This is a genomic window from Synechococcus sp. KORDI-49 (assembly GCF_000737575.1).
Classification (GTDB): Bacteria; Cyanobacteriota; Cyanobacteriia; order PCC-6307; family Cyanobiaceae; genus Parasynechococcus.
The window spans coordinates 2,514,674-2,572,344 of record NZ_CP006270.1 but is presented as its reverse complement, the minus strand read 5'-3'; the positions used below and the strand labels follow the sequence as shown (position 1 = coordinate 2,572,344).

The 57,671-nt window shown below is 58.8% G+C and carries 50 protein-coding genes and 1 pseudogene (2 of these 51 running past the window's edge); 14 read left to right on the top strand and 37 right to left on the bottom strand.

The genetic code is table 11. From position 1 onward, the window contains the following. The 8 genes from KR49_RS13470 to KR49_RS12905 all read right to left on the bottom strand — a co-directional run. Positions 1 to 2,789 carry the 5' end (the start) of a tandem-95 repeat protein gene (locus tag KR49_RS13470; RefSeq protein WP_084188061.1) on the bottom strand. Its footprint begins 11,506 nt before the window's first position, so the window shows 2,789 of its 14,295 coding nt (coding positions 1-2,789); it begins with the start codon at positions 2,787 to 2,789; the stop codon falls past the left edge of the window. Between the two features lie 137 nt (positions 2,790 to 2,926). Continuing rightward, positions 2,927 to 4,105 carry a hypothetical protein gene (locus KR49_RS12925; protein ID WP_043696298.1) on the bottom strand — a complete coding sequence of 393 codons (1,179 nt, stop codon included), beginning with the start codon at positions 4,103 to 4,105 and terminating at the stop codon, positions 2,927 to 2,929. Positions 4,106 to 4,301: 196 nt separating this feature from the next. Next, positions 4,302 to 5,480 carry a hypothetical protein gene (locus tag KR49_RS12920; RefSeq protein ID WP_043696296.1) on the bottom strand — a complete coding sequence of 393 codons (1,179 nt, stop codon included), beginning with the start codon at positions 5,478 to 5,480 and terminating at the stop codon, positions 4,302 to 4,304. Between the two features lie 459 nt (positions 5,481 to 5,939). Next, entirely contained in the window at positions 5,940 to 6,305 is a 366-nt protein-coding gene (locus tag KR49_RS14060) for a hypothetical protein (protein ID WP_156957226.1), read from the bottom strand. A gap of 5 nt (positions 6,306 to 6,310) precedes the next feature. Next, entirely contained in the window at positions 6,311 to 6,880 is a 570-nt protein-coding gene (locus tag KR49_RS14055) for a hypothetical protein (RefSeq protein WP_156957225.1), read from the bottom strand. Positions 6,881 to 7,112: 232 nt separating this feature from the next. Next, a complete protein-coding gene (locus KR49_RS14050) occupies positions 7,113 to 7,613 on the bottom strand; it encodes a hypothetical protein (protein ID WP_156957224.1) in 501 nt (166 codons plus the stop codon). Between the two features lie 24 nt (positions 7,614 to 7,637). Further along, positions 7,638 to 8,354, bottom strand: coding sequence for a hypothetical protein (locus KR49_RS13085; RefSeq protein ID WP_052378269.1), 717 nt, complete (start codon positions 8,352 to 8,354; stop codon positions 7,638 to 7,640). Positions 8,355 to 8,961: 607 nt separating this feature from the next. Further along, complete coding sequence (locus tag KR49_RS12905) at positions 8,962 to 10,749, bottom strand: glycosyltransferase family 9 protein (protein ID WP_156957223.1); 1,788 nt, start codon at positions 10,747 to 10,749, stop codon at positions 8,962 to 8,964. Positions 10,750 to 11,040: 291 nt separating this feature from the next. On the opposite strand from KR49_RS12905, the gene KR49_RS13465 reads away from it, so the two are divergent. Next, positions 11,041 to 14,883, top strand: a complete 3,843-nt coding sequence (locus tag KR49_RS13465; RefSeq protein ID WP_071839753.1) for a tandem-95 repeat protein — start codon at positions 11,041 to 11,043, stop codon at positions 14,881 to 14,883. A gap of 9 nt (positions 14,884 to 14,892) precedes the next feature. Here KR49_RS13465 and ribD read toward each other — a convergent pair whose 3' ends face one another. Further along, positions 14,893 to 15,939: a bifunctional diaminohydroxyphosphoribosylaminopyrimidine deaminase/5-amino-6-(5-phosphoribosylamino)uracil reductase RibD gene (ribD, locus tag KR49_RS12890; RefSeq protein WP_253912775.1), complete on the bottom strand. Its 1,047-nt coding sequence runs from the start codon at positions 15,937 to 15,939 to the stop codon at positions 14,893 to 14,895. A gap of 14 nt (positions 15,940 to 15,953) precedes the next feature. Then, positions 15,954 to 16,442, bottom strand: coding sequence for a DUF3122 domain-containing protein (locus tag KR49_RS12885; protein WP_043696270.1), 489 nt, complete (start codon positions 16,440 to 16,442; stop codon positions 15,954 to 15,956). A 347-nt stretch (positions 16,443 to 16,789) separates the two neighbouring features. On the opposite strand from KR49_RS12885, the gene KR49_RS12880 reads away from it, so the two are divergent. Next, entirely contained in the window at positions 16,790 to 17,512 is a 723-nt protein-coding gene (locus tag KR49_RS12880; protein WP_162176167.1) for a helix-turn-helix transcriptional regulator, read from the top strand. Here the strand turns inward: KR49_RS12880 and KR49_RS12875 are convergent. The 3 genes and pseudogenes from KR49_RS12875 to KR49_RS12865 form a co-directional block, all read right to left on the bottom strand. Further along, positions 17,509 to 20,011, bottom strand: a pseudogene (locus KR49_RS12875) (GH116 family glycosyl hydrolase). The gene KR49_RS12880 and the pseudogene KR49_RS12875 sit on opposite strands and share 4 nt — an antisense overlap. Before the next feature lie 42 nt (positions 20,012 to 20,053). After that, positions 20,054 to 20,278 carry a hypothetical protein gene (locus KR49_RS12870; RefSeq protein ID WP_043696260.1) on the bottom strand — a complete coding sequence of 75 codons (225 nt, stop codon included), beginning with the start codon at positions 20,276 to 20,278 and terminating at the stop codon, positions 20,054 to 20,056. Beyond that, entirely contained in the window at positions 20,275 to 21,351 is a 1,077-nt protein-coding gene (locus KR49_RS12865) for a sulfotransferase (protein WP_371257635.1), read from the bottom strand. Before KR49_RS12865 ends, KR49_RS12870 begins: the two co-directional genes overlap by 4 nt. Positions 21,352 to 21,407: 56 nt before the next feature. On the opposite strand from KR49_RS12865, the gene KR49_RS12860 reads away from it, so the two are divergent. After that, the gene (locus KR49_RS12860; RefSeq protein WP_043696258.1) at positions 21,408 to 22,700 is read left to right on the top strand and encodes a bifunctional cobalt-precorrin-7 (C(5))-methyltransferase/cobalt-precorrin-6B (C(15))-methyltransferase; all 1,293 of its coding nucleotides are present in this window, start codon (positions 21,408 to 21,410) and stop codon (positions 22,698 to 22,700) included. Positions 22,701 to 22,713: 13 nt separating this feature from the next. Here the strand turns inward: KR49_RS12860 and KR49_RS12855 are convergent, their stop codons facing one another. The 3 genes from KR49_RS12855 to KR49_RS12845 are packed head-to-tail and all read right to left on the bottom strand — an operon-like array spanning position 22,714 to position 24,709. Then, entirely contained in the window at positions 22,714 to 23,127 is a 414-nt protein-coding gene (locus KR49_RS12855) for a DUF192 domain-containing protein (RefSeq protein WP_371257671.1), read from the bottom strand. Next, positions 23,124 to 23,804: a winged helix-turn-helix domain-containing protein gene (locus KR49_RS12850; RefSeq protein ID WP_043696252.1), complete on the bottom strand. Its 681-nt coding sequence runs from the start codon at positions 23,802 to 23,804 to the stop codon at positions 23,124 to 23,126. Before KR49_RS12850 ends, KR49_RS12855 begins: the two co-directional genes overlap by 4 nt. Then, complete coding sequence (locus KR49_RS12845) at positions 23,801 to 24,709, bottom strand: NAD(+) kinase (protein WP_043696249.1); 909 nt, start codon at positions 24,707 to 24,709, stop codon at positions 23,801 to 23,803. Before KR49_RS12845 ends, KR49_RS12850 begins: the two co-directional genes overlap by 4 nt. A 451-nt stretch (positions 24,710 to 25,160) precedes the next feature. Here KR49_RS12845 and KR49_RS12840 point away from each other — a divergent pair, with 451 nt between their 5' ends. Then, a complete protein-coding gene (locus tag KR49_RS12840) occupies positions 25,161 to 26,858 on the top strand; it encodes a hypothetical protein (RefSeq protein ID WP_371257634.1) in 1,698 nt (565 codons plus the stop codon). 41 nt (positions 26,859 to 26,899) lie between these two features. Beyond that, positions 26,900 to 27,868: a hypothetical protein gene (locus KR49_RS12835; protein ID WP_052378268.1), complete on the top strand. Its 969-nt coding sequence runs from the start codon at positions 26,900 to 26,902 to the stop codon at positions 27,866 to 27,868. 5 nt (positions 27,869 to 27,873) lie between these two features. Here the strand turns inward: KR49_RS12835 and KR49_RS12830 are convergent, their stop codons facing one another. From KR49_RS12830 to KR49_RS12805, 6 genes are all read right to left on the bottom strand, one after another. Next, entirely contained in the window at positions 27,874 to 29,151 is a 1,278-nt protein-coding gene (locus tag KR49_RS12830) for an NAD(P)/FAD-dependent oxidoreductase (RefSeq protein ID WP_253912881.1), read from the bottom strand. A gap of 116 nt (positions 29,152 to 29,267) precedes the next feature. After that, a complete protein-coding gene (locus KR49_RS12825; RefSeq protein WP_043696243.1) occupies positions 29,268 to 30,821 on the bottom strand; it encodes a DUF1254 domain-containing protein in 1,554 nt (517 codons plus the stop codon). Positions 30,822 to 30,862: 41 nt separating this feature from the next. Then, positions 30,863 to 32,452, bottom strand: coding sequence for a DUF1254 domain-containing protein (locus KR49_RS12820; RefSeq protein ID WP_084188057.1), 1,590 nt, complete (start codon positions 32,450 to 32,452; stop codon positions 30,863 to 30,865). Positions 32,453 to 32,634: 182 nt separating this feature from the next. Beyond that, on the bottom strand, positions 32,635 to 33,681 hold the full coding sequence (locus tag KR49_RS12815) for a DUF1254 domain-containing protein (protein ID WP_052378338.1): 1,047 nt from the start codon (positions 33,679 to 33,681) through the stop codon (positions 32,635 to 32,637). A 127-nt stretch (positions 33,682 to 33,808) separates the two neighbouring features. Then, entirely contained in the window at positions 33,809 to 35,044 is a 1,236-nt protein-coding gene (locus KR49_RS12810; RefSeq protein WP_253912774.1) for a DUF1254 domain-containing protein, read from the bottom strand. Between the two features lie 109 nt (positions 35,045 to 35,153). Further along, a complete protein-coding gene (locus KR49_RS12805) occupies positions 35,154 to 36,203 on the bottom strand; it encodes a hypothetical protein (protein WP_043696240.1) in 1,050 nt (349 codons plus the stop codon). A 308-nt stretch (positions 36,204 to 36,511) separates the two neighbouring features. Here KR49_RS12805 and KR49_RS12800 point away from each other — a divergent pair, with 308 nt between their 5' ends. Beyond that, entirely contained in the window at positions 36,512 to 37,426 is a 915-nt protein-coding gene (locus tag KR49_RS12800) for a hypothetical protein (protein ID WP_253912773.1), read from the top strand. A gap of 8 nt (positions 37,427 to 37,434) precedes the next feature. Continuing rightward, positions 37,435 to 37,830 (top strand): hypothetical protein, encoded by a 396-nt coding sequence (locus tag KR49_RS12795; protein ID WP_043696234.1) that lies wholly within the window; start codon positions 37,435 to 37,437, stop codon positions 37,828 to 37,830. On the opposite strand, the gene KR49_RS12790 is transcribed toward KR49_RS12795, so the two are convergent. From KR49_RS12790 to pheS, 3 genes are all read right to left on the bottom strand, one after another. After that, entirely contained in the window at positions 37,794 to 38,648 is an 855-nt protein-coding gene (locus KR49_RS12790; protein WP_371257633.1) for a formylglycine-generating enzyme family protein, read from the bottom strand. The two genes, KR49_RS12795 and KR49_RS12790, sit on opposite strands and share 37 nt — an antisense overlap. 2 nt (positions 38,649 to 38,650) lie before the next feature. After that, positions 38,651 to 41,053 carry an arylsulfatase gene (locus KR49_RS12785; RefSeq protein ID WP_173402155.1) on the bottom strand — a complete coding sequence of 801 codons (2,403 nt, stop codon included), beginning with the start codon at positions 41,051 to 41,053 and terminating at the stop codon, positions 38,651 to 38,653. Positions 41,054 to 41,170: 117 nt separating this feature from the next. After that, positions 41,171 to 42,178, bottom strand: coding sequence for a phenylalanine--tRNA ligase subunit alpha (gene pheS / locus KR49_RS12780; RefSeq protein WP_043696230.1), 1,008 nt, complete (start codon positions 42,176 to 42,178; stop codon positions 41,171 to 41,173). Positions 42,179 to 42,250: 72 nt separating this feature from the next. On the opposite strand from pheS, the gene surE reads away from it, so the two are divergent. Further along, the gene (gene surE / locus KR49_RS12775) at positions 42,251 to 43,060 is read left to right on the top strand and encodes a 5'/3'-nucleotidase SurE (RefSeq protein ID WP_043696227.1); all 810 of its coding nucleotides are present in this window, start codon (positions 42,251 to 42,253) and stop codon (positions 43,058 to 43,060) included. Here the strand turns inward: surE and KR49_RS12770 are convergent. Continuing rightward, complete coding sequence (locus KR49_RS12770; protein WP_043696222.1) at positions 43,045 to 43,605, bottom strand: DUF3611 family protein; 561 nt, start codon at positions 43,603 to 43,605, stop codon at positions 43,045 to 43,047. The two genes, surE and KR49_RS12770, sit on opposite strands and share 16 nt — an antisense overlap. Before the next feature lie 56 nt (positions 43,606 to 43,661). On the opposite strand from KR49_RS12770, the gene KR49_RS12765 reads away from it, so the two are divergent. The 5 genes from KR49_RS12765 to KR49_RS14045 all read left to right on the top strand — a co-directional run bounded on the left by KR49_RS12765 (position 43,662) and on the right by KR49_RS14045 (position 47,235). Next, positions 43,662 to 44,597 (top strand): bifunctional riboflavin kinase/FAD synthetase, encoded by a 936-nt coding sequence (locus KR49_RS12765; protein ID WP_043696218.1) that lies wholly within the window; start codon positions 43,662 to 43,664, stop codon positions 44,595 to 44,597. Between the two features lie 143 nt (positions 44,598 to 44,740). After that, positions 44,741 to 45,790 (top strand): thiamine phosphate synthase, encoded by a 1,050-nt coding sequence (locus tag KR49_RS12755; protein WP_084188144.1) that lies wholly within the window; start codon positions 44,741 to 44,743, stop codon positions 45,788 to 45,790. 4 nt (positions 45,791 to 45,794) lie between these two features. After that, on the top strand, positions 45,795 to 46,013 hold the full coding sequence (gene thiS / locus KR49_RS12750; protein WP_043696206.1) for a sulfur carrier protein ThiS: 219 nt from the start codon (positions 45,795 to 45,797) through the stop codon (positions 46,011 to 46,013). Between the two features lie 98 nt (positions 46,014 to 46,111). Continuing rightward, positions 46,112 to 46,978 carry a DUF1517 domain-containing protein gene (locus KR49_RS12745; protein WP_156957263.1) on the top strand — a complete coding sequence of 289 codons (867 nt, stop codon included), beginning with the start codon at positions 46,112 to 46,114 and terminating at the stop codon, positions 46,976 to 46,978. A 98-nt stretch (positions 46,979 to 47,076) separates the two neighbouring features. Further along, on the top strand, positions 47,077 to 47,235 hold the full coding sequence (locus KR49_RS14045; protein ID WP_156957222.1) for a hypothetical protein: 159 nt from the start codon (positions 47,077 to 47,079) through the stop codon (positions 47,233 to 47,235). Here KR49_RS14045 and larB read toward each other — a convergent pair. From larB to era, 6 genes are read right to left on the bottom strand one after another with little or no spacing between them, the layout of a single operon-like run. Then, positions 47,208 to 47,882, bottom strand: coding sequence for a nickel pincer cofactor biosynthesis protein LarB (gene larB, locus KR49_RS12740; protein ID WP_043696198.1), 675 nt, complete (start codon positions 47,880 to 47,882; stop codon positions 47,208 to 47,210). The genes KR49_RS14045 and larB overlap by 28 nt on opposite strands. Next, positions 47,879 to 48,292 (bottom strand): TIGR03792 family protein, encoded by a 414-nt coding sequence (locus KR49_RS12735; protein ID WP_253912772.1) that lies wholly within the window; start codon positions 48,290 to 48,292, stop codon positions 47,879 to 47,881. The genes larB and KR49_RS12735 overlap by 4 nt, the downstream gene beginning before the upstream one ends. Continuing rightward, positions 48,289 to 49,494, bottom strand: a complete 1,206-nt coding sequence (gene trmD, locus KR49_RS13625; RefSeq protein WP_084188053.1) for a tRNA (guanosine(37)-N1)-methyltransferase TrmD — start codon at positions 49,492 to 49,494, stop codon at positions 48,289 to 48,291. Before trmD ends, KR49_RS12735 begins: the two co-directional genes overlap by 4 nt. 6 nt (positions 49,495 to 49,500) lie before the next feature. Further along, a complete protein-coding gene (locus KR49_RS12725) occupies positions 49,501 to 49,962 on the bottom strand; it encodes a phycobiliprotein lyase (RefSeq protein WP_043696194.1) in 462 nt (153 codons plus the stop codon). 22 nt (positions 49,963 to 49,984) lie between these two features. Further along, positions 49,985 to 50,887 (bottom strand): phytanoyl-CoA dioxygenase family protein, encoded by a 903-nt coding sequence (locus tag KR49_RS12720; protein WP_043696191.1) that lies wholly within the window; start codon positions 50,885 to 50,887, stop codon positions 49,985 to 49,987. 31 nt (positions 50,888 to 50,918) lie between these two features. Further along, complete coding sequence (gene era / locus KR49_RS12715) at positions 50,919 to 51,854, bottom strand: GTPase Era (RefSeq protein ID WP_043696187.1); 936 nt, start codon at positions 51,852 to 51,854, stop codon at positions 50,919 to 50,921. 57 nt (positions 51,855 to 51,911) lie between these two features. On the opposite strand from era, the gene KR49_RS12710 reads away from it, so the two are divergent. Then, positions 51,912 to 52,433 (top strand): hypothetical protein, encoded by a 522-nt coding sequence (locus KR49_RS12710; protein ID WP_043696185.1) that lies wholly within the window; start codon positions 51,912 to 51,914, stop codon positions 52,431 to 52,433. 57 nt (positions 52,434 to 52,490) lie between these two features. Here the strand turns inward: KR49_RS12710 and KR49_RS12705 are convergent, their stop codons facing one another. From KR49_RS12705 to KR49_RS12685, 5 genes are all read right to left on the bottom strand, one after another. Then, positions 52,491 to 53,222: a Bax inhibitor-1 family protein gene (locus KR49_RS12705; RefSeq protein ID WP_043696182.1), complete on the bottom strand. Its 732-nt coding sequence runs from the start codon at positions 53,220 to 53,222 to the stop codon at positions 52,491 to 52,493. Between the two features lie 67 nt (positions 53,223 to 53,289). Then, positions 53,290 to 54,285, bottom strand: coding sequence for a PhoH family protein (locus KR49_RS12700; protein WP_043696179.1), 996 nt, complete (start codon positions 54,283 to 54,285; stop codon positions 53,290 to 53,292). Positions 54,286 to 54,292: 7 nt separating this feature from the next. Then, positions 54,293 to 54,703, bottom strand: a complete 411-nt coding sequence (gene rpsP / locus KR49_RS12695; RefSeq protein ID WP_043697562.1) for a 30S ribosomal protein S16 — start codon at positions 54,701 to 54,703, stop codon at positions 54,293 to 54,295. Positions 54,704 to 54,784: 81 nt separating this feature from the next. Further along, on the bottom strand, positions 54,785 to 56,269 hold the full coding sequence (ffh, locus tag KR49_RS12690) for a signal recognition particle protein (RefSeq protein WP_043696176.1): 1,485 nt from the start codon (positions 56,267 to 56,269) through the stop codon (positions 54,785 to 54,787). Positions 56,270 to 56,323: 54 nt separating this feature from the next. Next, a protein-coding gene (locus tag KR49_RS12685; protein ID WP_043697557.1) for an IMS domain-containing protein crosses the window boundary here: on the bottom strand, positions 56,324 to 57,671 show its 3' portion. Its footprint extends 596 nt past the window's final position; 1,348 of the gene's 1,944 nt are visible here — the last part of the coding sequence; its start codon lies off the right edge, out of view — the gene reads right to left on this strand; its stop codon occupies positions 56,324 to 56,326.

Sequence of the window (57,671 nt, the reverse complement as noted above, 5' to 3'; positions counted from 1 at the left end):
AAGTCAAAACCAAATGTTGTTGCCTCCCCCGACAAGAAAAGGTCTGTCGATATTGTCTCAGATGACTTATAGCGACCCAAAAAGCTGCCTAGGGATGCCGAGCTATCTAATTTTGCGTTCGTCCAACCGGTAGGGAGGCTGTCGAAGGTCTCAAGACTGGAAAGACTATAGTTTGTTGTATCCGAAAGAGTAATCGTCAGATCATCACCTTCTAGATCAGAGGCTGTAAAGGTGGATACAACAGAACCCACTTGGTTGCCAGATGCATCTTCGGTGAATGAGGTCGTTGAATCAACAACAAGCGCAGGAGCATCGTTAACTCCCATGATGGATAGCGAAATTGTTTCGTTATCAGATAACGACGGTGATTGATCGTCAGAGGCTGTGACAGTATACGTCAGGGTCAATATCTCACCATCGTCCAGATAGTTGATAGAAGCGTCGGAAGAGGAGCCGAGATCTGAGTCAAACGTCCAGGTGAGCGTATCCGACGACTCCGAAGAATCAAGAGCAGGTGATGGCGTGATCGTCAACATGCTGAGCAACTCAGCATCTGTCGGTGAAGATGTGCGGCTCCGATCAGACGTACCGCTGACTGACAGACCAACCGCAGTGGTTACCGTATCGGTGGTGTCGACATCTACAACAGACAAAGAACCAACTTGCGTAAGGTCGTTCGACCCCTGCTCCAAAGCACGGTTCTGAAGGAGATCTTCAGGGGTACCAAGAATATTCGTAGCAGCCGAAATCGTACTCTCTTTCAGATATACAGTCTTGCCCTCTGTTGTAGGCTTTGAACCGTCGAGTGAATTATCCTGCAGTCCATTTTGACCAGATCGTGCAACACTCGATTTACCGATAAGGCGAGTGATTTCCTGTTTCGTGTTATCAGTATAGTTGGCAACAAATGCCTTGATATCATTATTCTCGCTGAGATTCATTTGCCGGAAGCCTTCAAGAATAAACTCTTCTTCCGTTAGCGAGGGATAATCATCTTTCTGCAATGCAGAATCATTGGCACTCGCCCAAACGGCTGAATATCCATGAATTGAAGCCCAGTTATATCCTTTGATCGAAGGAGATGTGATCACAGGAGCATCAGCAGTTCCAATGATATCAAGTGTCAATGTATAAGCTGATGCACTCTCAACACCGGCACTATCCATCACTTTGAACGTCAGCGATTCGTCGCTATCGTCATCTTCGGCAGGTGTATAAACAAGCTTATTATCGTTGATGACTGAAACAGGAATCACTTGATTTGACTGCACGTTTGCCCCGTCCAATGCAAGCGTGCCATTAACAGGAAGGTCGACAATGACTACGGCAGATTGACTGTCACCCGGATCGGGATCACTGAATGTGCCAAAGTCTGTAAGTACGAGTGTCTTGGCTGTATCTTCCGTTACTGTTGCAGTGTCATCAGTAGATGAAGGCGGATTATTCTGACTCACAAGAACAACATTATCCAGGTACAAAGATGGAGGATTCACGTCATCTATAACATTAACAGCTCCAAACCCCAACCTATAATTACCCGATGATTCGAGAGAAATGTCAGCAGACAAAGATTCTTTTTCCGTGTATATCGCATCACTACCAGTTTCTCTAGAGGTGACCGATTGGTTGTCAGCAAGTTCTGCGGAATAAACAGGGGTAAGCGTATTATCACTATTGATTTTTGAAATAGAATAAAAAGAACCGTCGTTAAAGGGTTCATAGTCACGGGAGATAAAGCTCCAGTCAAAAGAAATCCTTATTTCGCCAGAGAGATTCTGTAGGTCTTGATAGACAGCTGTGCCAGAATTGACATTACCGTCGGAAACTGCAAAAAACGCATTAAGGTTGCCCGAGGTGATGCCAAGCAAGGCTTCCAGTTCTGAAGCTGTGGAAGAGCCCTCACCAGAAATGCTGAGATAATTGGAACCATCTGACGGGAAACCGTTGCTACTTGTACTAGTAACAGTGGCATTTCCACCGCTGGAGATGTTCCAGTCAGAAGATGCGAGATTGGATTCAAAACTATAATTTTGGACCTTATTAGCAGCTCCTTCAACTGGTACAGCTTGTCCATCAATTAAAAGGACAACATGATCGTTATAGGCAAAAGAACTGACTGGTATTGTTGAAAAGTCATTTGAAACAACTCTGGCTGCAAATAAAGCACCCTCGTCACCGGCAGTATCCCAGCTGGTGGTGTTCAGTTGATCGTCGAAGGCGTGGCCTAACTCTTGAAGAAGTACAACAACACGATCATGATCAGTCGCCTGCTCAAACCAGGCCTGATTGATTAATACCGTGTGTTCGCCACTGGGATGTTGCGAAGCATAGGCACCCACCAGCCCCTGCATGGAGACGCTGTCTGATAAGCAAATATCGAGTTGGGGCAGGCCATCTCCACTCCCCAACACGGTCATGAGCTGCCCAAGGCGCTGGGATTGCAGCTCGGTCAGTGACGACTCATCAACACCGTTGAAAAACGTGTCGCGCAAGAGCAACTCAAAATCTTGCTCTTCACTGCGCTGCTTAAGCCACTGCCAGGCATAGGCCGTGATCTCAACAAGTTGTTGTTCCGGAGCCGTGCTGGCATCCGCAACAACCACAAGCGGTTGTGCCAAGCGCTGTGGCGTTACAGATGATTGATCTGTCTGGTCACTTGATTGTGGACTTGAGCGATCACCAACATCTTGAACATTGGAATCAGTATTAGATTGCAAAGCAGACTGACTTGATGCTTCTTGACCGTCCGCATCTCCAGCATGGTTTTGTCCGGATGACGCAACACTCATGGGGCCCGAAACTTAACCCAGCACCTACGAATTTTACTGGAAATTTCTTGGGCAAAGATTAAGTTGTGCTATTAAAAATCTGCATAAAAAAGGAGGGGCCGAAGCCCCTCCCCTCCTGATCAGATCAAGCGATCAGATCAGTCAGCAGCGGCGAAGGCCTGCATGAAGGCGGACGCGGTGCGCTGGTTGTTCTGAGTCGCGAAGGAGTTGGTGGACAACGTCGCTGTGGCAGAACCGTTGGCGGTCGCAGAAGAATTATCCTGCGTGCCGGTGGACTTGAACGCTTCCAGACGATCCAGGTTCACGGTGAAGCTGGAGGCCTCATCGGCGTTCACGCTGGCGATGGCACCCAGACCTTCGATGGCGACAGAACTGTCACTGACAGTGCTGGTCTGACCGACGGACTGCTGATAGCCAGCCTCATACGCTGCGTTGAAAGCAGCGGTCCAGGATGCACCACCAGTGGTGTCGTTGGTGCTGTTCGCGGCTTCCAGAGCGGAATTCACGATGGCACCCAGTTGACCTTCCTGACCGATGGCGGTCACAGAATCCTCAGTGGACTGGAAGTCACCTTTGATGATTCCGGTCGCTGAAGACTCGTTCGCCGTGGAGGAACTGTTGGTGATGACGTTGTTGTAAGCAGAGCTATAGCTGGAGTTATAGTTCTGGTTATAAGATTGTGTATAAGCGTTCTTGAACTGTTTGAAGTTGCTCTGCTCGGTCTCGTAAGCAGTCTGGCCGTCAGAACCATAGGAAGCCTGAGCGGAGGCATCCAGATCGCCCCAAGAGGTGTCGTAATCAGCAGACCACTGCCAATCACCATTCCGGTCGTAGCTGCCGTAGTTACCGGTTTCGGTGGAGGACAGGTTCGTGGCCGTCGTGGCTTCTTCCCAACCAGTGGCATGGGACTCACGCTGAGCAGTTTCCGTTGCAACCGAGTTGGCGGCAGCAGAAGCAGCCTGGGTGGCAGCAGCGGAGGAGGAGGTGCCGTTGGTCTGCATCATGCTGCTGCCTGCGCCCATCTGCATCACACCCAGGGACAGACCGTCAAATTCCTGAGTCGCAGACACGCTGGCGTTCACACCGATGCTGGTGTTGGAGCCGACGTTGAACTGGTTGGAGGTGCCAACTGCGTTGTTGAAGGTGGCAGTACCGGCGCCTGAGAAGGTCAGTCCACCAGGGGTGGTGGCGTTGATGATGAACATGCGCTGGGTGGTACCAGACATGTTGGGGTCATCAGATCCAGCGACGCTGTTTGCATTGGCCGCGGCCGGAGCCACGAGCAGCAGAGCTGCAAGAAGAAGAGGTGATTTCATCGTTCAGGGATTGAACATGGAGGGAAGCACAAGACTTCCCCAGCGCAACCTAGCCATCAAAATTGTGTTGGACGAAAAACACCGAAAAGGCTGCAGACTTGGCTGGAATGCCATCAAACGCGGCGAAAACCGAAAGCAAACATTAAAAAAGGAGGGGCCGAAGCCCCTCCCCTCCTGATCGGATCAAGCGATCAGATCAGTCAGCAGCGGCGAAGGCCTGCATGAAGGCGGACGCGGTGCGCTGGTTGTTCTGAGTCGCGAAGGAGTTGGTGGACAACGTCGCTGTGGCAGAACCGTTGGCGGTCGCAGAAGAATTATCCTGCGTGCCGGTGGACTTGAACGCCTCCAGACGATCCAGGTTCACGGTGAAGCTGGAAGCCTCATCGGCGTTCACGCTGGCGATGGCACCCAGACCTTCGATGGCAACCTGACTGTCGCTGACAGTGCTGGTCTGACCGACGGACTGCTGATAGCCAGCCTCATACGCTGCGTTGAAAGCAGCGGTCCAGGATGCACCACCGGTGGTGTCGTTGGTGCTGTTCGCGGCTGCCAAAGCGGAGGACACGATGGCACCCAGCTGACCTTCCTGACCGATGGCGGTCACAGAATCCTCAGTGGACTGGAAATCACCTTTGATGATTCCGGTCGCCGACGACTCAGTAGCCGTGGAGGAACTGTTGGTGATGACGTTGTTGTAAGCAGAGCTATAGCTGGAGTTATAGTTCTGGTTATAAGATTGTGTATAAGCGTTCTTGAACTGTTTGAAGTTGCTCTGCTCGGTCTCGTAAGCAGTCTGGCCGTCAGAACCATAGGAAGCCTGAGCGGAGGCATCCAGTTCACCCCAGGAGCTGTCGTAGTCGACAGACCACTGCCAATCACCATTCCGGTCGTAGCTGCCGTAGTTACCGGTTTCGGTGGAGGACAGGTTCGTCGCCGTCGTGGCGTCTTCCCAGCCAGTGGCATGGGACTCACGCTGAGCCGTTTCCGTTGCAACCGAGTTGGCGGCAGCGGAAGCGGCCTGGGTTGCAGCGGCGGAGGAGGAGGTGCCGTTGGTCTGCATCAGGCTGCTGCCTGCACCCATCTGCATCACACCCAGGGACAGACCGTCAAATTCCTGAGTCGCAGACACGCTGGCGTTCACACCGATGCTGGTGTTGGAGCCAACGTTGAACTGGTTGGAGGTGCCGACTGCGTTGTTGAAGGTGGCAGTACCGGCGCCCGAGAAGGTCAGTCCACCGGGGGTGGTGGCGTTGATGATGAACATGCGCTGGGTGGTACCAGACATGTTGGGGTCGTCAGATCCAGCGACGCTTTGAGCGTTCGCCGCGGCCGGAGCCACGAGCAGCAGAGCTGCAAGAAGAAGAGGTGATTTCATGATTCAGGGATTGAACATGCAGGGACAGATGTACTGTCCCGAAAAAAATCTAGCCAGAGAAGCGAAAACTGACAAAACGCAGGGATACAGGGGGCATTAAAAAAATATCAAGCCCTTTCTTAAGTATTTATTTAGAGACACTGTACGATTTGTTTCCGCTTGTCTTCAACTGACGCGTACTGCCCTGAGTCTTGATTTCAGTCCAGAATTCCTTTCCTGGATCAATCTGGATGGGCCCAAGCGGGCTGGCAGCTGTTGACAAGCCACGGACTGGTCGGCCTTCTCCAGGTCGAAAAGCATTCGAATGGACACCAGGAGTAAACGTATATTGAGGGCAAAGATTATCTGGATTATTTCCCTCAGGATCGGTCAACTTACAGGGCCTGGCTTGAACCTGACAGCAAAGAAGAGGAAGCAAGAGGGATAGAGAAAAAAGCCGGAGCGAATTAAGATTTTTCATTAAAGAGAATTCTGCAGAACATTTTTAAAGGTGGCACCTGCCTGTTCTTCTTGATAAAGCATTTCTTCAGTTTGTGCATCGCAATAAAATGTAGCCTGGCCTTGGGTGTGCTGGCTTGCAAATAAACATTGGAATTCGTATCCAGAATCACTCAAGCAATCGATCAGGCTACCGGGAATCAGGGTGCAGGAATAATCTTTACTCGTCTCAACATTTGTGCACGACCCAGTGTAATCTTTGTTGCTTGTGCAGTAAGCATTAAATCCATCAAAGAGTGACTGTGAACGAGCCACATAACCACTCAAATCAAAAATGGCTGCCAAGCAAAGCAATCCTGACAGTGGAATTGTTTGATGAATTGTCATCGTCTTCAGCTACGTGTGGTTTGTGGAACCTTTGGCGGAAGACTCTGCTGCTGTCGAGGCTGTGGAGCCATACGACGTGGTGGTGGTGCTGCCGCTCTCGAGGAGGGAGGCTTGGGGCCCAGCACATTGGTGGCACACTTTTCAAGAAGTGGATACAACTCAGGGTCGACTTTGATTCCATCCCGCTGCAAGGAAGCACAGGCACGAATCATGGAAAGCTGGGTGGAAATCTCACGGTCTTGGACAATCAAGGATGCCAAGCGATTACAAGAGCGTTGCGCAGGCGAACCGAATGGGAAGACCAAACCAGCATTGATAGAATAGTTGTTAGCTTCATTGCCACTTGTTGAAATGGCATCAAAGGAATCAAGTTCATTTTCTCCATAGTTCCCACCCAGGAAGAGAGTTGGCGTTCGGCAAAAAATTCCAGGGCCAAATCCAACTTCATTCTGGTAAGCGTTGTTGGTTTGATAATTGATATTGGTACCGCCAGTCGTTGTTGAAGATGCTGAAGGTGCCGCAGAGTTGGTCAGCGACGAGCTGTTGTTTGTCTGCTGAGCAAGAATTGGCTTCACAGACAGTGGTGCCAGGATAGTCAGTGTGGCAGAGACTGCGATAAGTAGGCCGACTCGCCGGTCATGACAGACTGGGTGTCCAACAGTTTTGATTATAGAAGGGAAAACAGTTCTTGCACTGCAAAGAGTTCATGGAATGTATCGCCGTCACCAATGACTGACGGCCAGCGCACTGCAAAGTAGAAAGTGTCGTGCTATGTCGCAGTAGGATTGCTCAACCAGTCAGATTGAATCACTCAGGTTCTGGAGATTCAAAGTTTTCCCGCAGGGTGTTCAGGAAAGAACTGGTGCCGTCACTCACCGTGATGGTCATGGTATGGGTCGCTGTCGCAGACGCTGTGCCGATACTGGGTTCACCGTCAGGTTCCGTTGTAGTCAGTGCAGAACGGAAACTTGTGCCAGTATCCAGAAGAAACTGGTTGTTGGCAGTAATCCCACTCAGAACGACATTGGAGCCTGTGGGCGTCGTGGTAAACACAGCACTTGTGCTACCACCGACATCACCAGCTGTGTTGGTTAAGAAGCTATCTTCCTTCAGATTCAGAACTGCCTCTGTCTCAACCCTTAAGTTCGGGGTTGCATCAGCAGATGTCTGAGTTCCGTATGTGGATTGAATCGCGTATTGAAAAACGCGATTCGTACCTGAATTGGTCGACGTTCTCTCAAGAATCTGAGCTTGTGAAGCCGCAGCTCCTAAGACAGAAACAGCCAGAACAAAAGTGAAGCGAAGCATGATTCTTCTAACCAACATGAGAACTCAGAAGCTCTGAGCAAACGTGTTGACGAAGGAATTCGCGTTGATATCAATGTTGGTGGTGGTGGAAAGGCTTGCATTAGCACCTGTATTGCCACTCACCAGATCATCATTGGTCACGTAAGGACAAGCCTTGTCATGTGTCGGCTGACAAGCTTCAAGACCATTGATGTTCGGGAACACTGTGGCAAAGAAGCTGGCTTCGCCTGGAGCTGTTGCACTGCCTGGATCAATGTTCAAGAGCACCGCTGCGCCCATACCGATGATATCGGCATTACCTGAAGCGTACTGAGTTCCTTCCTGCAACTCAATGGTACCGCCACTGACACCAGAATCGCCATCAGGGGTAATGCTTCCATCATCGCCGTTGGCGGCCAGATTACTGATGTTGATGGTGGTTTGACCAAGAGCATTATCACCGATGTCGCTATTGATCGCGACAGACGATGGAATCAGAACTGTGCGACTGACACCCGTCAGACCCTTCGAAAGAGTGAGATTGGAAGCAGCACCAAAACTGGTTGTGTTGCCAACAGCCAGTGATGTTCTACTTCCGTTCGTCACGGAAAGATTCTGTGTCGTTCCCTTCTCGGGAGCGGTGACAGTGATTCCTGCCTGGGTGATCTGAGCCTGAGCAGGCGAAAGGGCTGAAGCAAAGAGTGCTGAGGCAACAGAAGCTGCAACCACACCAGAAATCTTGAGGCCTGAGATTGCGAACATCGTCCTAAGTCTCAAATGAGATTGAAGAGATCCGAAAGCCCTCAGACCCTTTAACCAGTTCAGAAAGAACTAGAGCAGGGGGAGCTATTCAGGGTCGACACACCGGAGGATAGTTGGCATGTGGCACCGCTGGGTGACATCTGCCAGAGACCTTCACCATTTATCCAGGTTCTTGTATTCATCGCCGCAAGAAACGCCTTTGAAGCAGACTTAGTTGAAGAATCGTCGCGAAATGATGGACTGCCACTCGGAGAACTGACAGCAGTCATTTGATTCATTCGTGCTTCGAGTGCTGCGATCCGCGAAGCCATTGCCACAGATTGTGCAGCGGTTGGTCGCGTGATGGCAGGCAAGCCAACCTGTGGTGCAGCGGTCGTACATCCAGTAGGACCGCACTGTGCACTGACAGGAGATGGATTTGCAAGAAATGCTGAAGCAGCGCAAATTAGGGATGCACCGGTGCACAACCGGCTGCTAGTGATCGCCATCGATGCTCTCCGGAAGATCAAGCTAACGCTAACCGGAACATCATGAATGAGTACGCAGATCATGCTTTATTGACATTGAATCTCAAGGTTTTCTTCACTTTTAGGTCGCCTTGGCCTGATCAATTCATTAGTTCACTCGCTTCAGACATCAGGTCATCCCAACCCTTTGACTCAGATCTCCTGAGCAGATGAAGCGTTGGGTACCAGGGAGATCGACTGCAAAAACCTCCCCATCTCCAGCCAGCACGTTCGGGAAGCAGAAGAATGGTTGGACTGCTCAAGCTTCCAGCCAGATGTGCTGGGCCACTGTCATCGCAGATCACCCATTCACAGAGGGTGATCAAGGCTGCCATGTGCTCCAGGCGCACTTCATGAGACACCTCGTTTTGGCACGAGACAAAGCGGTCAGCAAAACGGCAGTGACGAAGTTGTTCAGCACCGAATCCCTTTTGCAGGGATAAGAGACGCACACCAGGTCGCTGTGCGATAGCTGAAAACGCATTGAGTGGAATGTCTGAAGAAACTCTTTCGCGAGAGGCTTGTAACGCGGAACCATTCCAGTTGATACCGATCAAGCGTTCACCACTCCCGAGATCAAGCCTCTTCCGCCAGACCTCAACCAGAGCAGGGTCAGCTCTTAAACAGGGGGCAGCAAGAACAGGCTGTTGGTCACAGGCGCCAAAAACAGCAGGGGCATCCTGCATTGGAAGAATCCACTCGGAAGGATGAGAGGTGAGCTCTCCGATCGGATGAACCTCGATCGGTGCCTGGAAGCTATCTCTGAGAAGGCGCAGCACCGGAGGCTGAACATACAAATGAACAGGCCGACTGAGTGCTGTCGTAATCCAAGGTGCATAACGACTGAACAACAGTGAGTCGCCCAGAGTTCCATCCGATGCCAAGATCAGTGGAGGCACCTCTGAGGCAGGTTCAGCGACCCCACGGAGCTCGAAAGCATCCGCGGATGGCAGCGACAGATCCGCCCTGCGGCTCGCTGAGCAAAACCGAAACCCATTGGTCCAGTTCCCACACAACAACTGCAACTCACCCCACTGCGCGAGAAGCTGGCGCGATGCGGGCTGATCCAATCGAGCCTTCTGGAGCAGCTCGTCAGCCATGTCAAGACGGTTCTGTTCGAGGCAGACCCCTGCCAGCAATCGGGCGACAGGCCAAGGCAAGGCCTGCGGATCAGAGCTGAGTGCGATCGAAGTTTTCAGATGGTCATAGGCCTCACGTTCCCGAAACTGGCGTTGCAAGGCAGCAGCAAGAACGGCATGGGCAATGGCTGAAGAGCGCTCCTGAAGACAGGACTGAGCTAAACAGCAGGCGAGCTCAGACTCCTTCAGCTCAACGGCACAGATGGACAGCAACTCAAGGACTTCCGAATCACAGGTCTGGCCGAACCAGGATTCAATGTGTGAACGAGCTTCCAGAAAGCACTCCTGAAGCATCAGCTGTCGGAGGACAGCGATGCGGGAAGACTGCGACTTCGGCCCACGCTTGAGCAACACCTCAAACAGCTTTGCTGCCGTTTGCTTCCGCCCGAGGTGATCGGCTGTCTCTGACTGCCTGAGCAGTTCTGTTTCGTCTGCCGATGGGTGGTCGAGCCAAAGGTCGCGGTAGACAAGCGACTCTCCCAGTCTCTGCTGAGACTCACAGAGATTGGCCAGATCTCGATAGACCTCGGCTACATCAGTTTTTGATTGAGCCAGGAGCTTGAGGATGGGCTCTGCCTGGCTCAGATTTCCCCGAGCCAGACAGGGGAGAACATGCTGCAAATAAAGAGACTGATGCGATCGGGAAGCAGACGCTTCATCGGCATCGATGCCATGAGGGTTGCCCGCGTGCTCGGGGACGCCCTGTTTTCCAGACCTACCAAAGCCTTTGGCAATGCCAGGGCGGCCCATTTGGAGAATGATTGTTTTCCGAGTCTAGGTAAAAAGCTGTCATAGACATCTCTATTGAGTCCGAACAGGCCCAAACAGAGCAAAGACTGTGACAATCGACAAGTCGGCACACTCCAAGGGGTTGTCAGAAGCTTGGGCCGATGGGTTTGTGAGGAATGACAAACGCAGCAACCTTTTATGCAAAGACTGCTTCCTGTGTTGACTAAAGCTCACCAAACTCTAAGATTTTATAGTCATGGATAGCAATCGCCCAGCCTCGCGGTTAGCTTCCAAATTAGTGCCCATCAGGTCATGGCCCTCACCCTCGAAATCACAAGCAGCGCTAGCGAATTGCTGAATGGTGAAACCGCGACCTTCACCTTTAACTTCAGCGAGGAGCTTGTATTAAACGAAACAAGTGCTTTTACAAGCTCAGATATTTCAGCAAAAACTGATGATGGCATCAGCCTAGGTAATTTTACTGACCTTCAACAGAGCGAAGCCGATCCAACCATATACACTGCGACGTTCACTCCAACCGAGAACCTGATCGCCAGTGGCAATGTCTTCATTGCTTTCAATTCTGTTAGAACAGTCTCAGGTGAAGGCTGGGAGAACAGAGATGCATTGGCCCCAGTTAGTATTATCACAAAAACAATCTATGCCCTGAGCAATTCAGAAGGGACGTCTGACGCCATAACACTGGAAGAAGGAACTGAAGATTCTGCAAATCCAATCACATTCAAGATCAGTCGGTCCGGCGATACAAGAGCAGCCGGCTCCGTGAACTGGAATGTCATTGCAGATGACAGCGTTTCAACAACAGTAGCGCTGGCGGATGCATCGGACTTCTCACCCGAAGCAACACAACTCCCTGGAGGAGTTGTTAACTTCGCAGAAAATCAAACAGATCAGACGATCATCGTTAATATCTCTCAGGACAAAACATATGAAGCCAATGAGATCTTTCGCCTGGCACTATCAGAAGCATCAACAGCAAACGGTTCGCCCTCTGAAATTCCAGCAGAGCAATCCAGCATTGATGTCACTCTGACGACAGATGATCCAGACAGCATTGACCCAGTGATCACTTCCGGTGATAAAGCTGGAGAAGATGGCTTCATCCAAGAGAATTCGCATCACAACGAGGTCATCTACCGCGCGACAGCAACAGATACAAGCGACCAGATCTTAACTCCTTCGTCAGCAAACATAACATTTTCCCTCAAAGAAGAGGATTTCAATGCTCAAAACGACAGCGAACTATTCAGCATCGACGAACTGACGGGTGACGTGCGTCTGACTTTTGACCCAGACTTCGAAAACCCGAGGGATGCAGGCAGCAATCCAGATATAGCCGACAATATCTACGGTTTTGTTGTCGTCGCCACCGACCAAGCAGGCAACACAGCAGAAAAGCGAGTTTCGCTGGAAGTTCAAGATATTCAATTGGCTCCTATCGCCACATCGCCAAGCAGAGTGAGCATCAATGAGAATACAGGAGCCCCTCAGCCAATTTACACCACACAAATAGAAGATTATCCATACCCAATGATGTACGGCTTGAAGAATGTTAATGACAGCGAGAGTTTCACGATTGACGTATCCACTGGCATCGTTTCCCTTAAGCCGACTGAATTTCCTGATTTTGAAACCAAAAATTCCTACAACTTCACTGTCACGCTGAATGGTGAAGAGGGTAACAGCGAAAAGGCAGTGGCCCTCACGATCAATAACGTTGATGAAGCTGCAGCCATCACTGGCAATCTCACCGCCTCCACCGATGAAGACACCTCCGTCACAGGGAAGATTTCAGCAACAGACCCAGAAGGACTCAGTGACGGCAGCTACTTCTCCATTGCAACAAATAATTCTCCTGATAACGGAACAGCATCCATCAATCGTGAGAGTGGTTCTTGGGTTTATTCACCCTCAGCCAACTTTCACGGTTCGGACGATTTCACAGTAACAGTCACAGATGATGGCGGAGGCACGACATCACAACTGATCTCCATCAGCATTAATCCCACACCCGATGCTCCAGTAATCAGCGGTGACCTGTCTGGTACTGGTCTCCCCTTCATCGGTGATCCAGAGAAAGATCAGCCGATCCGAGGCACAATCGAAGTCACGGATCCTGATAATCGGATCGGGACATCGTCCAGCTTTAAGCTCGTAGAAGGAAGCTCACCGACCTCAACAGGCGGGGCTGCAGCCATTAGCGAGGAGACGGGTTACTGGAGTTATTTCCCTAAAAAAGACTATCGAGGCCCGGATACTTTCGCTGTCCAGATCACCGATGCAACTGGAAGCACGACTGAGCAGACAATTCTGATCAGCGTTGATGACCCTGCGACGAACGAGTCTGCTGCGATCGGAGGTGATATCAGTGGACAAGGTGAGGAAGACTCCACAACCCCGATCACAGGAACACTGACTGCCCTGGATGTGGAAGGTCTGACGAGCGAAAACATCTTCTCGATCAGCCGTGCGGCCAGCAACGGGAATGCGTCCATCGATGCTTCTACTGGAACCTGGAGCTACACCCCCAAGGCCGACTTCAGTGGCACAGATACCTTCACCGTCAGCGTCACCGATGACCAGGGTGGTACGACGGATCAGGCCATCTCCATCACAATTGGTGGGGTGATTGACCCCGTCTCCACTCCAGATCTCACAAACGACAGTGGACGTTCATCAACAGACAACATCACCAATGCCGGCAACCCCAGTTTCAGCGGAACCGCTGATTCAGGTGCGGATGTCGAAGTCCGGATCACCACCAGCGGCAATCCGAACACCTCGACAAGCACCTTCAGTCTGGTGGGGGTTGCTAATTCTCTTGGCGTCTGGAATCTGACCCTCGGCGATGACGTCGCCCTCACAGATGGAACCTACACTGTCACGGCAACATCCACGATCGATGGTGAAACTGCCACTTCGGATCCTCTCACTATCACGGTGGACACAACGTCTCCGGTGATCACATCAGGAGCGACTCCAACAGGAGGCGATGACAACGCCGGTAGCCAATCAATCATCTACAAAACAGTCGCTAACGACGCATCGCCGTTGCCGTTGAAGTTCAGCTTGAAACCTGACAACGACGATGATGCAGCCTCCTTCACGATCAATCCCGACTCTGGCGACATCCGTCTGAATTCCCAAAAACCGATCGAAGTTAAGACTGCCTACGCCCTCACGGTCGTGGCAACCGACGCCGCCGGCAATGCGGCTGAGCAGCTGATTGCACTCACCAGAGATGATCTGGGCCAATCTGCTCCACAGAACACTGATCAAACACCTACTTTTGCAGCCACACCTTCGCAACCTGCTTCAAGCCCTTCCTCAGGTGGTGCTGCTAACGGGTCAGCACCTTCGTTTGAAGCCATCCCTCTCGAGACATCTGCTGGCTTTGAGAAGTCACAAAGTGGGGACAGGATCCTCGCGCAGGCCCCGCGTGGAGACGTTTCCATCCCCTCCTCCCAAACGGAAAAACTGAAGGTTCTCGAATCAGCTGATGATGGCATTGAAATTGAGCTGACCGATACTCTCATTGATCTCGACCTCACATCGCGCTCCTCCAATGTTGTTTTTGGAGGACGCAAACTCAAATCCTCCACAGTGCGTTTTGAGGAAGGACTGACAGCCGACTTGGTCAGCACAGCTGAGTTGGTCGAAAAAACCTCCTTCGTGATGACCGAGGGCAAAGACAAGGCCACATTCAACTCAGGCGTGATCAAGAAATCAACCATCGAAGCCGGAGGCGGAAAAGATGACATCTTGATTGGTGAGGATGCGACGCTGACCAACAAGACCATGGTGGATCTTGGGAGTGGCAAGGACAAGCTGACCATCCAAGGCGAGGTCAAGAAAGCCCAGATTGACCTTGGAGATGACAACCAGAAAGACAAAGTTTTTGTCGACTCACTTGATCTGATCACCAAAAAACTTGTCATCAAGAGCTTTGGTCAAAAAGACAAGCTGGTGATTGACGGCGAAACCTACAACAAGTCCGCCATCGAAGACGAAGATCAACGTATCGGCAAGATTCGTGTCCGTTTCCTGGATGCCACCACGAATGGATCCAGCAAAGACGACGACAGTTCTGACCTCACAAGCGTGATTGCCAGCAACGGATTCGACTTCCTCTGATCCTCCCGATCAATACACCAAGCTCACCAGGAGTCGATCATCGCCAAGGCTGATGGTTTGCTCCATGGTCAGCTGCTTGGCCTGATCCAGGCTGATCAGACCCAGATCACCCAGCGGGGTTCGCGATGCATGGCCACCCAGAAGCTTGGGTGCCACCACCACCGCGAGCTCCTGGACGCACTGCTGCTGAACCGCTGAAGCAGCGAGCTCAGGACCGCATTCCCAGAGCACCTGATTGCAGCCGCGAGAAGCAAGCGCACGCATCAAATGCTCCGGATCACAGACCGGCAAGGACAGCCGCTCAGGTCCGCTGGGAGCAGGAACATCACGGACCTGCGGGCCGTGAGCCAGCAGGGTTGGAGCCACGTCAGTGTTCCAGAGCTGTGCCCGAGCAGGGATCTGCATGCTGCGACTGAGCACCACCCGCAGCGGCTCGGGGTCGCGCCGGCCACGGCTGGTGAGCAGGGGATCATCCGCCCGCAACGTGCCTCCGCCCACGATCACCGCATCGCAGCACGCCCGCAACTGATGCACCCAGCTCCGCGCCTCCGAACCGCTGATCCACTGGCTCTCGCCATTGGGCAGGGCGGTTCGGCCATCAAGACTCATGGCCCACTTGAGCACTCCCCAGGGACGTCCGGTGCGCACCCGATGCACAAAAGCCCTGTTCTGTTGAGCCGCCTGCTCCCTCAGCACACCGGTGATCACCTCCAGACCGGCGGATCGCAGCCGGCTGACGCCTCCGCCAGCCACCCTGGGATCGGGATCCTCAAGCGCCACCACCACCCGCTCAAGTCCAGCTGCGATCACGGCATCTGTGCAGGGGGGAGTGCGGCCGTGATGGCAGCAGGGCTCAAGGGTGACGATCAGGGTTCCGCCTCGTGCGGCCTCACCGGCCTGGGCCAGGGCACCCACCTCGGCGTGGGGCCGTCCGGCACGGGCGTGGTAACCCTCTCCGATCAAACGACCGTTGGCATCGAGAACCAGCGCCCCGACCAGTGGATTCGGACTGGTGCACCCCTGTGCCAAAGCCGCCAGGGCGAGAGCCCGATGCATCAACGGTTCCCACATCAGCTCAGGGGCAACTCCTGCAGCGATCGCCACTCACCCACCACGTAAGGGGGCACCGGCAACTCCGTGAACACTCCCGGCAGCACGAGCCGCAAAGGGCGATTGTTGCTCAGATCTGCCAGCAGAGGATCCAGCGCGAATTCAGCGGCAGCATCCCGTCCGTCCTGAGCGAGGGCTGGATTCTTCAGCGTGATGTCCGGCAGAGACCACTCACGCCGGCCTGCGAACACCTGCAGATCGATGGGATGGTCAAGCCTGAGTTTTCCGGGGTAGCCGACGATGCGCAACACCACCGGCCCGCCGGCGGCTCCTTCCCTGTAGGCCACGGCCTGCCAGCTGACGTAATCAAGGTCCCGGAGACTTTCCAGACTGCGAACCATGGCGACGCCGTTTTCGTTCTCGTGCTGATGAACCTGCGCCCAGGCGAGCCCGGGAGTCAGCAGAACAAGCAGCAGTGCAGCCAAAACACTGCAGAGCAAGCGACGCATGTGCCGGATCCGGAGACTTCAGGACTCAGGGTATGCAACAAAATGCGCCAATTACGAACGACCCACCTAACTTCTCCCCAAAGAATTCGCAGAGGCCTGAACGATCCGAAATGGTGTCAAACGCGTCGCAACTCAAGATCCATCGATTTCACAGCGCGATTGAAGCGGCTGAATTGTTTCTTAGCCTCGGATTTCCGTGGGAGATCGTTCAACTGTCAGCAGGCCCGCTGAACGGAGTGCTGAAGATCAAGCGATCCAACGAGATGATTTGTCTCTCCGTGAGATGCGATCGCTCCATGTTGTTTCACGGAGGACGCAATTGCGCCTACGTTCCGTTCTGTCTGGAGATGAATCATGCCTTTCAGCATCGCGTTCGAGGAGAGCCGCTGATTCCCTGTGGGTTATACGGCTTTCACCTCAACCTCAGTGATGTCTTCTTTCAGACCGAAGCCGGCGCCCACTTCAGCATCATTCTGATCCCACGAACCCGCATCCAACAGCTTGGGGCGCTCGATCCGGCAAGCACGCTGATGGATTCCATCAGCATCAGCAACAACGTTCAGCTCAGCCAGGCGATGTTCCAGACCTGGATCCAGCTGGTGGACAACCTGCTCAACGAGCCTGCGTCAGGCGGCATCGATACGGATCAATGGAATGCCTTGCTGCTGGAAAGCTTCGAGCCCCCTGGCCTCGACGAACTCTCACCTCTTCGATCGATGACCTACCGCTGCGGGATTGTGCGGGATGTGGTGCGTTGGGGCATCGAAAACAACCGCCAACCGATTTCCTTGGATGATCTTGGTCGTACGATCTTCGCCTCCCGATCAACCATCAGTCAGAGCTGTCGTGAACAGGTCGGAATCGGACCGATGGCCCTGCTGAAACAGATCCGCCTGCAACAGGTGCAACACGCTCTACGTCATCGGGACCAACGGCGAGTGCTGGCCTGCAACACCGTGCAGGAGGTGGCCCATCACTTCGGATTTCACAGCCGCAATCATTTCGCCCGTGATTACCGCAATCTGTTTGGGGAAGCCCCTCGACAGACCCTGGCCCGCAGCGCGGCCTAGGAGCGGTCAGCGCCAGGGATCAGCGCCCAGTCGGTCTCGGTGGCCCAAAGCCCCCAGATCGCCATGGCCCGCAGGTAATGGCAGGCCCGAAAGGTGTTCACGGCGGTGATCGCTTCCGGTGTTCGGAACTGAAGACCTCCCCGGTACACCTGGTCGACCACCGCCGTGCAAATCGCTTCGGCTGTCGTCTTGTCTCCCATGAGCCGGTAGTAGGAGGCCAGACCGAAATTGATCCCTGTCCAGACCTCCAACGGATGGGTGCCATCCGGGTCGAGAGGGGTGCCATCCCGCCGCAGACCATTCGCCACGCCGAGACGTCCACCGTCAAACCGCTCAAAACAGGCCTCGCGCACGGCCTTGAGCGTGCTCTGGCTGTTGGCATCGCTCACCACCGGCGGCAGGCCCAGCAGCCGCGCGTAGAAATCCCCGCAGAGCTGATCCGCCATCACCACCGGCGTACCGCTCTCGGCGTCGATGCGATAAAACTCCCCGTTCCAAAGCAGTCGATCGAAATTGGCGCGTGATTGCTCCAGCCATTCCCCGAATTCCCGCTGCTCCGACCCCGTCTCCAGGCCCAGGTCCAGCTGAAGCCGCTGAGCCATGGCCAGAGCCGCCTCGAGGGCTGCGATCCAGAGAGCACCGCAATAGGCGCTCACTCCCTGCAACGGCCAGTCATCAAAGGTCTGGTCCGGTGCTCCGCCGTTGTCCGGCAAGCCGTCCTCATTGACGTCGAAGCGTTTGAGATAACGAAGAGCCTGAACCGCTGCAGGCCAGCACTCGGCAAGAAAGGTCAGGTCTTCGCCGGTCGGTGCGAACCGGAATGTGCGCCAGACCTGCAGCACGAAGTCGCTGGCCAGATCCTTCCAGAGATTGCAGTCCTGGTACGCCGTGTAATTGGTGGCGTCGAACGGCGCCTCGTTGGGAGCACCCAGATCGTGGGGGGTCGCTCCCTCCACCTTGCGGTCGGCTTCCACCCGTCCCCTGCCCTGGGTGAAATACCAGCCGATCGGCCGCTGGCTGGCATCCATCGCCGGAATGGCCCGGGCGAAGCTACGCAACACGGCCTTGTCCAGCTCAGGCCAGAGCTGAACCAACGCCAAAGACCCGTACAGCCTCACATCAAGACTTTCGTACCAGGCGTAGTCGAGGCACTCCAGAACGCCGAAGCGGCCCACGGGATCGCCAGCTCTGGCGGCCGTCCAGAGGCTTCCACCGCTGGCGAGGTCGTAGAGCTCGTTGAACAGGGCCATGCGCAACGGCTCCGGCAGCTCGGTTCGAGCCAGAACAGGCTCCTGCCAGCGATCGATCTGGTCACGCCAGCTGCGCCAGTCCCTCAGCGCCTCGGCAGCGATCGCCGCCGCCGCCGTGCCCTGCCGGCCATGGAAGTCCGTGTAGCGGCGCCAGTCGCTGACTCCGGTGGCGAAGGCGGTCACCGGCAGATCCCAGCTGATCACGACCGGAATCTCGAGGCATTGCCCCGGATCGAGGCTGACCTTCACCGCCAGCCCAGCACTGGCCTGTTCCCCGGCGCGACTGGCCCGGTCGTTGTTGCTGTTGGGAATGCGTCCTTCAGCGGCGAAGGACTGCCACAGTTCCGCCCCACTCGCCGGTGGGATCCCAGCGACTGCAGCGCATCACCTCCACATCCTCGAGGTTGTCCGGCAATGCCAGGCACCACTGCCCCTCCCCCTCCGCAAGCGGCTGGGACCGACGCCCATCCAGCAGCACACCCTTGAGGCCCGGCTGATCCACCCAGCGGTTGCTCTGCCCCTCACCGGCACCGATCGCAGGGGCGTAGTTGTGCTCAGGGCTGCCGTCGTCGCGGAAATGCACTTCGGCGGATGGATCGGTGTTGGTGAACCAACCGACGGTGTTGCGCCAGCTCAGCAGCAGGGAGAGCTGCAGCGGACGGTTGGTGGGATTGCGCAGGGTCCAGCGGAAGACAGCCACGGGGTAGCTGCTGCGCTGATAGTCGCCGGGGAGAATCGGACTGAAGGCCTCACAGCTCACTTCGGCCGCGAACACCCCGCTGTAGCGGGTCCAGCTCAGGGGGTAGCGGGCGGCATAGGTTCCGGTGGTGCTGTCGTTGGTGCTGGCTGGATACCACTGCCAGGCCGCGAGGGGATCCTCGCCATCCACTCGGCTGTCGTCACGATCCGGAGCCGTTGCCAGGGCATGGGCCCTGGTGCTGGTGCCGTCGCTCTCCCAGATGGCGAACTGGCAATCGGGGATCGTGCCGTACCAGTGCTCGCCGCCATCGAGATGCCAGAGATTGAAGTCTCCACGAGAGCTGCGACCGATGCAGCCCGCACCGAAGCCACCGAGGGGCATGCCATGCCAGGGACCATCGTCGAGGTTGCTGGCGTAGCGGACGCTGTAGGGGTCCCGCCAGCCCAGACCGAAGGCACGGCTCCAGCTCGCCTGCGGAGTCGACCAGGACTCGGGGCGGGGTCTGCGGCGCAGCATGCTGCTCAGAGCGGACAGTCCCAGAGGAGCCATGGGTCGGCTGACAGTCGCCCCAGACTGCCAGACCTGAACGGTTCAGCCAGCGTTCTCCTCGGCATCCATCAGGGCGTCGAGCGTGACGGCCGTGCGCACCAACGCCTGGTAGCGCTGCAGCGTGCGCCGGTTCTGATCCAACCAACGAGCCGGTTCCGCCGCGCTTCCCTCCTCCGGCAAGGTCTGATCCATCAACGGCAACCCCTCCTCCCGGGTGATCAGGGCCAGCAGCAGATCATGCAGGCGTTGGCGCCGATCAGAGTTCATCCGTGACCGAGCAAGGTGATCAGACGCTGCTCAGCCGCCGGCTCCAGCGTCACCGGCAACGGCCGGTAGCGACTGGACTGTGCCGCACGACGCGCGATCGGCGCCTGGGCCTGAGCCCAGCTGTCGATGGCCAGATCGGAGTAGATGCGCTCCACCGTGGCCACGGGGGCGTCCCGCAGATCGTCAAAGGCCACCTCCGTGAGCTGGCCGGCGGGGATCAGCTGACGGGAGGCCTCAAAAGCCTCCATCAGCAGGCGATGGGCTGCCACCGTCTCCTCCACCTGGGTGATCTGGTCGGGGGGGTCCTGCAGACCCACCAGGGAGGCCAGTCGTTGCTTGACCAGCACCAGCGAACGCACCGCATCGATCGGTCGGCGCTTGAGAAGAATGAAGCGGCAGCGGGGAAACAAGCGCAGCAGCAGCGGCACCCGGGCCGAATGGGCTGGATTCTTGATCAACAGGTGATGCTTGCCAGGGCCCGCATGCAGCCAGGTGAGCCTGCAGAACATCACCAGAGCGCGTTCGTAGGCGGGCGTTGCGCGCAGAACCGTGCGCCTCAGGTGATGGAGATAGTCGCGGGGAAAGGCGATTCCCGCCATGTGGCTGTCCATGGTCAGACGGGAGAGGCCCACTTCGTCCTCCTGCGGATCATCCGCGCCCCAGGGCACGGCATCGATCGGACGGATCGGCGTCATCGTCCTGTGCAGCAGGGGCTGCAGCAGGGGCTTGAGCAGCAGAGCCACCTGGGGAGCCACGGTGAGGCTGTTGGATGCCGTGGCTGCGCAGGGGTCGGATCCCATCAGCTGGTGCAGATAGGTGGTGCCGCTGCGCCAGTGACCGATCACCACCACTGGATCATCAGGAAGCTGCTGCTGCAGCCGTTGGCTGTAGATCAGCTGCTGCAGCCAGCTCAGCGGTTCGGCGGCCAGGCCGGTGCATGTGAGCGCCAGGAGCTTGTGCAGCTGCGACAGCGACGGCCGACCGTGCTGAAGACCACTAATCAGCACCGATGGCCTGGGAAACGCCCCGGCGACGATGAAATCAGAGACGGTCGCAGGCGAACGGGGCAGCACGCAGTGCACGAGCGGTCAGAAGCGTTTGTACCACCCATCGGGCCATGATCACAGTCATGCCCGGTCTTCCCCACCCTTTTCAGGTCATCGGAACCGATGCCGGCGGCCTGGCGAGCCTGCCCCCTGCGGCAGTGCGACTGCTGTGCAACGCGGAAGCGATCGCAGCGCCACAGCGCCTGCTGGACAGCCTGCCTCAGTGGTGGAGCGACCAGCACCAGCAGCATGGCGATCGCCCCCTGCCGCAGCTGCAAGCCAGTGACCGCCCGGATGCACTGATCGGCTGGCTGCGCTCTCAGAACGCACCGGTGGTGATCCTGGCCAGCGGCGATCCGCTCTGGTTCGGCATCGGCCGCCGCCTGCTGCAGGCGTTTCCGGCGGAGACGCTGCACTTTCACCCGGCGCCATGCTCGATGCAGCTGGCGTTCGCACGGATCGGCCGCCCCTGGCAGGACGCCACCTGGGTGAGCCTGCATGGACGCAGCCCGGAAGCACTGGCCAGCGCCCTGCAGAACAGACCGGCAGCTCTGGCGGTGCTCACCGACCCCGGACAGGGTGGTGCCGCACCGGTGCGGCAGATCCTGCGCAGCAGCGGACTGGAGGCGTCCTATGCCGTGTGGGTGTGCGAAAACCTCGGCCACCGCGATGAACGGGTGATGCGGCTCGCGAGCAATGCCCCGCTGCCGCCGGATCTGCAGCCCCTGCTGCTGGTGCTGCTGATCGCCGAGGACCCGCCGCTGCCGGAGCGACTGCCCCTGTTCGGCCTCGAGGATGGCGTGTTTCTGCAGCACCCGGACCGTCCTGGACTGATGACCAAGCGGGAGGTGCGCCTGCAGCTGCTGGCAGACCTGGAGTTGCCCGCCGACGGAGTGCTCTGGGATCTCGGAGCCGGCACCGGGAGTGTCGGACTGGAGGCGCTGAGGCTGAGGCCCAGGCTGCAGCTGCTGGCCATCGAACGCCGCGGAGGCGGAGCCGCCCTGATTAAAGCCAACGCCAAGCGGCTGGGGGTGCAACCGGCTGCCGTCCTGGAGACGGATGCCCTGACGGCACTGAGCACGGATCTGCCCCCGGCACTGGCCTGCCCCGACCGGGTTCTGCTCGGGGGAGGAGGCCGCGACCGGGTCGCTCTGCTGCAGATGCTGCTTCCACGACTGAATGACGGGGGGATCGTGGTGATCCCGCTGGCCACGCTGGAGGCGCTCTCAGACCTGCGGCCGGTCCTGGACAAGGCCGGACTGATCAGCAGGATCAGCCAGCTTCAGGCCTGGAGGGGCCTGCCGCTGGGAGACGGCACCCGGCTGGCGCCGATGAACCCGACACTGATCCTTCAAGGCACGAAATCACATCAATAAATACACGATATCGTTACTTTATCGTCTCAATCTGCGCCGGATCGCCGGGCTTGATGCCGAGTCGGTCGGCTTCTCCCGCCGCCAGTTCCACCACCCCATCCGACGGCTGATCCGGCCCGTAGCTGGGGCAGGGCAACGCCGGACAGACCGGTACGTCCTTGGCGATGGCGATCACTGTGCCGCCCCGCAGAAACAGCATGTCAAGGGGGGCGATGGTGTTGAACATCCAGAAACTGAGAGGCCTGGGCTGGTCAAAGGGAAACCACATCCCCCGCAGGGCCGGCAGCCGGGACCGCTGCATCAGGCCGATGCGCTGCTGTTCGGGAGTGCGTGCCACCTCCAGATCGATGCAGCGCTGCGACGCCAGGCACCATCGGGCTGCGATCGGTAACTGCTGCGGCGGGGACGGATGATCCACGCGGTTCAGGCACCGTCGGCGGAAGGGCCAACACGGTACCCACGGCCGCGCACGGTGTGCACCAGCCTGGGCTCTCCCTTTTCCTCCAGTTTCTGTCGCAGGTAGCGGATGTACACCTCAACGACGTTGCTGCTGCCGGCCCGCTCGTCCTGCCAGACCTGCTCCAGGAGTTCCTCGCGACTGAAGGCGCGACCGGGATGCTTCAACAGTGCCAGCAGCAACGCGTACTCCCTGGCGGTCAGCGCCACCGGTCGCCCACCGCGCCGCACCTGCCTCAGGCTGATGTCGACACTGAGATCGCCCACCTGCAGCAACGACGGTCGCTGCTCGTCACGGGACTGGATTGTGCGATGCAGACGCAGCCGCAGCAGCAGGTCGCTGGGACCGACACTGGACAGCCAGAAGTCGTCCGCCCCGGAACAGAGGCAGGCAGCACGAGCCTCGACACTGTCCTGCTCCAGGTCCAGCAGGATCGGCATGCCCCCGAAGCGCAATCGCAGATCGGAGATCAGCGGTCGCTGATCGGCCGCCAGCACTGCAGCCACAGGCTCCTGTCCTGCCTGGGCGCGACTGGAGGCCACCCCGGCACTCAGCCAGTCCACCGTCGTGTAACCGGATGCCGTGAGCCGCGGGGCCAGGGCCACCGCCGCCGGTCCTGCCAGCAGCAGCAATGGATCAGCGCTCATGCCTTGTCAGGCTTGGCGATGTGGGGCAACCCCCAGCCGAGTTTGTTGCGCAGCACCTGGAAAAATTCATGGTCCACGAGCCGAACGAAACGCACCGGATGATCACTGCGACGGATCAGCACGCGATCCTCCGGCCAGACATAGCAACCGGCACTGCCGTCCACCACCATCATCAGACGTTCCGGTGTGGCCGGGAACACAGTCACTGGCTCCCGGTCACTGAACACAAGAGCCCGCGACGCCAGCGAATGGGGGGCGATCGGCGTGAGCTGCAGCACCGGGCAGTCCGGAGAGATCACCGGGCCGCCAGCACTGAGGGCATAGGCCGTTGATCCGGTGGGCGTCGACAGGATCACCCCATCGGCAGCAATGTCCACCGGGGCATGACGCCCGATGGCGATCTCGAAGTGACACATGCTGGTGAGCGGTTCCCGATGCAGCGCCATCTCGTTGAGCGACAACGCCTCCCAGCGCCGCTGATCACCCCGCATCACGCTCACCACCAGATTGCTGCGTTCCTCGATCGTCCATTGCTGGGTCAGCACCACCTCCAGAGCGCGATCCAGATCCCCGAGATAGGCCTCTGCCAGAAAACCGAGATGACCGGTGTTGATGGTGAGGATCGGCACCCCCACCGGTGCGGTCTGGCGCGCCGCCGACAACACCGTGCCATCCCCCCCCAGCACGATGGCGAGGGCCATGGTGTTGTCGAACCCGTCCGGGACACAGGCGCTGTAACCGAGCAGACGCAAGTGCTGGTCAGGATTGGCGAATCCGACCATCCCACCGGAGCTGCTGGCCCGCACGACGCTGTGCCCCGCGTGTTCAAGCCTGCTCTGAATCGTGTCAGCGGTATCGACCGCTAGGGCCTTCCCATCGTTGACGATCAGTCCGATGCGGGGCACCGATCGCGACGGCAGACAACCTGATCAGCTTATGAGAACCCTCCGGAGCCGGTGCGTACGGGATCGGAGCAAACACCCTGCCTGAGGGACCAGGCACAGCTAGGACGCCGACAGGTTTTTGGCTCCGATGAACCGCTCACGCCTGGTCATTGAATCGCTGTTGCTGTCGGTGCTCTCTCTTGGGGTGGCCGCCTGCACTGGAGTTGGCAACGCAACGGGTGATCACTCCTCGAGCCTCAAAGGCAGCGTCTCGCTGATGGGCAAGCCGGTGGACGGTGCCGCCATCACCCTCTGGCAGGCCAGTGGGGGCAAGGACCCGAAGCAACTGAAGACGCTCAGTTCTGGCAAGGACGGTGCCTTCTCGATCTCCATAAGCCCGGAGGAAGGCGCCGTCCATTACCTGGTGGCGACAGGCGGCCGTGTGAACGGTGAGGACGCGAAACGGCTGTCGATGCTCAGTGTGCTGGACGACGAGGTGGCGGAATCGGTCGTGGTGAACGAGCTGACCACGGTGGGATCGATCTGGCCCAATGCCCAGCTGCTTGAAGGCGACGCGCTCACAGGCAGTGCCAGTGCTCTGGCGATCGGTTCCGGCCAGGTTCGCAATCTGGTGAATCCCAGCAACGGCAGCTACGGAGAGACGCTGCTGCGCAGTTCGAACCTGCTCAATTCCGAGACCACGGTTCGCATGAACGTGCTCTCCAACCTGCTGGGCCTCTGTGCAGGGGCCGAGAACACGCAAGCCTGCGATGAACTGCTCAGCCTGACGGGCAGCGAGAACACCCTCTCAGCGCTCACCTCCATTGCGCGTCAGCCCTGGAAGAACGTCAGTCAGCTCTACAAGCTCTTCGACCAGAGCTATCCGATCGACAAGACCACCGAGCTGCGCTCCACGGCAACCCTGCCCTACCTGCTGTTCGAACCCAAAAGCTTTTCACTGTCCCTGGTTTTCAACGGTGGCGGTGCTTTGGGACTCGGGAAATTGATGTTTGACGGAAAAGGAAGCATGTGGAGTGGAACCAACTGGATGCCGGGCTCTCAATCCGGCGTGGTCAACAACATCGGCGGAGGCGTCACCCACTTTGGCCCAGGTGGCACACCGCTCTCACCAGCGATTAGCGGTTACAACGGCCAAGGGATTAATGGTGTGGGCTGGGGGACCGGCGTCTCAGAAAAATATGCCTGGGTTGGTGCGTTCAACAACATGGTCGGGGTGTTCGACCTCAAAGACGGCAAAGCCCTGGGGCCAGCCACGATTGATGGGGAAGTTGGTCAGCTTCAGGGCGTCGCCACAGCCGCCAATGGAGATGTGTGGATTGCTGATAACACGGCCAACCACATGATTCATTTCCCCGGTGGTGATTACACCAAGGGGAAGCGCCACACCATTGATGGACTTCAAGCTCCCTTCGGTGTCGCTGTTGACGCGCAGAACAGAGTGTGGGTGAGCAGCAGTTACAACAACAAACTCACCGTATTTCCAGGAGATGCTCCTGATCAAGCCAAAACGATTGAAGTGAACCTTGGGGGACGTGGAATCGCTGTTGACTCAACAGGGCACATATGGATTGCCCAGCAATCCAATTCCCCTCAGGGAGCACTACCTCCAGGCGCGAAAATGCCGCCCAACATCCCCGCCAATGCGCCACAACCCAAAACCATCATGGAGGAGTTTGAAGCCGGTGCTGAATACCTTTTGACCAACCCCACCATCACACAGACTGGCATGGTTGGCTTGATCTCACCCGACATGGAAGTCGTCAAGCCAGACATCGCCAAAGGCACCGCTTATATCCCCTGGGGTGTGTCAATCGACGGCAATGACAACGTCTGGGTCGGCAATCTCTATGGCCAAAGCTTGACTCACATCTGCGGCGTCAATCCCGCCAATTGCCCCGCCGGAAAAACCACTGGGGATGTGATTCACAACTACCAAAGCGGCGTCATTCAAATGACAACCGATGTGATCGTTGATGATGCTGGAAACCTCTGGAGCGCCAACAACTGGTTTGATGGTGAAGTCGTCATCAACCCAACCTACAGGGGCCGCACCTCCACATTTGGAGGGGGACAGGGATTTGTTGTGACCTATGGCGTTGCCGGACCAGTTCAAAACCCGCTGATGGGTCCTGTGCGCAAGCAAAGTTGAGGCTGTCTCAACATCAACCAGAAGCCACCGCTGTTGATCAAATGATTCGACATCATTTCATCGCTCCAATCATCATCGGACTGGCGAGTTTTGCCAGTCCGGCAAGTTTCGCAGCCCCTGCTCCACCTCTGCGTGTTGCTCAGCAAGATGCAGTTCCGACAGACACGACGGATGCGGAAGAAGACAACAATTGGCGACTCAACCTGGATCTTTACGGCTTCGCACCGCTGTCGGCAGACACCGATGTGACCCTGAATGGAAACAGCGACACCCTCTCCTGGGACCTTCGCGATGTTCTCGATCATCTGACGGGCCTGATGACCGTTCGAGCGGGACTCGAGAAAGGACGCTGGGGACTGCAGACGGCTCTGAATTACAGCCGGTTTGCGGGTGATTTCGGTGGCTCATCGTGGACGTCCCTGGATCGCTCCCGCAACCGTCGTCTCACCGGAGATGAGGTGAACCGACGGCTCACCCTTCGCGGGGATCTCGATGGCGACTTTCAACTGGAGCAGGCGATGGTCGACGTGGCTCTCCGCTACAGAGCCGGAGCTGTGCAACGGCCCCGCATGGAACCTGGTGAGGCGACATTTGTCGGTTTCGCCGGTGCGCGGATTGTGGGAGGCACCATCAGTGGTGATGTGGATGTGAAACTCGCATCCAGCTATGAGGGGCCGATTCTGGAGTCCGAGCGGTCCAAGACGCAGAGCTTCGATTCAGCCTGGTCGCACACCTGGGTGCAGCCGTTGATCGGCATGCATGCCAACTACACGTTGAGTGACGACTGGCAGGCCTTCCTCTACCTGGACGCGGCTGGATTCGGTCTCTCCGGACGAGAGGACCTCAGCGGAATCGCCCAGGCCGGTATCGCCTACACAATCGGGAATTCAACTCAGTTATCTCTCTCCTACAAATATTTCGGGCTCAATTACCTCGCTGATGGCAGCGACAACGGATACGACGCCAAACAGCACGGCCTGAACGTCGGACTTCGCATCCTGTTCGAGTGATCCGATCAGGAGGCCAAACTGTGAGCAACAGCCACAGCGGCCTTCGATCCACTGCTGATCGCACCTTCAATGAAGCCCCGCCACCCCTCGGTGGTGTCACCGGAGGCGAAGTACAGATGACCTTCGTGACGCGGAAGCTCATCGGCGAAGCGTCCGAAGCAACCGGGTCGGTAGGTGCACCAGCTGCCATTGGAAAGGGCGTCATCACCCCAGTCGTGACCAAACGTGGACAACAGACGGACCCCAGGCATGAATTCCTCGAGAACGGTCTGCCACTCAGAGAGCGGCTTCTCCAGGGCACCGGGCTCGAGACTGAATCCGGCCAACACCGAATGCTGCTCGCCGCGCTTGTAGGTGAAGCTGCCGATCAGGGGTGAATCGGTGGATCGGGACAGGGTCATCACCGCTCCGGGGTCACCCTCCACCTCGAAAAACACCTTGTATCCGCCCCCGACATGCTTCAGCTGCGAAGCCTCTTGCTTCACCGTCGAGAGCGGCGGATCAAACGAAACACTGTTCAACACATTGAGCGGCACAGTCACGACAGCACGCTTGGCAGTCACAACCTCACCGTTCACGGTTGTCACGGACACACCGGTCGCTGAGTGCTGAACAGAGGACACAGACGTGTTCAGCGCCACTTCAAAAGCACCATCTTCTGCAATCGCAGAAACGAGAGCGCCAGTCCCGTTCGTGAACTTGTAACGGGCAGCAGTGTCGTTGAACAGTTCGTAATTCCAGCCAGTCAGCGACCAGCAACGCATCATCTCCACATAGGAAGCATTCTCAGGTTGATTCATCGAAAGAATCTCGAGCATGCCCCCGACAGCAGTCCGCTGCAGGGGAGTGAGCTCCAGAGCATTCATCCGATCAGCCACCGTCTGAGCATCACATTCGACAATCGCCTCACGCGTGTGACGGGAGTCGTAAGGGAGCTCCCACACCGCCTTGGATGCTGCAAAAAACTGATGAAATCCATCAACAAATTCAGCCAGCTGGTCTTCACGCAGGTCATGCACCTGATCGCCGGTCTTGATCGCAATCCGCTCTGCAGCACAGCCGGGGGTTTCCTGAATTTCAAGGCCATAGCGTTCTTTTTCCGCCCAGACGAATGGCTGGGTCCAATGAATCCAGGTTCCACCGAGTTCCACCGCAAAACCATTCACCTCCTTGTGCCAGGTCCGACCGCCGAGGCGATCGCGAGCTTCCAGAACAAGGGTGGTGAGTCCGCGCTTTTGAAGATCCCGAGCAGCCGTGATCCCGGCGAAACCACCGCCGATCACAACAACATCAACAGAGCGATTGAATGCCACGATTAGAGAGAAAAATGGTACGTCTGGAGTGAACAGAAGACGTCATCCGGGCAACATCAGCCACCCGGATGGGTTACACGGATTGATCAGACCTTTTCGATCGATCCGAGCTTCCAGGTGCGCTTGAACCAGGGATCCAAAGGCCCATACAGGCGGAAGATGCCGAACCAGCCTTTGCCGGACACGGTCTTGATCCAGTTCTGCTCCTGACCAGCTGGTGCTTCGGGGCCAAAGTAAAGATCAATGCTGCCATCAGCATTCTTCACCATGTCCTTGTTGCGCTTGTTGTTCTTGCTCGGGTAAGGCATCTCCTCGCTCTGAAGCATGGAACGCGTCTGTGGGTCGTACACAACAAAGGAGAAGAAATCCTTCGCTGGTGCATTGGCAGGAATGGTGAGTTTGTAGGTTTTGGAGCCATCCAGATACTCACCGTCGCCATCCCGGGAGGAGAAGGCGTACTGGGAGCCCACTCCAGGGAGCTCCAAAGCCATCGCCGGCGTGTTCACCGTGGCCAGATAGAAGAACAGGGTGCGGCCGTCCATGTCACGGCCACCATTGCCACCATTCACGAGCCATTCGTGGCTACCGCCAGGGAATCCGGTTTGCCAATAACCCGCTTTTTCGGGATAGAGGTAGTAACGGGGATCCACTGGTGCAAACAGAATCGATCGGGCAGCAGCATTGCCGATCTGCACCGCTTCGGTGAGAAGTTTCTTCTGCTCCTCAGAGGGTTGGAAAGGCTTGCCCTTTTGAATCCCAATCGCGGATGCCATGCCGAGCAATTCCGGGGAGAACATCTCAGTGGGCTCCCGTTGAATCACTTCATCCAGTTCCTCATAGAACTTGAAGTTGTTGGCGTGAATCGTGTTCACCGACCAGTCAGTGAGGTTTTTGAAGGTATTGGCCGGAGGGTTGTCCTTCTTGGCGTAGGGATAAACCTTGAGGCTGTTTTTGAACGCGTTCTTGGCCGTATCTGTTTTGCCTTCCTGATCCAGGAAACCGCGAAGGATCAGCCAGTTGATCTTGCTCGGGGTCTTGGCCACGAAATAGCCTTCCGTGCTCGCAGGAGCCTCCTGACCGGGGCCAAGAATCAGATATTTGCCACCTTTGCCTTTGTCCGGTCCAGGACCACCCATGTCCACCACAAAGCGGAAGAAGGCATCATTCACTGTTCCAGGCCCTGTACCGGCAGGAACTTCCACCACCATGGGCCCATCGCTGAGATCCATGAATGCCGAGGCATACACGGTGTCCGTGTTGCCGGTAAGCCAGAGCGACTTGGAGCTCATCAGATCGTCAAAGATGCCGATGTCCTGGTTCGGCTTCATGCCGTAACCATCGCGATGGCCCACGTACAGCATCTCCAGCGAGGCAGCCGGCATGAAGTTCAGGAATGTCTGAACGCCACGGCCGAGATCCACCTGACGGCGGGCCTTGAGCATGGTTTCGTCATCGGGGAAACCATCGAAATAATTGAACGTGCCGATTCGGGTTTGAACCGAATCGGGCGTCAACACATCAACAGGGATTGGCGTGTTGTACCCCTTGGGGATGTGGTTGTCGGCTTTGAGAACAACTCCACTTCCGACTACGAGCAGAGCGGAAGCGAGAACAAGCTGAAGGCGGGTGAAGCGTTTCATGGGAGAGCGAAAGGTGGGAGAGGTTTCAGGCATGACAGGGCTCACTTGACCTGCTCGATGTCGTTGAGCTGCCAGGTTTTGTCGAACCAGGGTTGAAGCGGGCCATAGAGACGGAAGACAGCGAACCAGCCCTTTCCAGGAACCGTTTGAATCCAATTCGCTTCCATGCCTTTCGGTGCTGTGGGGCCGAAATAGAGATCAGTGGTTCCGTCAGCATTCACAACCATGTCTTGATTGCGCTTGCTGTTCTTGCTGGGAAGAAGCTGATCGGTCTGCAGCTCAGAACGGGTCTGAGGGTCATAAGCAACCATCGACCAGAAATCCTTCGCCGGAACATCGGCCTCAACCGTGAATTTGTAGGTCTTGCTGCCATCGAGATAGGCGCCAGTGGAATCTGTAGCCACCACCCCGTACTGGGAGCCAACGCCCACCATCTTCAGCACCATCGCCGGCGTATTGACGGTGTAACCCCAGAAGAAGTTATTGCGAGCATCGAGATTCCGACCTCCTTTACCACCATCAATCAGCCATTCGTGGCTTCCACCACCAAACGGTGTAAACCATTGCTTACCTTCGTAGAAATAAACGTCGGGGTTGCGAGGTTTGCCCATATCAGCACGCACATAAGCCACACCCACCTGCACCGCCTCCTCCAGGAGTTCTTTTTCCTGCGGGCTGGGTGCAAAAGGCTTGCCTTTTGCCAGACCAATCGATGATGCCAGACCTCTTAATTCAGGATCAAGCAGATTGATCGGCTCCCGCTGAATAACCGTATCCAGCTCTTCAAAGAAGTGGAAATTATTCGCATGAACCGTGTTAAATACACCCTCACCTCCCTGAATAAAAGTCATTTCAGGAGGGTTGTCTTTCATGGAAAGTGGGTAGAGCCTGAGGCCTTTCTTATAGTTCGCAACAGCCTGATCCGGCTTACCCTCATCATCGAGGAAGGCTCTTAAAATCAACCAGTTGGAGTAACTGGGAGAGCGGAAAACGAAATAGCCATCGGTGTTCTCAGGCTCCTTATCATCAGGACCGAGGATCAGATACTTGCCACCTTTGCCCTTGTCCGGCCCGGGAGCTCCGGTATCGGCCACAAAGCGGAAAAATGCATCATTGATGGTGCCAGGGCCAAGACCTGCCGGAATCTCGATCACCATCGGTCCGGTCTCTTCCAGATTGAAGAAGGTGGAGCCGTACACCGTATCGGTGTTCCCCGTGAGAAAGAGGGGGTTGGAATTCAGCGGGGCCATCAACATGACCTTGGTGTGATCCGTCACTCCCTGAGAGGCATGTCCAGCCCGCAACATCTCGATGCTGGCCGCAGGCATCATCGTGAGGAACGTCTCATAAGCCCGGATGAACTTGAGGTTGTCAAAACTGGCCTCGGCGGTGGCCGCATCGGGCATGCCGTCAAAGAAGTTGAACGTGCCGGCACTGGTCTCCACCGAATCCGGCGTCATCAGCTCGTCCGGAATGGCCGTGGTGTACCCCTCAGGCACATCACCACTGCCCTTGTTCATGGCCTGCGTTCCGGCATCAGGCTTGCTCGAACAGCCAACGGCAAGCATCGCTGCAAGCGTGACAGTGGAGAGTCCTTTGAAGACCGGACCGAACCGACGCGTCTTGGTCATCCGAAGAAAGGATTCATTCCATTGCAAATTAGAGATACGGCCGCGAGCTGACAGTCAAGAAGGCAACGCGGATGGTCCAATTTGTACGCATTTCAAAAAATTAAAACAATCCGTTGATCTGCGTTGTGCTGGGCGCAGAGGCCTATGTGCGTTCAAAGTGCTCCCAGCACATCAGAGATGATTCAATCCTTCGCAGGTTGCAACTCGGGGCGCACCCAGCTGCCATCAAAATAGGCAGGCTTCGGGTTGTAAATCCTGAAGGTTGCATTCCAGCCCGGGTAAATCTCCAAATAGTTGGGTTGCGTCTTATCACCACCAAAATTAAGCGTCACTTCACCCTGGGCGTTGGCCTTGGCAAATGCACTGTTCACATTGAAATTCTCTCCAACCGGGAATCCATCTTTGTCGTACACCGTGAGCGACCAAAAAGCATTGTCGCCATTCGGAACATCTTTGAGTGTCAACGATTGAGGTTCAGATGATGATGGTGTGTAGAACAGATAAACAGCCCCTTCCTTTGGCAATCCGCCGATCCCCACAGCTACACCCATGTTGTTCTGCTCCGGGGTGATTTCTCCCTTACGGCCGAACAGGTCTTCCGACTTCACACCTTTCTCATTACGTTCGTTGTTGTAGTCCGCTCGCAGGGCAAGCATCTGCTCCTGGTTCCATGGGTGAGGGAAGGCCATTTCACCAGAATCCGCCTGCTGCACCGATAACTTCGCCTGCAGGGCCTGCGCCTTGGCCACATCAGCAGGATCCTGAATATTCACGCCCGTGCGAAAAGCCACCGTGGCGTAGCGACTGCCCACATCGTCCTGCGTGAGGGTGTAGGCACCAGGATTTTTGTTCACATAGGTGTAACCCTGTGCATTCACAACCATGGCGCTCTGGTAACGACCCCCCGTCTCCGGCAGAGTGAATGTTGCCGGACTTGTCAGATCGAGAATCAACCAAGAATAGAGCGTATCAAAGTTGATTCGGATCACCGTACGATCTTTTGGATCGGCAGGCTGGGTTTCATGGGCGATCACGCCCAGCCCACTGCTGCAAGTCGCTGCAGCAACTTTGGCGAGGTATTTGGTGAACACCGTCTGCGTTTCAGCATCTGCAAAATTCAGCTTCGTCACCGGAGCAGGTGCGTCACTGGCCATCACCAAAGCAGGCTTTGGACATTGCTGGGCACGAACCGATGGCATGAACGGCAGGGAGAGGTCTGCGGCAGACATGACTGCCAGACCAAAACCCGCCGCCATCAGAGAAACAAAACGAGGAGAGAAACGATTCATGTTTGAAGGAGAATGAAGATGCCGAACAATTCAAAAAGGTCGACCTTGGGCTGACCTGATCAAGGAATCACTGCGCGGGTTGAAACTGCGGAGGGATCCAGCTGCCATTGAAATAAGCCTCGGTTGGAGAGTAAATTCGCAGCACAACATTCCAGCCAGGGTAGATATCAAGATAGTTGTCCTTACTCTTATCACCTCCAAAATGAATTACATACTCACCTTTTTCATTTTTCTTCGCGAAAGCGCTGTTCACATTGTACTTTTCACCCACTGAAAACCCTTGCTTGTCATAGACAGTGACCGACCAAAAAGCTCGTGGGTCGCTGGGAACATCTTTCAAGGTAAGGGTTTGAGGATCAGTGGAATCCACAACTTTGGGAATGGGATACACCGCTCCCTGCTTGGTGAGCCCACCCCAACCAACAGCAACACCAAAATTACGCATCTCCTCGCTGATCTCTCCCTTCTTACCAAAGGCCATCTCGGAGGTCACACCCTCAGGCTGCAAGCGTTTGTTGTAATCAGCACGCATCGCCAGAATTTCATCCATGTCGTATTTGTTTTTTGCAACAAATTCGCCCTTCTCCGCTTGCTCCAAGCCAATCTGATCCTGGACTATCCCAGCTTTTTTAAGATCTTCAGGATCCTGCATGTTCACCCGAGTGCGCACAAGGACCAACACATAACGACTTCCCATCGACTCTTTGGTGAGTTGATATCCACCGGGATTCGCAGTCTCCAGCGGAATCCAATGTTCCTCGTTCACCACTTCGAGGATCTGATAACGGTCGGTCTCAGGGAGCACGACCGTGGCGGGGCTATTGAGATCCAGAACAGCAAAGGAATAGAGGGTATCGAAATTCGGTCGCAAAATAGTGCGTTCCTTCGGATCCATTGCACCCTTCTGATGCAGGAACAGACCCATGCCATCCGCGCAGGTGCCTTTGGCGATTTTGCGCACATAGTCCGCGAGGATCACTTCCGTTTCCGCCACGGCATAGTTGGCCTTGGTGACCGGAGTTACTTCGTTGTGGTTCATAGCCACAGCTGGAGACGGACAATCCTTGGGACCGGACTCAGTGAGACCAGCTGGCTGCGGGAGGGTTTTTGCAGCCGCTGGATTGAATGGTGATCCGAAGGTTGCGGTCAAAAGACCCAGGGTTGCGGCAAAGGGAAGCGTTGCGAACAGAGATCGGCGAACACCCTGCAATTTCACAAAAAACACCCATTGATACGCCCGCGAACCATACATATGAATGCCACGATTGAGACCTTGACCGAAATGAATGCTCGATTTGTACAAACACAAAGAATGGTCAGTACAGCTTCAAGTCAAATTTGAAACACGAAGCCATCTCTGAGGGACTGAATCATGGCCAACCAAAGATCCCTCAGAAACAAACAGAGATCGATCAGCCAGCCGGAATCAGGAACTGAATCTGGGTTCGGATGGTCCAATCGCCAAGAAGTTCTTCGCCGCCAATCTCAGGCTTGACGACGTTGTAATAACCATGGAGTGACATGTTGATCGGTTGCTTCCCAACCTTGAACACGCGGCCCACACCGGCGCCGACAGGCACCGTCCAGCCATTGTCTTCGTTTTCCCAGTCAGCCGTGATGATTGGTGAAAAGGAGAAATACCAGCCCTTCGGCAGGTTGTAGTTGATGAAAGGCTGAAACAGCATCTTGTTCACATCAGCCCGATCTTCATCACCGGCGAACGACCACATGTTGTTCACCAATCCACCGACAACCCAAGGCCCCTTGGTGTATACACCGACAACGGCAGGACCGGCTGTCCACTTGCCCGACCCGAGAGGACCATCCGAAACAGGGATCCCGACGGTGGGACCGAAACCGAAGGTGAAATCACCTTCCATGGTCGGCACAAAGAAGGCCGATGGGTTGATATCACCGATGCCAACACGCTGCTCCTGATCCCAGCGCTTGAGATAAGGATCACCAGCCTCCGTCACACCAATTTTCGGATCAGCCCAGGGAACACCCAGAAATGGAACGATGGTGCGGGTGACGACCGTCCAGTCATCGCTCAGCTTGAAGGGGAAGACCGGCTGGACATTGACAACGTTCAGAACCTTGTCGTGATCGGCGTCGGGATCAATGGCATTGGGAGCCCATTGGGTATTCGGAGTCGCATTCCACTGGATCGGAATGCTGATCATGCTGGCGATCGGGTTCTGGGCGGCTTTGGCCAGAGCTTCCTGGCTCGGGCCTGATGCCTCAGCAGCGGCAGCCCCGGACGTCTTCGAGCTCCCCGAAGCCTGGGCAATGGTCGACTCCGACGAAGCATCCACAGCCTGCGCCAGATCCTGATCAAAGGTCAGAGGCGTGTGATCGAAGTCCGATCCTGCCGAACGATCAACATTCTCTGCCGATGCCTGTCCGGAAGTGAAGGGAGCCAGGGTAAGCGCCAGGAGAGCGGCAGCTGTAGAAAGCTTCACAAGGAAAGGACTTTTGTTGTGCCCAGCATGCCGAAAAACCGTGTGCAAAAGGTACGAATTGCGCGTGTCTTATTGGACCAGCATTGACAATGCCTTCAGGGCGCTTGGCCAGCTTCAAGCAATTGACCTCTGACCTGTGCCGCAATCGGAAAACCCCGTATGGTCAGGGCGATTGCTTTACAAACTCGCTGAGTCTCATGCGGATGTTCCGATCCCTGATCATTCCGATTTCGATGCTTGCATCCTTCGGGCTTTCATCAGCAGCTTTGGCAGAGCAGAGCGAATCTGTGGCTGAGCAAAGCCAGACGGTGCTGATCACGCAGGCAGCGGAGGATGAACCCACGGAAAAGACTGAAGACGACGAAAAGAACTGGCGGACGTACATCGATCTTTACGGTTTTCTTCCCCTGGAGACGACAACCGAAATCAGGGTGATGGGTAATACCAACAGCCAGACCCAGAACCTGGAAGATGTTCTCACCCCGATCACAGGTGCTTTCACCGGGCGTGTTGGGGTGGAGTACGGGCGCTACGGATTCCAGGCTCATGTGAATCATGGTTCCTCCTGGATCTCCGAGACGGTCGGCAGCTGGAGCGGGGATAACGCTTTGCGTGATCAGGTCGACAATGACCTTCCCGGAATCGTGAAGGACCGACGGGTCACCGCCAAAGGAAAAATTGATCTCGATACCACCTTCAATCAGACGGTCGTCGATCTGGCGGCGCGTTTCCGCGCTGGCGCCATCGCCAAACCTCGGATGGAAGCCGGCGACGTCTCATTCGTCGGACTGATCGGGGCCCGCATCGTGGACGCCACCATGGATGTTGATGTGGAGTTTGAGAACGACGTCGAGTACAAATCCACCAGCAACCGCCCTGGCGTGCTGATTCCCAAAGAGGCCAAGGCAAAGTTTGAGAGGGACTGGGATGAGTCATGGTCCAACACCTGGGTGAGTCCGCTGATCGGGATGCAGACCACCTATGCCTTCAGTGATCAGTGGCAGGCATTCCTGTACCTCGATGCTGCTGGTTTCGGAGTCAGCGGCCGTCGTGATCTCTCCGGGACGGCACAGGCAGGAATCGCCTACACGCTCGGTAATTCAACCCAGTTGTCACTTGGATACAAATATTGGGGACTTGATTTCGCCGGTCACGGATCCGATGACCACTACGACGTGACTCAGCACGGTGTAAACCTGGGTCTGAGACTGTTCTTCGATTGATTCAAAACATGGTGAAACTCACTCGCCATGCCACCCGGATCTCCTGCCTGGTGGAACTCAGCACCGGTGTCCCCCTGGTGCTGGTTCCAAGCGTCGTGATGGCTCTTCTGTTCGGATCACCGCTAGCTGATGGTGGTGATCAGCTGGCCCAGCTGTTCGGCGCGGCGCTGATCAGCCTGGGCATCTCCTGCTGGTCTGCTGGCGACCCAGAAGCCAAACCATCCACAGCCAGGCTTGGGTTGATGCTTTACAACCTCGCAGCCGCCCTGTTTCTGATCGGCTTTGCCTTCACCGGCGCAGCGCAGGGCCCCATGGTTGGCCCCGCTGGCTTGCTGCATCTCGTGCTGGGGCTGTTGATGCTGCTGGATCAATCCAGGTCAGCGGCACAGCGGAAACCCATGTGACAGGTTGCCGTGTCGAGGGTCTGGCCCATCAGGGCCGCAGGCCGGAAGCGATGGCAGTAGTTCTCAGCGCAGAGGAAGGACCCTCCTTTGATCACGCGCCGTTTCTGCTCTTCCTCCGGAACGGGGTACACCGTTGACGTCCACTCCCAGACATTGCCGCAGACGTCGACCAGCCCATAGCCGTTGGCTGGAAAATGACCCACCGGGGATGTCCAGAACCATCCATCCGTCTGCTCGTTGACCCAGGGGAACGGCCCCTGCCAGACGTTCGCCAGCCAGCGGCCCTCCGGTGTCATCTCAGCACCCCAGGCATAATCCTGAGCCACCAGTCCACCTCGCGCCGCCACCTCCCATTCGTCTGCGGTCGGAAGCCGCTTACCAGCCCATTGGGCGTAGGCGATCGCATCGTCATAAGCGACGTGAACGACCGGATGCTCCATCAATCCATCGAGGTTCGTCTCAGGACCTCGGGGATGCCTCCAGTCAGCACCAGCGATCAACGCCCACCAAGCCAGAGGCTGGCTGCGATCCACACTGGCCGGAGGCGGAAGAAACACAGCTGACTCGGGAATCTGCTCTTCCGGAGCCAGATTCGGATACAGCACGGGGTCGGGGGGTTGCTCCGACACCGTGACGTATCCCGTGGCATGAACGAAACGCTCAAATTGAGCGTTGGTCACAGGAGCAACGTCGATCCGGAAGGACGGCAACGTAACCCTTCGGATCGGAGATTCCTCCGGATAGAAATCGGTGGAACCAAGTTGATATTGGCCGGCCGGGATGACGGCCATGTCATCCCGGCTGATCGATGGCGACACGCTCAACCTTTCTTCTGATCTGTGTCCTTGGGATAGATCTGAATCGTCACCTTGTCAATCTGGCCGCCATAGGCGCTGTAACGCCGGGGACCAATGGTCTTGACGGTGACCGCAGAGCCACGGTCAAGTCCAACATCAGCACCCTCATCAATGGAGAAACGCGATGCAATCGTCTTCTCCAGGCGACCCTCAGCGACCACATCGCCGTTGAGTTTCATCCGAACATCAGCACCCTTACCAGTACCACCGCCGTCGTAGTCGAGCTCGAAACGAATCTCGGACTTACCAGTCGGTAATGGCTTGTCGCTCGTGAACGTGAACAGCTGTCCTAAGTAGTTGTAGGTGTAGGAGGGCTTGTTGTTTTCAACGTAAAGCGACCAACCACCAAAGCGACCACCCTGGGAGAAGATCACGCCGTCCTCATCGTCGCCTTTCTTATCAACAAAAGCGGTCACACTGTTCGACACGTTTTTCACATTGAGGATCGAGTCTTCGACCAGGTTCCAGGCATAGGGATAGAGATCCATGGACGTGCGATCACCCAACAGGGTCGGCCGTCCGGCAACGGACGGCACCAGACGCTCGAGAAGTCGATCATCCAGTGGCAACACCTGATTTTCAATCGCCTGTTCCAGGAACTTCTCCTTCATCTTCTTCAGGCGTTCCGGCTCCTGCTCGGCAAGATCTGTCGAGAGACTGAAATCCTTAGTGGTGTCGTACAGCTCCCAACCAGAATCGTCCGCAACCGGATTCATTCGTTCCGGCGCCATCCAGGGATACATCACTGTGGTCCGCGCCATCCAGCCGTTGTGATAGATGCCCCGGTTGCCAATGATTTCGAAGTACTGCGTGTTGTGCTTTTCCTTGGCATCCGGATTGTCAAAGGTATACATCAGGCTGGTTCCCTGCATAGGGATCTGCGGGATGCCGTTGATTGTTTTGGGCATCGGCAGATTAGACGCCTCAAGGATCGTGGGGGCCACATCATTCACGTGCGAGAACTGAGTCCGAATACCACCACCTTTTTTGATGCGTTTCGGCCAATGAATCACCGTGCCATTGCGTGTTCCACCGAAATCACCAGCCACCTGCTTGGAGAGCGCAAAGGGTGAGTTGAAGGCGATCGCCCAACCCATGTGATACATGGGATAAGTCGTCGGTCCGCCCCACTCATCAAGCTTGGCCTCCTGTTCGTCAGGCGTCTCTTCAATGCCATTGAGATAGTGGTTCCAATTCCACTGACCGGTCCTATCCCCCTCAACACTGGCGCCATTGTCACCAGTGATGTAGATCACCAAGGTGTTATCAAGCTCGCCGAGATCTTCAATCGCCTGGATCAAACGTCCAGCTTCGTAATCAGAATGCTCCGTGAAGGCAGCAAAAACCTCGGCCTGGCGCGCATAGATTTTCTGCTGCTGTGGCGTGAGGCTATCCCATTTGGGGATACTGTCCGGTGCCTGGGCCATCTTCGTGCCTTCAGGAACAATCCCTGCCTTGATCTGGTTCTGAAGATTGCGCTCCCTGAGAACATCCCAGCCCTCATCAAACTTTCCTTTGTATTTGTCAATCCATTCCTTGCCCACATGATGCGGAGAGTGGGCACCGGCTGAGGAGTAATAGATGAAAAATGGCTTATCTGGCTTGATCGCTTTTTGCTGCCGCATCCAACCGATCGCCTGATCGGTCATGTCTTCGGTGAAGTGATAGCGATCCTTCTTCGGAGCATCCACAACGGTCACACCATCGTGAATGGTGGGTTCCCACATGTTGTCTTCGGCGCCGACGAAGCCGTAGAACTTCTCAAAGCCCTGACGCGTTGGCCAACGGGTCTGAGGGCCGGCTGCCGTGGTCTCACGACCTGGTGTTTCATGCCATTTGCCGAAGGCGGCCGTGTTGTAGCCATTGAGGCGCAGGATCTCTGCCACCGGAACGGCGTAATCCGGGACGACCGTCGAGTTGCCCGCATAGCCCGTGGCGATCTCCGGAATCGAACCCGTGTTCACCTTGTGGTGATTGCGGCCGGATTTCAGCGCCGCGCGCGTCGGCGCACAGAGCGCTGTGGTGTGGAACTTGTTGTAACGCAGTCCGTTTTTGGCGAGCTTCTCAGCCGTCGGCATGTTCACAACGCCACCGAATGCGGACGGTGCTGCATAGCCCACGTCGTCCAGCAGGATGATCACCACATTGGGTGCATCAGCGGGTGCTTTCACTTCCCACTGGGGTGGCAGCGGCACCTCCGAAGGCAGCAGCTTGGTGACCTTTTCAGGCTTCGGCTCCGCGATCGGGAGTGCCGTCCGATCGAATTCAGCCTTCGACGACTGGCTCTTAAGCGAACTCGAACACGACGTGGTCATCGCAGCAAGGATGACGACACCACTGCTGATTGCGATTTGACGCAGCTTCATGAAAAACGGAGAGAGACCTGCTCGCCCCCTGATTTAGCGAGTCAAACTTCGAAAAGCTCAGTTACAACAGTTCGCAAGATTAAGAAACAACACGCAAGCTTGACGAGCTGATTGGCGTCAGAACTGTTCCAAAAAACGAAGGTCACTGGTGTATAGGCGGCGAATGTCATCGATGCCGTGCCGCACCATGCAGAACCGCTCCACTCCCAAACCGGCCGCAAAGCCACTCCAGCGTTCCGGGTCGAGCCCCAGACCCTCCAGAACGGCTGGATCCACCATCCCGCAGCCCATCACCTCAAGCCAGCGACCACGCCACTGCACATCCACTTCGGCCGAGGGCTCGGTGAACGGGAAATAGCTGGCTCTGAAGCGCACCGGAACATCCCCGAAGAACGCCTTGAGAAAAGCCATCACCGTGCCACGCAGGTGACTGAAATCGAGGCCTTCATCGATGGCCAGCACCTCCACCTGATGGAACACCGCCGAATGGGTGGCATCGGCAGCATCACGGCGGTAGACACGCCCCGGAGCAATGATGCGCACCGGAGGCGGCGTCTGCTCCAGAAAACGGATCTGAACCGGTGAGGTGTGGGTGCGCAGCAGCAGATCGTTCTGCAGGTAGTACGTGTCCTGCATGTCCCGGGCCGGATGATCCTCGGGGATGTTCAGGGCCGTGAAGTTGTAGTGGTCCTGCTCCACCTCAGGGCCTTCGGTGACGTTGTATCCGAGACCGAGAAACAGATCGACGATCTCCTCGGTGGTGCTGATCAGGGGATGGCGATGACCCATCGGCGTTCCCGAGGGCGGTGCGGTGACATCAAGGCTTTCCCGGGAGATCCGCTCCGCCATCGCCGCCTGCTTCACCGCCTGAAGACGCTCGCTCAGCAGTGCCTGCAACTGAGTCTTGAGCACATTCGCCCGCTGACCCACCACAGGGCGTTCCGTGCCGGGAAGCTTGCCCATCGCCCCCAGCACACCGGACAGACGGCCCTTCTTGCCCAGCAGGCCCACGCGCAGCTGTTCGAGCGCAGCGGCATCCGGCGCCTCAGCAATCTCAGCGGCCGCCTGCTGCTCCAGAGCGTCCAGCTGATCCGTGAGGTCCTGCAGTGTGACGGGGGCACTCACCGGCCTGCATTCAAAGGCAGCTGACTGTAAGCAGCCAAGCCGCTTAGGTTCCCCCCACCGAATCCTGCTCCCATGACCCCGCTGCGGATCCTGATCAGCAACGACGACGGGGTGTTCGCAGACGGCATCCGTACCCTCGCCTCGGCAGCCGTGGCCCGCGGCCACACGGTGACCGTGGTCTGCCCTGACCAGGAACGCTCAGCCACGGGTCACGGTCTCACCCTGCAGTCCCCCATCCGTGCGGAGCGAGCTGATGAGCTGTTCGTGCCGGGGGTCACCGCCTGGGCCTGCAGCGGCACGCCAGCGGACTGCATGAAACTGGCCCTGTTCGAGCTGGTGAAGGAGAAGCCGGATCTCGTGCTGTCCGGCATCAACCATGGTCCCAATCTGGGCACGGACGTCTTCTGCTCGGGAACCGTCGCCGCGGCCATGGAAGGCACGCTCGAAGGGATTCCCTCCCTGGCTGTCAGCAGCGCCTGCTTCCAGTGGCGCCAGTTTCAGGCCGCCGCAGAGCTGGCGGTGGACGTGGCCGAAAACGCCCTGGCGGACCAGTGGCCGGAGAACCTGTTGCTGAACCTCAACATTCCGCCCTGTGAGCGGGAGGCCATGGGCCCACTGCGCTGGACCCGCCTGTCGATCCGCCGTTACGACGAACAGTTCAGCCCGCGCGTCGACCCCCGCGGCCGTGCCTACTACTGGCTGGCCGGAGAGGTGGTGAACGATCTCGAATCGGCGGGGGAAGGTCCACGGGACTGGCCCAGCGATGTGGCCCAGATCCACGCCAACAGTCCCTCACTCACCCCGATTCAACCGGATCTGTTCTGGCGTGGTCCTCTGTCCGGTCTGCCGGAGCTGCGTCTGGCCGGTCAGCTGGTGCGATAGATCCGTTGCAGCAGCCACAGTGAGAACAGCAGCCCGATCAGGTGTGCGAAGAGCACCTGGGTGTTGCTGAGCACGGAAAGCATCTCCAGCGACGTGATCGCCAGGTTGTCGGACATCCCCCGACCACCGATGGCGATGCCGGGGGTCTGCATCGAGGCCTGCACGAACAGACTTCCGGCCAGAGCCTGATAACCGATGGCCGCGAAGGTGAGACCGAGCAGGTCCGCCAGCAGCCCTCGCTTGAGCAGTCGAGCCGTTTCACCGCGACTGGGTCGGGCCGCGCTGTCGATGGCGCGACCGGTGCGCACGATCAGCCAGCCCTGCCAGAGACTGAACAACAGCACCAGAAACGCCAGGCTGGTGAGCGAAAGACCAGGCCCGAGCCCGAGAGCACGTTCAGAATTGCGCGCCAGGCTGCTGCCCACGTTGTTGAACAGCAGCACCCCGACCACCACAATGCCGAGCACCGTCTGGATCCAGAACCGGATCCAGCCCATGCGGCGCAGTCCGAAGGACAACTGCTGGAAGTCGAGGCGATCCGCCATGCCAAGCCCGTCAGTCGTCCAAACTTGCCACCAAAGCCTTCCTCCCGCATCCCGCGTTGATTCCCCTCTGCTCACCCCAGGAGGCACAACGGCCAACCGCCCTGGCACTGGGCAGCTTCGACGGCCTTCATGTCGGCCATCGCCAGGTGATCCGTCAGGCCATCGCCGACACCCGGGCGGTGCCCAGCGTGGTGAGCTTCTGGCCGCACCCACGCGAGGTTCTCTATGGAGAACCAAGGCTGCGACTGGATCTGCCCAACGAAAAACTCAGCCTGCTGGAACCGCTCGGTATCCGGCAGCTGGTGCTGGTGCCCTTCACGACGGAGCTGGCAGCCCTCAGTCCGGAAGCCTTTGTGGAATCTGTCCTTCTGGACACCCTGCAGGCCGAACGGATCGCCGTTGGAGCCAATTTCCGCTTCGGTCACAACCGGGCCGGTGATGCCGCGCTGCTGCAGCAGGTGGCCGGCGCCCACGGCGTGCACGTGCAGGTGGTGGAGATCGTGGAGGACGGCAACGGCCGCATGAGCAGCAGCAGAATCCGGGCGGCTCTTGACAGCGGAGATCTCAACAGCGCCCGGGGCCTGCTGGGGCGCCCCTACCGCTTCCAGGGGCGGGTGGTGCGGGGTCGCGGTCTCGGCCGTGAGCTGGGCTGGCCCACCGCCAATCTGCAGGTGGATGGCCGCAAGTTCCTACCTGCCCTGGGGGTCTACGCAGCCTGGGCCCAGCTGAACGGCGAGGGGGAGCGGCTGGCCGCTGTGATGAACCTCGGGCCTCAGCCCACCGTCGACCCCACGTCACCCTCAGCGGTGGAAGTGCATCTGCTCGATCGCAGCATCGAACTGGAGGGCAGGCAACTGCTCGTGGAGCCCGTGGAGCGGCTGCGGGGTCAGGTGAAATTCGATGGGCTCGATGCCCTCAGTGCCCAGATCGGCCGGGATGCCGATCGCGCCCGGACCCTGCTGTACGCCTCGTCTCAGGCGACGGTGGGATAGGCGTTGGCCAGACCCCAGACGATGAACACTCCGATCCCTCCCAGAAGCACGATGCCCCAGACCAGCACGTGCATGGTGCTCTCGGATCCGCCGTTCTCCATGGTCGCTGGGAATGCGAGCCTTCACAGGGTGCCACGAAAATGATGGACTGCCCGTCGTGTTCGGATCCGCGTGTGGCGCGGCTGATCGATGCCAACCTCGACCGCGCCCGAGAGGGACTGCGGGTCGTGGAGGACTGGTGTCGCTTCGGGCTAGAGCGGGAGGACCTGGTGGTGACCCTCAAGGACTGGCGCCAGCGCCTGGGGAGGCGTCATCACGACCTCTACAAACGAAGCCGCTCCACCGCCACCGACAGCGGCGCCGGCCTGGAGCATCCGGCACAGCTGGATCGGCACAGCCCCCGGCAGGTGGTGGCCGCGAACTGCGCCCGGGTGCAGGAGGCGTTGCGGGTGCTGGAGGAATTCGGGCGCAGTGTCGACCCGAAATTGGCAGGCGAAGCAGCGACGATCCGCTACGGGCTCTACGACCTGGAAGTGAGCTGCCTGGAGGCCACGCAAGGAGGCCAGCGACGCAGTCGCCTGAAGGACTGCCGTCTGTGCCTGATCACCGCGCCCTGCGAGGACCTGCTCGATCGCGTTGCCATCGCTCTGCACCACGGCGTTGCCATGGTGCAGTTCCGCCACAAGGACGGAAGCGATCACGACCGACTGACCCAGGCCACGGCCCTGCGGCAGCTCTGCAGCCAGCACGGTGCTCTGTTCATCGTCAATGACCGGATCGATCTGGCCCTCGCGGTGGACGCCGACGGCGTGCACCTGGGACAGGACGATCTCCCAACCGCGATCGCCAGGCGTCTGCTCGGGCCTGAGCGGCTGCTGGGCCGAAGCACCCACAGCCTCGAGCAGGTGCGAACAGCCAACAGCGAAGACTGCGACTATCTGGGTCTTGGACCGGTGCACGACACCGCCGTGAAACCGGAGCGTTCACCGATCGGCATCGAGCTGGTCGGTGAGGCGTTGACGCTCAGTTCAAAACCGGTGTTCGCCATCGGAGGCATCCATGTCTCCAATCTGGGCCCGCTGACGGCGAGCGGCTGCCGGCATGTGGCCGTGATCGGAGCGATCATGGAAGCAGCCGATCCGGGGCAGGCCGTCCGGGACCTGCTCGACAGCCTCTCCCAACCCGTGGCCTGAAGCGATGGCGCTGCAACTCACCGTGAACGGCGAAGCCCGCACTCTTGATCCGCAACCGGACCCTCCCGGACTCCTGCAGGTGGTCGAGGCCCTGGGGCACAACCCGGCACTCGTGGTGGTCGAGCACAACGGAACGATCGTTCCGCGTCGTCGATGGCCCGACAGCACCATTCTCAACGGCGACAATCTGGAGATTGTCACCATCGTGGGAGGGGGTTCCTAGAGTCGTCCAACCGCTTCACTGAACGCTTCTCCGTGGCCTTCCCTCCGTCCAACTGGACACGTCGCCTGCTGGCTGGATTGCTGCTCCCCGTGGTGCTGATGGGGATGGTTCTGATCCAGGTTCAACCGGCTGACGCGGCCCGCGGCGGACGCATGGGTGGTGGCAGTTTCCGCGCCCCATCCATGCCCCGCTCCAGCGGTCGTTCCTACGGCGGTGGTGGCTACGGCGGTGGATATCGCGGCGGTGGAATCGGCTTTCCCTTCCTGATCCCGATCTTCGGCTTCGGAGGTGGTGGTCTGTTCGGCCTGCTGATCCTGATGGCCGTGGCTGGCGTTCTGGTCAATGCCCTGCGCGGTCTCGGGGGAGGCGCCCCGGCGATCGGTGGCGGCGGCGCCATGGCACCGGCCGTGCCGAGCAAGGTGAACATGATTCAGGTGCAGGTGGGGCTGCTGGCGAGTGCCAAGAGCCTTCAAGACGATCTCCGCTCGCTGGCGGCCTCATCAGACACCTCAAGCTCCAGCGGCCTGCAGAGACTGCTGCAGGAAACGACCCTTGCGCTGCTGCGTCAGCCCGATCTCTGGGTCTACGCCAATGCCGAGACCGGAACGGTCCCCTTCAGCTCAGCCGAATCCACCTTCAATCGCCTCTCGATGAGCGAGCGCAGCAAGCTGGACGCCGAGCTGACCAGCAACGTCGGTGGTCGTCGTCTTGATGACTCAGCCGTCGGCGAAGCCGATGCGACCAACGAATTCATCGTGGTCACCCTGCTGGTGGCGTCCACGGCCAACGCAAGGTTGCAGGGTGCCAACACCGGTGAGGACCTCCGCCAGACCCTGCGGATTCTGGGTTCAACGGCCTCCAGCGAACTGCTGGCGCTGGAGGTGATCTGGCAACCGGAAGGTCGCGGTGATGTTCTCAGCGCAGAGGAACTGATCACCGCTTATCCGAACCTTCAGCATCTCTGACCTTCTTCAGAAAGTCTTCCGCCTGACGCCCTTCATCTAGGCATTTTTTACCAGGATCAACACCTAGTTTTGAATCACTTACATCTTCGGTTCGGTCCTTGGCTCCTGATCCCCGCGCAATGGAATGGCAAGAGGACGGGGAACTGGCCAGAACCGATCTGCATGCCCTGGTGAACGCCCTCCAGCAGGTGGAAGGTGACCATGCCAGCGAGGAACTGGGGCGGCTCGGTCAGTTGGACCGCGGCCTGACGGCCTGAGCGGATCGAAGCATTCTCAGAGCCGCCATGGCGGCTCCGTAGCCGTTGTCGATGTTGACGACAACAAGCCCGGGGGCACAGCTGGCGAGCATGCCGTCGAGAGCGGCGCGACCTCCGGCACTGACGCCGTAGCCGACGGACACCGGAACAGCGATGACCGGCTGGGGAACCAGCCCTGCCAGGACGGTCGGCAGGGCCCCTTCCATGCCGGCACACGCGATCAACACACGGGCGCTGTTCAGGCGTGGCAGCGCATTCAGCAATCGATGCAGGCCGGCCACCCCCACGTCCATGACCGGATCCACCCCGACGCCATGGCAACGCAGAGCCAGGCAGGCTTCCGCCACGACCCGACGGTCGCTGCTGCCGCCACTGAGCACCGCCACCTCGGCCGCGCCCTTTGGCGATGACGGAAGAGTCCCGAGGGTGAGCGCGGCGGCCTGCTCGTGCACCGTGACCTCAGGAATCCTCTCCAGCACCGCCGCGGCCTTATCGGGGCTCACACGCGTGACCAGGGCCAGCTCCCCCGCCGCCGCGAAGCGGGGCAGGATCGCTGCGATCTGATCAACGGTCTTGTGCTCCCCCCAGACGGCCTCGACCATGCCGAGACGGTCGCGCCGCTGCAGGTCGAGACGGGCATCGGTCATGGGGTCGGCAGGGTCTGTTGTCGCAGTTCGCGCTCCTCCACGAGAGGAAAGACTGCCGTCGCCATGGGCGGTCGTCCCAGAGCCGTGTTGGTGAAAGCCTCGAAGTCAGCCTGCACCCGTTCGACCGACTCAGCGGGGATCGCTTTCCACTGATCACGGCTCGCCCAGCGGATCAACAGCACCCCCTGTTCACCGACCGGGTCCCAGTAGAGATCACGGCCGAGGAACCCCGTCTGCTGCTCCAGCCAGGGCTGCCAGGTGCGGGCTTCCGCCTCCAGCCACAGCTGCCGCTGCGGCGCCGGCACCGCAAGTCGGAGCAGCTCGACGGCAGGGTCTGCGGTCATGGCGTCAGCGGCAGGGGTGAACAGTGTCACCAGCATCGCCAGCATCAGCGCCGTGATGCGCCTCACAGCTTTTGCAGCAGGGTCACCGCCTGACAGCTGATGCCTTCCTCGCGTCCCTCGGGACCCAGCTTTTCATTGGTGGTGGCCTTGACGCCCACAGCCTCCGGGGCGAGTCCGATGCGATCGGCGATGTTGCAGCGCATCGCCTCGATATGGGGTTTGAGCTTGGGGCGCTCGGCGATCACCACCGCATCCACGTTCACCACCTGCCAGCCCCGCTCGCTCACCAGGGCCACCACCTGTTCGAGCAGCTGCAGGCTGTCAGCCCCCTTCCAGCGGGGATCCGTGGGAGGGAAATACTTGCCGATATCACCGAGTGAAAGGGCTCCCAGCAGAGCATCCATCACAGCGTGCACCAGGACATCGGCGTCACTGTGACCATCCAGCCCCAGCCCCTCCGGATGCTCCAGGCTGATCCCCCCGAGAATCAGCGCCCGTCCCGGCACCAGACGGTGGATGTCGTAACCGTTGCCGATCCGCAGCTGCATGGCGTCCTCACAGGCGGGATCCATTCTCCCGGCCAGCCAACGGGCGTGGAGGTCGGGGCGGCGCTCCCGTGTGCGCTGCTCACGCTGCTGCTGTCGCCAGGCCTCGATGGCAGCGTGATCACCGCTGCGCAGCACATCCGGAACCCGCTGACCACGAAACTCCGCCGGACGGGTGTAGTGGGGATGCTCCAGCAGCACGGCACTGTGGCTCTCCTCCACCAGGGAAGCCGCCGTTCCGACGGTGCCGGGAAGCAGGCGCACAACACCGTTGATCACGGTCATCGCAGGCAACTCCCCTCCAGTGAGCACGAAATCCCCGACGGACACCTCCTCATCCGCCAGGGACCGGATGCGCTCATCAAATCCCTCGTAGTGGCCGCAGAGCAGCACCAGCTGGTCGTACGCGCTGGACCAGCGCTGCAGATCGGCCTGCTGCAGCGGCCGGCCCTGGGGCGTCATCAGCAGCACGCGAGAGCGGCTGGCACGTGGAATGGACTCCATCGCCGCGTGCACCGGTTCCGGCTTGAGCACCATGCCGGCACCACCGCCGTAGGGCTCATCGTCCACCTTGCGGTAGCGATCGGTGGCGAAGTCGCGCGGATTGTGCAGATGCATTGCCGCGATGCCGGCGGCAAAGGCGCGACCGATCACCCCAAGCTCCAGCAGCGTTGCGAAGGCCTGGGGCGCCAGGCTCACCACATCGAGGCGATAGGGCGACATCGCCACTCAGGCGGCTGGTTTGGAGACCCGACGGATGTCGGTGCAGAAACTTCCCTCAAGCGGACTTCCCCCGGCATCCACCGCGGTGGTGCTGCGCAGTCGCAGGTTGGCTCGGGTGAACCAGATGCGTTCCTGCACCAGCGAACCATCGGGCTGCGGGAGATCGAGTTCGACACTTCCATCCGGCCAGAAGCGCCATTCACCGCGGCTCTCCTCATCGACCGTGAGCTCACCACCATCCACGAAGCCGAGCGAGCGCCCACGTCCACCGGGAGGCTCCACCAGCAATCGACCCAGCAGCTCTCCACTGCCGGATTCGAAGCGAACCGTCAGCTCTCCGCGTTCGCTGGTGTGCCAGTCGTCATCACCGTTGGAGAGGGCGAAGCTGCTGCGCAGACTCATCCACTCGCCAGCGCAGAGGGCCAGAAACGACGCAGGATCTGCGGGAGGGAAGGCTTGATCGCTCATCACGCCATCTTCTCAGTCGGTCTCACCAGGTGATCGGCAGGAAGGGGTAAGGCCGGTTCCAGCCGTAGAGAGACAGGCGTCGCCGCCCCGGCAGCGCCGATCCACGGCGATGAAAACCGAAGACATCAGCCAGCACCAGAGTGTTGGCCGGACAGGTGAAGGCCTTCGGCGCCGGCAGATCCAGTTCGGCCAGAGCGTCCTCGTGAATCCGGAAGGAGCCGGACACATCCGGCTGACGCTGATGATGGATGGCAGCATCCGCTGTGCGCTGCTCCCACTGCAGCCGCCGAGCGCCGAGACGGTGACTGCCGGGGACGTATTCAAAGGGGCCGTCCTGGGGCTCAACCGGCCAGAGGAAATACCAGAACTTCAAGGCACGAAAAAAGGTGTCGCGATGCAGCTCCTTCTGCAGATCCGGAGTGCGTGACTCCTCACCATGAACCGTGAGATAGATATCGAGCTTGCGGGCCTGCTGCGGCAGACCGATCACCTGACGTGAGCAACGCGAGAGGCGGGGATCGCCCGAGAAGTCCGCTGCGTGCGGCAGCGCTGCGGCATCGATATGCAGAAAGCGGTTGAGGGTGCCGCCGTCAAACCGATCAAACCCTCCGGGGAAGGGCTGCTTGGGCTGGAAGCCGACCTGCTCTCCAGGGGTGATGGGGTGCCGCCGTTCCGCATCGGCGACCGCCTGCTCCACCTCCTCACGAAGTGCCTCGAAACGGTCGACGGGCAGCCAGTTCCGGATCGCGATCACACCATCGCGCTGCAGGTCGCTGACCTCAACCGGTCGCAACAGTCGTCTCCAGCGGCACAGGGACTCGGCCAGCTGAACCCGGCGGCGGTGCAGCTGCCAGTGCCTGTTCAGAGCCGGACTGCCCACCCAGGGATCCCGAAAGCTCTTGGTGCGTGTCAGCAAGGTGAGCATGGGCCGGAGACTAGGTCGACGCCAGAACGGATCAGCTGCCCTGATCGCCGTAGCCGAGCTCATTGAGCCGTTGCGGTTTGCTGCGCCAATCCGGCACCACCTTCACGAACAGCTCCAGATACACCGGACCATCGATGAGCGTCTGCATCTGCAGACGGGCTCCCTGACCGATGGTCTTCAGCATGGAGCCCCCCTTACCGATGAGGATGCCTTTCTGACTCTTGCGCTCCACCAAGACCGTGGCCAGCACGGCCGTTCGGCCCTGCCCCTTGCCCTGAGCAGGCATCTCCTCGACCCGATCGATCATGACGGCGACACTGTGGGGCACCTCCTCGCGGGTCTGCAGCAACACCTGCTCGCGGATCAGTTCCGCCAGCAGCACCCGCTCCGGCTGATCACAGACCATCTCCGGCGGGTACAGCAGCGGCCCCTGCGGCAAACAACCCGCCATCGCCGTCGCGAGATCCCCGCAGCCATCACCCTCCAGTGCGCTGCAGCGATGCAGCGGCCAGTCGGTGCCCGTGAGCAGATCCCGGTATGTCTGCTCGGCTGAGTCCTCCTGACCATCGGGAACCCGATCCCATTTGTTGAGGGCCACCAGCACCGGCAAGCGCTGCTCACGCAGCAGATTGACGATGAACGCGTCGCCGCGGCCGGGCCGTTCGCACCCCTCCAGCAACAGCAGCACAAGGTCCACCTCACCGATGGCACTGCGGGCGCTCTGCACCAGCCGCTCCCCGAGCAAATGATGCGGCTTGTGAATGCCCGGGGTGTCCACCAGCACCAACTGCGCAGCATCCGTGGTGACGATCGCCCGCAGGCGGTTGCGAGTGGTCTGCGCCACGGGGGAGGTGATCGCCACCTTCTCCCCCACCATCCTGTTCACCAAGGTGGATTTGCCCACGTTGGGGCGTCCGATGAGTGCAACGAACCCTGAGCGGAAATCCTCCGGGGTGGCGAGGGTCATGCGGTCGGGGTGCCGGGGATGAACCCCATAGCCTGCTCCCTGGAGTGTCACCTGGTCATGGCAAGCGCCGCACCCACCTTCCAGCAGGCGATGGAGATCACCGCCACCTGGCTGCAGCAGTGGGAGAACGAGGAAATCAGCGATGAAGTGCTGGCGGACCGCGTCGGCGAGATCATCGCGAGCCGCGATGGTGCCAGGGGGTTTTTCGTGGTGAGCCTGGCAGGCGACAGCGCCCTGATGGATCGGCTGCCCGATCCGGTGGTGGGGCAGCTGCGGGCCGGCGGTGCCGGCGTGGTGGATCTGACCGTTCGCAACCTGGCGATGAGCAGCGCCATGGCCCTGCATCACCGACGCCAGGGAGATGCAGCGCAGCAGGCGGGTTCTGAGCGGGTGACGGCTCGCTGCACCGAACTGCTGCGGCAGCTGGAGCCGGCAGACGTGAAGGAACGGCTCGAACAGCTGCTTGAGGCCGCGCTCGACAACCGGGGGGATGACGTCAGCTTCCTGGAGAAGTGGGGCTACGACGCCGAACAGAGGCAAGCGATCAGCACCAGCGTGTACGACGTCGCCGACCCATGAAAAAACCCCGGATCAACCGGGGTTTCTGAGATTCACAACCTGTGCTTCGGTGGATGGTCAGTCCCGACGGCTGCCACCGTTGAGAACGATGATCAGGCGCAGAATGAAGATGAACAGGTTGATGTAAGTCAGATACATGCTCAGGGCACCGGCCAGGTATTGGTCATCCCGGTAGGTGCGGGGCATCGTGTAGAAGTCAACGAAGGCGGCTCCGACGAACAGCACCGTGCCGAAGCCGGCGATCATCAGTTCGAAGCTGGTGCCATGGAACATCTCAGGGGCAAAGATCCCTCCGATGAACTGCACCACCATCGCCAGGATCAGACCGATCAAGCCAAGACCGACCACTCCGGAGAGCGCCTGACCGACGCTGTCACTCATGCGACGTCCGACGATCGACGCGATCACGAACGTGATACCGGTGGCCAGCGCCGCGGTTCCGACGGCACCGACACCGGCAACGGCTCCCGCAAGCGCCACCAGTCCACTGAGAGTGAAACCGGTGATCAGGCTGTAAACCGAGAGCAGCGGTAACGCGGTGGCGTTGTTGCCCTTCATCGCCACGTTCTGGGCGACGAAGAACAGGATCAGATTGCCGATGATCGCCACCCAGAAGAGGGGCATGAACATCGGCGACGACATCATCGATAACCCGCCGATCACTCCGACGGAGGTCAGCACCATGCCTCCGCCGACGTAGGGGAGGGCCTTGTTCACGACATTGGGGCCGACCAGGGCGCTGGACTGCGCCTCGCGGATGGCCTGCTGGAAATTGCTGCTGGCTGGCATGTCGACCGGACACCAATCACTCCCATCACTTTGACAGTGCTGGCAATGGTCTGAGGTGCGGATCCCCCTATCGATGCACGTGCCGTGACGCAGGGGCGACATCACGACGGGCATAAGCCTCCACAACCCGCTGCACCAGGGGGTGGCGCACCACATCCGATGACGTGAGCCGGCAGACGGCAACCCCATCGACGCCATCAAGAACCTCGGAGGCCTCCAGCAGTCCGCTGAGCTGACCTGACGGCAGATCGACCTGGGTGATGTCCCCGGTCACCACCATGCGGGACCGTTCACCGAGCCTGGTGAGCACCATGCGCATCTGGGCCGGTGTCGTGTTCTGGGCCTCATCGAGAATGACGAAGGCATCGCTGAGGGTGCGTCCCCGCATGTAGGCCAGAGGGGCCACCTCGATCACTCCCTTCTCCAGAAGCGTTGCTGTCTTTTCGGGGCCAAGCAGGGAATGCAGAGCGTCGTACAGCGGGCGCAGGTAGGGATCCACCTTCTGCTGCAGGTCACCAGGCAGAAATCCCAGGCGTTCCCCCGCCTCCACCGCTGGGCGTGTCAGCACCAAGCGCTCCACCCTGCGCTCCGTGAGCATCCGCACCGCGAGCACCGCGGCCAGAAAGGTCTTGCCGGTGCCAGCGGGCCCAAGGGCAAAGGTGAGATCGTGGCGCTCCATCGCATCCACGTACTGCTTCTGGCGAAGCGTGCGAGGCCTGAGCAGCCCGCCGGTCTGACTGCGGGCCAGCACCTGCTCACCCATGGCGGCATGGTCATCGCCGCGGCCGGCCTCCAGAGCCCCGAGCGCCGCCTGCAGGTCCACCGAGGAAACCGCCTGGCCCTGCTGCCAGATCGGCCGCACCAGCTCGACAACGGCGGCGGCACGCTCCAGTTGCGCAGAGCGTCCTGTGATCACCAGCTGCAACCCGCGCAGAACGAGGGATGCGCCAGTGAGGGACTCCAGGCGATGCAGGGTTGATTCCGCCTCCCCCGCCAGGGCAAGGGCTGCTTCAGGATCGGGAAGATCCAGAATGAAACGGCTGCGCTCGCCGCTGGCGGTCACCGGAGGATCAGCTTTCGGTGGGCTCGCCTTCGCTGGATTCACCCTCGGAGGACGCAGCGGCGGCAGCCTCTGCTTCAGCAGCAGCCTTGGCCTCGGCAGCCTCCTTGGCGGCCTGCTTCACCGCTGCATCCCGGGCAGCGGCCTGCTTGGCCTTGCCGACGGTCTCGGCCGGACGAATGGACTTCTCAATCAGACCACCGCGCTCCAGCAGGGTGCGGACCACATCGGTGGGCTGAGCTCCCTGGCCAAGACGCTCACGGATGGCTTCCGTATCGAGGCGTGTTTCCTTGGTGCGGGGGTTGTAGAAACCGAGCTCCTCGAGCGGACGGCCATCACGGCGGGATGTGCTGTTGCAGGCCACGAGGCGGAAGCTCGCTTCCCGCTTCTTGCCGAACCGCTTCAGGCGGAGCTTGATCATCGTGGCCCTGGTGTTGAGGAGTGGTGTGGATTCAGGCAGCGCTGCAACGCCTGCCAAACAACCAACATACCGGGTGGCCGATCAGAGAGCTCCGAAGCCTTTTCTCTTCTTGCCGGGCTTCTGACGCTTCGGAGCCGCAGCGCCCCTGCCGCGCTTGCCACCGGCCTGTCCGGGCATGCCACCCATCCCTGGCATCCCGCCCATGCCAGGCATCCCGCCCATGCCGGGCATGCCGCCCATTCCAGGCATCCCACCCATGCCGGGCATGTTGCCCTGACTCATCTGCTGCATGAAGCCGCGCATCTTCTGAAAATCCGCCAGCACCTTGTCCACATCCGCCGATTGATGGCCACTGCCGGCAGCGATGCGGCGGCGGCGGGAGGGCTGGCTGGCCAGAAGATCGGGGTTCTGCCGTTCCATCGGCGTCATCGAACCGATCATCGACTCGATCCGCTTCAGCTGCTGCTCCCCCTGCTTGAGCATGCCGTCATCGATCTTGTTCATGCCCGGGATCATTTTCATCAGGCCACCCAGCGATCCCATGCGCTTGATCAAGCGCATCTGCTTCACGAAATCCGAGAAGTCAAACGTCGCCTCCTGCAGCTTCTTCTGCATCTGCTCGACATCAGCGAGCTCCACCTCCTTCTGGGCCTTCTCCACCAGCGTGAGCACATCGCCCATGCCGAGGATGCGGCTGGCCATCCGTTCCGGATGGAACGGCTGCAGGGCCTCCACCTTTTCGCCGGTGCCGATGAACTTGATCGGCTGACCGCTCACCTTGCGGATCGACAGCGCCGCTCCACCGCGGGAATCACCATCGAGCTTGGTGAGCACGGCTCCCGTGATACCCACCTGCTCGTGGAACGATCGGGTGAGTTCGGCCGCCTCCTGGCCGATCATCGAGTCGACCACCAGCAGCACCTCATCCGGCTGCACCGCGGTGCGGATCCGCACCATCTCTTCCATCATGTCGGTGTCGATCTGCAGGCGACCTGCGGTGTCGACCAGCAACGTGTCGAAGCCCTCCTGCCTCGCTTTCTCCAGACCAGCGGCAGCAATGTCTTCTGGCTTGGCATCCGAACCGAGGCTGAACACCTCGACATCGATCTGTGCGCCCAGCGTCTTCAGCTGGTCGATGGCAGCAGGTCGATAGACATCAGCCCCCACCATCAAGGCCCGACGGCCCTGATCCTTGAGATGAAGGCCCAGCTTCGCGGTGGCGGTCGTCTTGCCGGCCCCCTGCAGGCCTGCCATCAGCACGACCGTCGGTGCCTCAGTCGCCTTCGCCAGCGGAGCGTTATCGCCGCCCATCACCTCCACCAGCTGTTCGTGCACCACCTGGATGAACTTCTGATCCGGGCTGACGCCGCGCACCACCTCGGCGCCGACAGCCCTCTCACGCACCTCAGCGACGAAATCCTTCACCACCGGCAGGCTCACATCCGCCTCCAGCAGGGCGCGACGCACGTCTTTCAACGCCCCTTCGACGTTGGTTTCGCTGATCTTGTCCTGGCCTTTCAGCCCCTTGACCGCATCCTCAAAACGGGCTGATAGCTCGTCAAACATCTTCGGCAGCCATCAGGCTCAGTGCAGTGATCGTAAAAAGCGATGCTCCCCGGTTCAGCGACCGGGGATGTACTCGTGCAGTTTCCACTCCTTGCCGTCCCTTCCGAAGACATAGGTGAGGGAGAGAGTTCCGGGCTCCGTCTGCTCCAGCACCTGACCGTTTCCACCCAGGGTCTTGTCGGCGTAGGCAACCTGCGCCCCAACGGCGATCCGCTGAGGTGCACGGTTCACCGGACCCACAGCGGTCACGGAGGCCTCGATCAGCTTGCTGCGGCCGGCCGCGGCATCAGCCGCCTGTTCCGCCTGCACCCGCTCCACCAGACGCTCGCGGGCGATGGGCGCCAGATCGCGAGCAGGATCTCCGGTGCCGGCCAGGGCGCTGGCCTTGCCATCCAGCCAGGCCTGCACCAGGGCCTGAAGTTGATCGTTCGTCGGTTGATCAGCCGTCAGCGGCTGAGGCGCGGAGACGGTCCCCTTCTCAGGCTTCAGGGTCGCCTGCGGTGCTGAGGGCTCAGCCTGAGGTTCCGCCGGCATCACAGGAATGGGCGTGGGTTCCGAGCTGGGACTGCTGGTTCGCTGTCGCATCAGGGCCTGAACCACAAGAGCGGTCACCAGGGCGGCCACCACCGCACCGGCGATGCGTGACATCGCCCCAAGGGGCAACTGCCGGGTCCAGGCAAGTGTCGCCGACTCCGGCTCCCCGGCCGGGACGCTGTCCTCCTCCGGCTCCTCGGAGACAGGACGATCGAGCAGCGGCAGCCAGTCAGGCATTCCGGAGCCGGTGGGACTCTCCTCCTGACGGGCGGCCTGGCGATCCAATCGGTCCACATATGCCTGCACATCGCGATCGGCGAACCAGGCATCCAGGTCAACCCCGGCCGGTTCCACATCGCGGTAACCGGGAAGAACGTCCCGCTCCAGCCAGACGCGGCAGTAGTCGCACTGAGCAGCGAGCTCATCGCCGGGATGGTCTGCGAACCAGTCCTTCAGGTCGGGGTCGCGCAAACTGCCGAAGCGCAGAGCGGCCTCCGCCACATCACCCAGAAGCAGATCGATGCAGCCATGCAGCGGCATGGGATCGAGATCCGGTGTTTTCAGCAGCACCAGCTGTTCCCGGGCCTGCTCCAACAGCTCGGGCTTGCGGCGGGTGAAGCCTGCGGCCGTCAACGCGAACACCACCAGACATCCCGCCTCCTCGGAGCCCTGTTCGTACCAGCTGCCGAACAGATCAATCTGCTCCTGAACCGTCAGAAAGCGGCGGATCTGCTGGAAGAAGGTCTCGAAATCCGACTGGGCCAGCTGGGCCGTGCCGGCATCCGCGGCTTCCCCCTCGAGACCGCCCCGCTCGCTGACCAACTGATTGAGCAGAGCGAGACCTCGCAGATGGGCCTGCTGATCGCTG

Excerpts from the sequence above, each read along its gene's own strand:
- KR49_RS12925 (WP_043696298.1), bottom strand. The coding sequence starts at position 4,105 with ATGAAATCACCTCTTCTTCTTGCAGCTCTGCTGCTCGTGGCTCCGGCC.
- KR49_RS12920 (WP_043696296.1), bottom strand. The coding sequence starts at position 5,480 with ATGAAATCACCTCTTCTTCTTGCAGCTCTGCTGCTCGTGGCTCCGGCC.
- KR49_RS14060 (WP_156957226.1), bottom strand. The coding sequence starts at position 6,305 with ATGACAATTCATCAAACAATTCCACTGTCAGGATTGCTTTGCTTGGCA.
- KR49_RS14050 (WP_156957224.1), bottom strand. The coding sequence starts at position 7,613 with ATGCTTCGCTTCACTTTTGTTCTGGCTGTTTCTGTCTTAGGAGCTGCG.
- KR49_RS13085 (WP_052378269.1), bottom strand. The coding sequence starts at position 8,354 with ATGTTCGCAATCTCAGGCCTCAAGATTTCTGGTGTGGTTGCAGCTTCT.
- KR49_RS12905 (WP_156957223.1), bottom strand. The coding sequence starts at position 10,749 with ATGGGCCGCCCTGGCATTGCCAAAGGCTTTGGTAGGTCTGGAAAACAG.
- KR49_RS13465 (WP_071839753.1), top strand. The coding sequence starts at position 11,041 with ATGGCCCTCACCCTCGAAATCACAAGCAGCGCTAGCGAATTGCTGAAT.
- ribD (WP_253912775.1), bottom strand. The coding sequence starts at position 15,939 with ATGCATCGGGCTCTCGCCCTGGCGGCTTTGGCACAGGGGTGCACCAGT.
- KR49_RS12885 (WP_043696270.1), bottom strand. The coding sequence starts at position 16,442 with ATGCGTCGCTTGCTCTGCAGTGTTTTGGCTGCACTGCTGCTTGTTCTG.
- KR49_RS12880 (WP_162176167.1), top strand. The coding sequence starts at position 16,790 with ATGAATCATGCCTTTCAGCATCGCGTTCGAGGAGAGCCGCTGATTCCC.
- KR49_RS12870 (WP_043696260.1), bottom strand. The coding sequence starts at position 20,278 with ATGAACTCTGATCGGCGCCAACGCCTGCATGATCTGCTGCTGGCCCTG.
- KR49_RS12860 (WP_043696258.1), top strand. The coding sequence starts at position 21,408 with ATGCCCGGTCTTCCCCACCCTTTTCAGGTCATCGGAACCGATGCCGGC.
- KR49_RS12850 (WP_043696252.1), bottom strand. The coding sequence starts at position 23,804 with ATGAGCGCTGATCCATTGCTGCTGCTGGCAGGACCGGCGGCGGTGGCC.
- KR49_RS12840 (WP_371257634.1), top strand. The coding sequence starts at position 25,161 with ATGCTCAGTGTGCTGGACGACGAGGTGGCGGAATCGGTCGTGGTGAAC.
- KR49_RS12835 (WP_052378268.1), top strand. The coding sequence starts at position 26,900 with ATGATTCGACATCATTTCATCGCTCCAATCATCATCGGACTGGCGAGT.
- KR49_RS12825 (WP_043696243.1), bottom strand. The coding sequence starts at position 30,821 with ATGAAACGCTTCACCCGCCTTCAGCTTGTTCTCGCTTCCGCTCTGCTC.
- KR49_RS12820 (WP_084188057.1), bottom strand. The coding sequence starts at position 32,452 with ATGACCAAGACGCGTCGGTTCGGTCCGGTCTTCAAAGGACTCTCCACT.
- KR49_RS12815 (WP_052378338.1), bottom strand. The coding sequence starts at position 33,681 with ATGTCTGCCGCAGACCTCTCCCTGCCGTTCATGCCATCGGTTCGTGCC.
- KR49_RS12795 (WP_043696234.1), top strand. The coding sequence starts at position 37,435 with ATGGTGAAACTCACTCGCCATGCCACCCGGATCTCCTGCCTGGTGGAA.
- KR49_RS12785 (WP_173402155.1), bottom strand. The coding sequence starts at position 41,053 with ATGAAGCTGCGTCAAATCGCAATCAGCAGTGGTGTCGTCATCCTTGCT.
- surE (WP_043696227.1), top strand. The coding sequence starts at position 42,251 with ATGACCCCGCTGCGGATCCTGATCAGCAACGACGACGGGGTGTTCGCA.
- KR49_RS12770 (WP_043696222.1), bottom strand. The coding sequence starts at position 43,605 with ATGGCGGATCGCCTCGACTTCCAGCAGTTGTCCTTCGGACTGCGCCGC.
- KR49_RS12755 (WP_084188144.1), top strand. The coding sequence starts at position 44,741 with ATGGACTGCCCGTCGTGTTCGGATCCGCGTGTGGCGCGGCTGATCGAT.
- thiS (WP_043696206.1), top strand. The coding sequence starts at position 45,795 with ATGGCGCTGCAACTCACCGTGAACGGCGAAGCCCGCACTCTTGATCCG.
- KR49_RS12745 (WP_156957263.1), top strand. The coding sequence starts at position 46,112 with ATGGGGATGGTTCTGATCCAGGTTCAACCGGCTGACGCGGCCCGCGGC.
- larB (WP_043696198.1), bottom strand. The coding sequence starts at position 47,882 with ATGACCGATGCCCGTCTCGACCTGCAGCGGCGCGACCGTCTCGGCATG.
- trmD (WP_084188053.1), bottom strand. The coding sequence starts at position 49,494 with ATGTCGCCCTATCGCCTCGATGTGGTGAGCCTGGCGCCCCAGGCCTTC.
- KR49_RS12725 (WP_043696194.1), bottom strand. The coding sequence starts at position 49,962 with ATGAGCGATCAAGCCTTCCCTCCCGCAGATCCTGCGTCGTTTCTGGCC.
- KR49_RS12720 (WP_043696191.1), bottom strand. The coding sequence starts at position 50,887 with ATGCTCACCTTGCTGACACGCACCAAGAGCTTTCGGGATCCCTGGGTG.
- era (WP_043696187.1), bottom strand. The coding sequence starts at position 51,854 with ATGACCCTCGCCACCCCGGAGGATTTCCGCTCAGGGTTCGTTGCACTC.
- KR49_RS12710 (WP_043696185.1), top strand. The coding sequence starts at position 51,912 with ATGGCAAGCGCCGCACCCACCTTCCAGCAGGCGATGGAGATCACCGCC.
- KR49_RS12705 (WP_043696182.1), bottom strand. The coding sequence starts at position 53,222 with ATGCCAGCCAGCAGCAATTTCCAGCAGGCCATCCGCGAGGCGCAGTCC.
- rpsP (WP_043697562.1), bottom strand. The coding sequence starts at position 54,703 with ATGATCAAGCTCCGCCTGAAGCGGTTCGGCAAGAAGCGGGAAGCGAGC.
- ffh (WP_043696176.1), bottom strand. The coding sequence starts at position 56,269 with ATGTTTGACGAGCTATCAGCCCGTTTTGAGGATGCGGTCAAGGGGCTG.